This is a genomic window from Pseudomonas sp. 21615526 (assembly GCF_013386245.1).
GTDB lineage: Bacteria > Pseudomonadota > Gammaproteobacteria > Pseudomonadales > Pseudomonadaceae > Aquipseudomonas.
In genome coordinates, this window is record NZ_JACAOM010000147.1 from 1 (window position 1) to 40,474 (window position 40,474).

The 40,474-nt window shown below is 61.5% G+C and carries 40 protein-coding genes; 21 read left to right on the top strand and 19 right to left on the bottom strand.

Annotation, left to right across the window (positions count from 1 at the left end; all coding sequences use genetic code 11):
* Nucleotides 1-42: 42 nt before the first annotated feature.
* The gene (locus HX786_RS28775; RefSeq protein ID WP_178912935.1) at nt 43-657 is read right to left on the bottom strand and encodes a LysE family translocator; all 615 of its coding nucleotides are present in this window, start codon (nt 655-657) and stop codon (nt 43-45) included.
* Between the two features lie 146 nt (nt 658-803).
* Here HX786_RS28775 and HX786_RS28780 point away from each other — a divergent pair, with 146 nt between their 5' ends.
* The gene (locus HX786_RS28780; RefSeq protein WP_178912936.1) at nt 804-1,889 is read left to right on the top strand and encodes a DUF1615 domain-containing protein; all 1,086 of its coding nucleotides are present in this window, start codon (nt 804-806) and stop codon (nt 1,887-1,889) included.
* Nucleotides 1,890-1,982: 93 nt separating this feature from the next.
* Nucleotides 1,983-2,402, top strand: coding sequence for a PaaI family thioesterase (locus HX786_RS28785; RefSeq protein WP_003211628.1), 420 nt, complete (start codon nt 1,983-1,985; stop codon nt 2,400-2,402).
* Between the two features lie 60 nt (nt 2,403-2,462).
* Here HX786_RS28785 and HX786_RS28790 read toward each other — a convergent pair whose 3' ends face one another.
* From HX786_RS28790 to HX786_RS28800, 3 genes are read right to left on the bottom strand one after another with little or no spacing between them, the layout of a single operon-like run.
* Entirely contained in the window at nt 2,463-3,644 is a 1,182-nt protein-coding gene (locus tag HX786_RS28790; protein WP_003211627.1) for an acetyl-CoA C-acetyltransferase, read from the bottom strand.
* An 11-nt stretch (nt 3,645-3,655) separates the two neighbouring features.
* The gene (locus HX786_RS28795; RefSeq protein ID WP_003211625.1) at nt 3,656-4,315 is read right to left on the bottom strand and encodes a CoA transferase subunit B; all 660 of its coding nucleotides are present in this window, start codon (nt 4,313-4,315) and stop codon (nt 3,656-3,658) included.
* A 31-nt stretch (nt 4,316-4,346) separates the two neighbouring features.
* Nucleotides 4,347-5,045: a CoA transferase subunit A gene (locus tag HX786_RS28800; RefSeq protein WP_008435892.1), complete on the bottom strand. Its 699-nt coding sequence runs from the start codon at nt 5,043-5,045 to the stop codon at nt 4,347-4,349.
* A gap of 133 nt (nt 5,046-5,178) precedes the next feature.
* On the opposite strand from HX786_RS28800, the gene HX786_RS28805 reads away from it, so the two are divergent.
* On the top strand, nt 5,179-6,087 hold the full coding sequence (locus tag HX786_RS28805; protein WP_178912937.1) for a LysR family transcriptional regulator: 909 nt from the start codon (nt 5,179-5,181) through the stop codon (nt 6,085-6,087).
* Between the two features lie 64 nt (nt 6,088-6,151).
* On the opposite strand, the gene HX786_RS28810 is transcribed toward HX786_RS28805, so the two are convergent.
* From HX786_RS28810 to HX786_RS28835, 6 genes are all read right to left on the bottom strand, one after another.
* Entirely contained in the window at nt 6,152-6,481 is a 330-nt protein-coding gene (locus HX786_RS28810) for a hypothetical protein (protein ID WP_102369380.1), read from the bottom strand.
* A 626-nt stretch (nt 6,482-7,107) separates the two neighbouring features.
* Nucleotides 7,108-7,956: an NAD-dependent protein deacetylase gene (locus HX786_RS28815; protein ID WP_102604860.1), complete on the bottom strand. Its 849-nt coding sequence runs from the start codon at nt 7,954-7,956 to the stop codon at nt 7,108-7,110.
* A gap of 14 nt (nt 7,957-7,970) precedes the next feature.
* Nucleotides 7,971-8,411, bottom strand: a complete 441-nt coding sequence (locus tag HX786_RS28820) for a CBS domain-containing protein (RefSeq protein ID WP_003211614.1) — start codon at nt 8,409-8,411, stop codon at nt 7,971-7,973.
* 135 nt (nt 8,412-8,546) lie between these two features.
* A complete protein-coding gene (locus tag HX786_RS28825) occupies nt 8,547-10,496 on the bottom strand; it encodes a DNA topoisomerase III (RefSeq protein WP_178912938.1) in 1,950 nt (649 codons plus the stop codon).
* Nucleotides 10,497-10,731: 235 nt separating this feature from the next.
* Nucleotides 10,732-12,354 (bottom strand): MFS transporter, encoded by a 1,623-nt coding sequence (locus HX786_RS28830; RefSeq protein ID WP_177035716.1) that lies wholly within the window; start codon nt 12,352-12,354, stop codon nt 10,732-10,734.
* Nucleotides 12,355-12,512: 158 nt separating this feature from the next.
* Nucleotides 12,513-14,156 carry a GMC family oxidoreductase gene (locus HX786_RS28835; protein ID WP_003211605.1) on the bottom strand — a complete coding sequence of 548 codons (1,644 nt, stop codon included), beginning with the start codon at nt 14,154-14,156 and terminating at the stop codon, nt 12,513-12,515.
* A gap of 129 nt (nt 14,157-14,285) precedes the next feature.
* Here HX786_RS28835 and HX786_RS28840 point away from each other — a divergent pair, with 129 nt between their 5' ends.
* Nucleotides 14,286-15,176: a LysR family transcriptional regulator gene (locus HX786_RS28840; protein WP_003211603.1), complete on the top strand. Its 891-nt coding sequence runs from the start codon at nt 14,286-14,288 to the stop codon at nt 15,174-15,176.
* Here HX786_RS28840 and HX786_RS28845 read toward each other — a convergent pair.
* From HX786_RS28845 to HX786_RS28860, 4 genes are all read right to left on the bottom strand, one after another.
* Nucleotides 15,173-17,032: a DUF3857 domain-containing transglutaminase family protein gene (locus HX786_RS28845; protein ID WP_178912939.1), complete on the bottom strand. Its 1,860-nt coding sequence runs from the start codon at nt 17,030-17,032 to the stop codon at nt 15,173-15,175. The genes HX786_RS28840 and HX786_RS28845 overlap by 4 nt on opposite strands.
* 150 nt (nt 17,033-17,182) lie before the next feature.
* Complete coding sequence (locus HX786_RS28850; RefSeq protein ID WP_178912940.1) at nt 17,183-18,280, bottom strand: DNA alkylation repair protein; 1,098 nt, start codon at nt 18,278-18,280, stop codon at nt 17,183-17,185.
* Between the two features lie 50 nt (nt 18,281-18,330).
* Nucleotides 18,331-19,677: a glutamine synthetase family protein gene (locus tag HX786_RS28855; RefSeq protein WP_008435874.1), complete on the bottom strand. Its 1,347-nt coding sequence runs from the start codon at nt 19,675-19,677 to the stop codon at nt 18,331-18,333.
* An 11-nt stretch (nt 19,678-19,688) separates the two neighbouring features.
* A complete protein-coding gene (locus tag HX786_RS28860) occupies nt 19,689-20,246 on the bottom strand; it encodes a helix-turn-helix domain-containing protein (RefSeq protein WP_003211595.1) in 558 nt (185 codons plus the stop codon).
* A gap of 66 nt (nt 20,247-20,312) precedes the next feature.
* Between HX786_RS28860 and HX786_RS28865 the strand changes: the two genes are divergently transcribed.
* Nucleotides 20,313-20,696, top strand: a complete 384-nt coding sequence (locus HX786_RS28865) for a DUF4440 domain-containing protein (protein ID WP_003211593.1) — start codon at nt 20,313-20,315, stop codon at nt 20,694-20,696.
* An 11-nt stretch (nt 20,697-20,707) separates the two neighbouring features.
* Here the strand turns inward: HX786_RS28865 and HX786_RS28870 are convergent, their stop codons facing one another.
* Entirely contained in the window at nt 20,708-21,058 is a 351-nt protein-coding gene (locus HX786_RS28870) for a LemA family protein (RefSeq protein ID WP_087694086.1), read from the bottom strand.
* 160 nt (nt 21,059-21,218) lie between these two features.
* Between HX786_RS28870 and HX786_RS28875 the strand changes: the two genes are divergently transcribed.
* Both HX786_RS28875 and HX786_RS28880 read left to right on the top strand, forming a co-directional pair.
* Nucleotides 21,219-21,527, top strand: coding sequence for an RcnB family protein (locus tag HX786_RS28875; protein WP_003211589.1), 309 nt, complete (start codon nt 21,219-21,221; stop codon nt 21,525-21,527).
* 153 nt (nt 21,528-21,680) lie between these two features.
* The gene (locus HX786_RS28880; protein WP_178912941.1) at nt 21,681-22,874 is read left to right on the top strand and encodes an MFS transporter; all 1,194 of its coding nucleotides are present in this window, start codon (nt 21,681-21,683) and stop codon (nt 22,872-22,874) included.
* A gap of 90 nt (nt 22,875-22,964) precedes the next feature.
* On the opposite strand, the gene HX786_RS28885 is transcribed toward HX786_RS28880, so the two are convergent.
* The 3 genes from HX786_RS28885 to HX786_RS28895 all read right to left on the bottom strand — a co-directional run bounded on the left by HX786_RS28885 (nt 22,965) and on the right by HX786_RS28895 (nt 25,126).
* Complete coding sequence (locus HX786_RS28885; RefSeq protein WP_003211585.1) at nt 22,965-23,234, bottom strand: DUF1652 domain-containing protein; 270 nt, start codon at nt 23,232-23,234, stop codon at nt 22,965-22,967.
* A gap of 11 nt (nt 23,235-23,245) precedes the next feature.
* Nucleotides 23,246-23,497: a CsbD family protein gene (locus HX786_RS28890; RefSeq protein ID WP_003211583.1), complete on the bottom strand. Its 252-nt coding sequence runs from the start codon at nt 23,495-23,497 to the stop codon at nt 23,246-23,248.
* A gap of 132 nt (nt 23,498-23,629) precedes the next feature.
* A complete protein-coding gene (locus HX786_RS28895; protein WP_003211582.1) occupies nt 23,630-25,126 on the bottom strand; it encodes a PAS domain S-box protein in 1,497 nt (498 codons plus the stop codon).
* A 175-nt stretch (nt 25,127-25,301) separates the two neighbouring features.
* Here HX786_RS28895 and HX786_RS28900 point away from each other — a divergent pair, with 175 nt between their 5' ends.
* The 14 genes from HX786_RS28900 to HX786_RS28965 all read left to right on the top strand — a co-directional run bounded on the left by HX786_RS28900 (nt 25,302) and on the right by HX786_RS28965 (nt 39,632).
* Entirely contained in the window at nt 25,302-26,270 is a 969-nt protein-coding gene (locus tag HX786_RS28900) for a hypothetical protein (protein ID WP_177009748.1), read from the top strand.
* A gap of 193 nt (nt 26,271-26,463) precedes the next feature.
* Nucleotides 26,464-27,267: an AraC family transcriptional regulator gene (locus HX786_RS28905; protein WP_178912942.1), complete on the top strand. Its 804-nt coding sequence runs from the start codon at nt 26,464-26,466 to the stop codon at nt 27,265-27,267.
* Nucleotides 27,268-27,400: 133 nt separating this feature from the next.
* Nucleotides 27,401-28,219, top strand: coding sequence for an ABC transporter ATP-binding protein (locus HX786_RS28910; protein ID WP_178912943.1), 819 nt, complete (start codon nt 27,401-27,403; stop codon nt 28,217-28,219).
* Entirely contained in the window at nt 28,216-28,980 is a 765-nt protein-coding gene (locus HX786_RS28915; protein ID WP_008435867.1) for an ABC transporter permease, read from the top strand. The genes HX786_RS28910 and HX786_RS28915 overlap by 4 nt, the downstream gene beginning before the upstream one ends.
* Nucleotides 28,981-29,005: 25 nt before the next feature.
* A complete protein-coding gene (locus HX786_RS28920; protein WP_102369372.1) occupies nt 29,006-30,046 on the top strand; it encodes an ABC transporter substrate-binding protein in 1,041 nt (346 codons plus the stop codon).
* On the top strand, nt 30,043-30,927 hold the full coding sequence (locus HX786_RS28925) for a PhzF family phenazine biosynthesis protein (RefSeq protein WP_178912944.1): 885 nt from the start codon (nt 30,043-30,045) through the stop codon (nt 30,925-30,927). Before HX786_RS28920 ends, HX786_RS28925 begins: the two co-directional genes overlap by 4 nt.
* A complete protein-coding gene (locus tag HX786_RS28930; protein WP_102604868.1) occupies nt 30,924-31,379 on the top strand; it encodes a RidA family protein in 456 nt (151 codons plus the stop codon). Before HX786_RS28925 ends, HX786_RS28930 begins: the two co-directional genes overlap by 4 nt.
* A 232-nt stretch (nt 31,380-31,611) precedes the next feature.
* Nucleotides 31,612-32,232, top strand: a complete 621-nt coding sequence (locus HX786_RS28935; protein ID WP_023658938.1) for a hypothetical protein — start codon at nt 31,612-31,614, stop codon at nt 32,230-32,232.
* Between the two features lie 22 nt (nt 32,233-32,254).
* Nucleotides 32,255-32,596 carry an FKBP-type peptidyl-prolyl cis-trans isomerase gene (locus HX786_RS28940; protein WP_003211564.1) on the top strand — a complete coding sequence of 114 codons (342 nt, stop codon included), beginning with the start codon at nt 32,255-32,257 and terminating at the stop codon, nt 32,594-32,596.
* 12 nt (nt 32,597-32,608) lie between these two features.
* Nucleotides 32,609-33,211 carry a GNAT family N-acetyltransferase gene (locus tag HX786_RS28945; protein WP_134326880.1) on the top strand — a complete coding sequence of 201 codons (603 nt, stop codon included), beginning with the start codon at nt 32,609-32,611 and terminating at the stop codon, nt 33,209-33,211.
* A 580-nt stretch (nt 33,212-33,791) separates the two neighbouring features.
* Entirely contained in the window at nt 33,792-34,508 is a 717-nt protein-coding gene (locus tag HX786_RS28950) for an MgtC/SapB family protein (protein WP_003211562.1), read from the top strand.
* Nucleotides 34,509-34,801: 293 nt separating this feature from the next.
* Entirely contained in the window at nt 34,802-35,428 is a 627-nt protein-coding gene (locus tag HX786_RS28955) for a response regulator transcription factor (protein ID WP_003211560.1), read from the top strand.
* A 1-nt stretch (nt 35,429) separates the two neighbouring features.
* Entirely contained in the window at nt 35,430-39,065 is a 3,636-nt protein-coding gene (locus tag HX786_RS28960; protein ID WP_178912945.1) for a transporter substrate-binding domain-containing protein, read from the top strand.
* 135 nt (nt 39,066-39,200) lie between these two features.
* Nucleotides 39,201-39,632, top strand: coding sequence for a hypothetical protein (locus tag HX786_RS28965; protein WP_003211555.1), 432 nt, complete (start codon nt 39,201-39,203; stop codon nt 39,630-39,632).
* Here the strand turns inward: HX786_RS28965 and dkgB are convergent.
* Nucleotides 39,629-40,432: a 2,5-didehydrogluconate reductase DkgB gene (dkgB, locus tag HX786_RS28970; RefSeq protein ID WP_003211554.1), complete on the bottom strand. Its 804-nt coding sequence runs from the start codon at nt 40,430-40,432 to the stop codon at nt 39,629-39,631. The two genes, HX786_RS28965 and dkgB, sit on opposite strands and share 4 nt — an antisense overlap.
* Between the last annotated feature and the right edge of the window lie 42 nt (nt 40,433-40,474).

The window sequence follows — 40,474 nt, forward strand, 5'->3', positions numbered from 1 at the left end:
AAGCTCCCTCGCCACAGAAGGCTGTTCGCGGCTGCTTGCAACTTAGCGCTGGGCAAACGCCAGGTTCAGCCCCAACCCCGCAAACGCCGCTGCAAAACTGCGGCGCAGCCAGTTCTGTACACGTGGCGATTCGATCACCGCGCGGCAGAACACATTGGCCAGCAGGCCATAAATCACAAACACCGCAAACGTCATCGCCATGAATACACTGCTCAGCAACAGCATTTGCAGGGCCGGTGCGCCCGCGCCCGGGGTGACGAATTGCGGCAGGAACGCCAGGAAGAAAATCGTCAGCTTGGGGTTCAGAATATTCAGCAACAGGCCTCGCACCATCAGGCTGTGGGCGCTGGAAATCGTCGGTGTGTCGTTCATGGCAAAGGCCGTTCGGTCCCGCCAGGTGGCGTAGGCGAGGTACAGCAAGTAGGCGGCCCCGGCATACTTGAGGGCTTCGAACGCCAGGGCGCTGGTATGCAGCAGGGCGGACAGCCCAAGCACGGAGGCCAACAAGTGCGGGACGATCCCAGCGGTGCAGCCCAGCGCGGCGAACACACTGGCGCGCTTGCCGGCGGTCAGTCCGGTGGACACGGTGAAGATCACGCCGGTGCCGGGAATGAGCACGACGATCAGGCAGGTGATCAGGAAGTTCAGGCTAAGCATGGCATTCAAACTCCTTGTAGGAACGACGGGAGCCTGATCCTTTCACGTTGCGGTTTTTTTGGCGAGTGCGGCAGGTCGGCGAACCCCGGTTAGACTTACCGGTCGATATCTGCCAAGACTGGCCCATTGTCGCCCAAGGAGGCCCCATGCGTTCATCTCGCCTCATCCTGTGCCTTACCACCTTATTGGTATTGGCCGGCTGCTCCAGCCAGCGCACCCAGCAACTGCCGGAACGCAGCGAAGCCGAGGTGAAAGCGCAGATCGTGCGACTGATGCCGGCCAGCGTGCCGGATCGTGGCGGCTGGGCCCAGGACATCTACACCGCCTTCAACACGCAGAAAATCTACCCTGGTACGGAGAACATCTGCGCGGTATTGGCCGTGACCGAGCAGGAGTCCACCTATCAGGTCGACCCGCCGGTCCCGAACATGGGCAAGATCGCCCAGGACGAAATCCTGCGGCGCGCCGCTAAAGTCCATGTGCCGGCGGTATTGGTGCGCACGGCACTGCAACTGCGCTCGCCCACCGGCAAGTCCTACGCCGAGCGCTTGAACGCTGCGCGCACCGAGCGGGATTTGAGTGGAATCTTTGACGACTTCATCAGTGTCGTGCCCTTGGGCAATACGCTGTTTGGCGGCTTCAACCCGGTGCATACCGCAGGCCCGATGCAGGTCAGCATCGACTTTGCACAAAAGCAGGCACGGGATTATCCCTACACCGTGGATGGCAGCATCCGCCGGGAAGTGTTTACCCGCCGAGGCGGCATGTACTTTGGCATCACCCATCTGCTGGGCTACCCGGTGAATTACGACCAGATGCTGTACCGCTTCGCCGATTTCAATGCCGGTTGGTACGCCAGCCGCAACGCCGCATTCCAGGCAGCGCTCAGCCGGGTCTCGGGTACCACGCTGGCGCTGGACGGCGACTTGATCAACTACGGCTCGTTCCTGCCAGGCACCACCGAGCTGGCAGTGCGCTCACTGGGCAAGGCGCTGGACATGCGCAACCCGAGCATCCGCAGCCAGCTGGAGCAGGGCGAGCGCCTGGATTTTGAAGACACCACCCTGTACCAGCGTGTGTTCGCCCTGGCCGACAAGGCCGCCGGCAAACCGGTGCCGCGGGCGATCCTGCCGGGCATCGTGCTGAAAAGCCCGAAGATCACCCGCAACCTCACCACGGCCTGGTTTGCCAAGCGCGTGGATGAGCGTTATCAGCGCTGCATGAAGCGTTAGGTTGATCACCGGGGATTTACCGGGCTGATGTTGATGGTCCGGATGGCTGCGGTGGGATACACCTCCAGTCTTGTCCCCAAGGAAGAACCTGACATGACTGCCCATGCCATCCCCGAAGGCTTTACTCCACTGCGTCGCAGCAGCCCACTCCTGGACCTGCTTGGCCCGGTGTATAGCCGAGGTGAAGGCTTGCAGCTGGAAATCGGCCTGCGCGCCGACAACCGCCACGCCAACGGACGCGGCACCGTGCACGGTGGCGTGCTGGCCACCCTGGCGGATGTGGGCATGGGCTACGCCATGGCGTTTTCCAGCGAGCCGCCGCTGCCGTTGATCACGGCGAGCATGACCCTGGACTATCTCGGCGCGGTGCAGGTAGGGGAGTGGGTCGAGGTGCGTCTGGAGCATCACAAGCGCGGGCGGCAGATGGCGTTTGCCACGGTCAGCGTGCAGGTCGGGGAGAAGGTGGTGGTGCGGGCAAATGCGGTGTTTGCGGTGCCCCAGGCGCGGGACTGACCGATAAAGAAAAGGCCCGGTTTTCGTGGAACCGGGCCTTTTCCATGTTGCTCTTTGAAATCAGCTGCGTTCAAGGGCCAGGGCTACACCTTGCCCGCCACCGATGCACAGGGTGGCCAGGCCCTTCTTGGCGTCACGCTTGATCATTTCATGCAGCAGGGTCACCAGCACACGGCAGCCTGACGCGCCGATCGGGTGGCCGATGGCAATCGCGCCGCCGTTGACGTTGACCTTGGCCGCGTCCCATTCCAGCTCTTTGCCCACCGCCAGTGACTGCGCGGCAAAGGCTTCGTTGGCTTCGATCAGGTCCAGGTCGCCCAGGCTCCAGCCGGCCTTGTCCAGGCAGCGGCGGGTGGCCGATACCGGGCCAATGCCCATGATCGCGGGATCGACGCCGGCGTTGGCGTAGCTGGCGATGCGTGCCAGTACCGGCAGGCCCAGGGCCTTGGCTTTGTCCGCGCTCATCAGTAGCACGGCAGCCGCGCCGTCGTTGAGGCTGGATGCATTGCCGGCGGTGACCGTGCCGTCTTTCTTGAAGGCCGGCTTGAGCTTGGCCAGGGATTCGGCGGTGGTGCCCGCCCGTGGCTGTTCGTCCACGGCGAAGGCCACCGGGTCGCCCTTGCGCTGGGGAATCAGGATCGGCGTGATCTCATCGCTGAAACGCCCGGCTTCAATGGCCGCCGTGGCTTTTTGCTGGGAGGCGGCGGCGAAGGCGTCCTGGGCTTCACGGCTGATGCCGTACTTGTCCACCAGGTTCTCGGCGGTGATGCCCATGTGGTAGTCGTTGAACGCATCCCACAGACCGTCGGTGATCATGCTGTCGATCATCTTCGCATGGCCCATGCGCAGGCCGGTGCGGGCGGCCGGCAATACGTACGGGGCCAGGCTCATGTTCTCCATGCCGCCGGCGATGATTACCTCGGCATCGCCGCAACGGATCGCTTGTGCGCCCAGGTGCAGGGCCTTGAGCCCCGAGCCGCAGACCTTGTTCAGGGTCAGCGCCGGCACGGCGTGGGGCAGGCCGGCGAGGATCGAGGCCTGGCGGGCCGGGTTCTGGCCGCTGCCGGCGGTGAGCACCTGGCCAAGGATCACTTCATCCACGAGTGCCGGGTCGATGCCGGTCTGCTCCAGCAGGCGACGAATCACCGCAGCCCCCAGCTCCGGGGCCGGGATGCTTGCCAGCGAACCTTGGAAGCTGCCCACGGCGGTGCGGGTGGCAGCAACAATCACGACGTCTTGCATGGAATCTGTCCTCACTGGAAGTGCATTTCTGGAACGTGGTCCGGGACGATCAGTTTACCGGCTGTCTTGCTGACGATCTCTTCAACACTGACGCCAGGTGCGCGTTCCTTGAGGACAAAAGCGCCATTTTCGATTTCCAGGTAGGCCAGGTCCGTCAGCACGCGCTTGATGCAGTTGGCGCCGGTCAGCGGCAGGCTGCATTGGCTGAGCAACTTGGATTCACCGTCCTTGGACGCGTGGGTCATGATCACGATGATGTTCTCGGCACCGGCCACCAGGTCCATCGCGCCGCCCATGCCCTTGACCAGCTTGCCGGGGATCATCCACGAGGCGATGTTGCCTTGTACATCGACCTCAAACGCGCCGAGCACGGTCAGGTCGACGTGGCCGCCGCGAATCATCGCGAAGGACTCGGCCGAGGAGAAGATCGACGCGCCAATGCGCGCGGTGACGGTCTGTTTGCCGGCGTTGATCATGTCGGCATCGATGGTTTCTTCAGTAGGAAACGGACCCATGCCCAGCAGGCCGTTTTCCGACTGCAGCATGACCTCCATGCCTTCTGGGATGTAGTTGGCCACCAGGGTCGGAATGCCGATGCCGAGGTTGACGTAGAAACCGTCCTGCATTTCGCGGGCGACGCGTTGAGCCATTTGTTCGCGGGTAAGAGCCATTTTTTGTCTCCTTATTATTTGGGCTGGTGGATTATTTGCGGAGGGTGCGCTGTTCGATGCGCTTCTCGAAGGTGCCGCAAATGATCCGGTCGACGTAGATCCCTGGGGTGTGGATATGCGCCGGGTCCAGCTCGCCCGGTTCGACGATTTCTTCGACTTCGACCACGGTGATCCTGCCGGCGGTGGCGGCCAGCGGGTTGAAGTTCTGGGCGGTGTGGCGATAGATCACATTGCCGAAGTGGTCGGCTTTCCAGCCTTTGACGATGGCGAAGTCGCCGGTGATGGATTCTTCCATCAGGTACGGGCGACCGTTGAACTCGCGGGTTTCCTTGCCTTCAGCGACTGGCGTGCCGACGCCGGTGGCGGTGAAGAAGGCCGGGATGCCGGCACCGCCTGCGCGCAGTTTTTCGGCGAGGGTGCCTTGGGGCGTCAGGACCACTTCGATTTCGCCGCTGAGCAGTTGCTTCTCGAACAGGGCGTTTTCACCGACGTAGGACGCGAAGACCTTGCTGATCTGCTTGCCTTCCAGCAGCAGGCCCAGGCCGAAGCCGTCGACGCCGCAGTTGTTGGAGACCACGGTCAGGTTGCGGGTGCCTTTGCGCTTGATTTCGGCAATGAGGTTTTCCGGGATGCCGCACAGGCCAAAACCACCGGCAAGTACCGTCATGCCATCTTCCAGGCCTGCCAGCGCCTCTTCATAGGACGCTACGCGTTTATCAAAACCTGCCATATGCACCTCTTTTATTGTTTGTGGGCCAGCCATATGAACCGAGTGTTGCGCCGACGGATTGATTTGTTAAGTTGTTTTTTAAGGTTGATTGATTTAAAAAACAGCATAGTCCTCAGCCATCGAGAGAAGCTTCATGACAGTTAAACAGATGCGCGCCTTTCTTGCCGTGGCCCAGACCTTGAGCTTTGCGGCCGCCTGTGAGCGTTTGCATCTTTCCCAGTCGGCCTTGAGCCTGACCATCAAAGGCCTGGAAGAAGGCCTGGGCGGGCGCCTGTTCAGCCGCAATACGCGCAATGTCGCGCTGACCCCTGAAGGCGAATCCCTGCTGCCCCTGGCCCGGCGCTTGATCGCCGACTGGGACAATGCCGAGGATGAGTTGCGCCAGCGTTTCACCTTGCAGCGCGGGCGGGTAACAGTGGCGGCGATGCCGTCGTTTGCCGGAAACCTGCTGCCACCGATCCTGAAGATTTTTCGCGCGCGCTATCCTCAGGTCAACGTAACGGTGAATGACGTGATCAACGAGCAGGTGCTGGAAATGGTCCGCGATCGCCAAGTGGAGTTGGGCGTGGCGTTTGAACCGGCGGAAAGCTCATCGCTGGTGTTCACCCCGCTGTATGTGGACCGCTTTGTGGCGGTGGTGCCCGGTGACTCGCCATTGGCACGCCGCTCCGATATCGCCTGGCACACCCTGCTGGAACAACCCTTCATCACCTTGCAGCGCCCGTCCACGGTACGAGTGATGCTTGAAGAACACCTGAAGGTGCTGGACCTGAAGCTGCCCGTAGCCCTGGAGAGCCATCAACTGGCGACGGTGGGCAAGATGGTTGCCAGTGGCTTGGGCGTGAGTGCAGTGCCGGCGTTGTGTGCACGCCAAATGCAGGAGGCAGGCGCCCATTGCATCACCTTGAGCGATCCGGTGATCGAACGGCCGATTGGTGTACTGACCAAGCCCGGCCACGAACTTTCAGCGGCGGCCCAGGCCATGTTTGATATTTTTTGCGATGAAGCGGGGAAGGGGCGTTTCCCGGCGTTGTTGCAATAACCGTCGGCCATAAAAAAGCCTGCTCGTTTTAAGCGAGCAGGCTTAAGTGATAAGTGCGTAGTTATCAGCAGTATCTGTCGATCACCTTAACGTGCGAATGGCCTTTAAGGTTCTGCCACTCGGTATTAAGTGTATGGAAGACCTGCTCGATAAAGTTGCGATCGGCGGCGGCTTTCTTGCCGACATAACCCTGGCCGCGGCGGTACATCTTCAGGCGCGCTGCCAGTTCACGGTTATTCCTGTCGAACTCTTCTTCCACGGTGTGGGGCGCCAGGCAGTCAATATGGACCTGGCCCGATTTACCAATCCAGAGGATATGGTCGTCGAGCGTGTCTTTCTGCGCTGCGAACATCTCAGCCAATTCATCGATAGTTGGTTGGTTGTTCAGATTCATGTGTAAGCCCCTTGACCAGTTGGCGATCTCTAGTTGATCCGTTAAAACTACTAAGTTGTCTCCGGCTCAGAAAACCGGGCGTCAGCGACTGTCTGCCGAATACGGGCAGGGTCTTGAACCGATGCATGTAGTCTTGCTGATGACCTGCTACGCAATGGTTTCATAACGAAGACAAGCAGCGTTTGAGCTACTTGTACCGATCCTTTCGGGCCGGTCAGCTTCATCAATCTGCCTTGTGGGCAGTGCACATCCGGAAAAAACAGCTCGGCGGTCAGACGAGCTTGTTCAAAACGCGTGTTACCAACGCTCCCGATCCGGGAGACGCTTGAATCATGCAATTACAAAACGGTTACGTCAACGATTATGTAGTGATTATTTTTGAGCACTACATAAATCCTTGCAGGGCGGGGGTGTGAGCGGAAAACGTGACTTGGGCGTCACTTTTCGTGCGGGCAGGTCGCGGGATCCGGGGGCTTTTTGTGGCGAGGGAGCTTGCTCCCGCTGGGGTGCGAAGCGCCCCCACCAGGCTGACTGCGGTTCTGCAGGAATCATTCGGTTGTCGGTTTTGGGGCCGCTGCGCAGCCCAGCGGGAGCAAGCTCCCTCGCCACAGAAAAGCAGGATTGGGCTATCCCAGGCGTTCTGCCAGCAACGGCAACAAACGTTCGCAGGAGGCTTCGATCTTGAGTTGCAGCAACTCATCGCCCCGTGTCTTGCCCAGATTGATGGCAATCACGGGCTTGCCTTGCTCGACCATCGCCTTGCACAACCGAAACGCTGAATACGCCATCAGCGACGAACCCACCACCAGCAATCCTTCTGCGTCATCCACCGCCGCCATCGCCTTGGCTGCCGTGCCCTGGGCGACGTTCTCACCGAAAAACACCACATCCGGCTTCAACCGTTGCCCACCGCAATGGGGGCAGCGGGGCACCTGAAAACGTCCTTCAAAGGCCGGGTCCAGCAGGGTGTCACCGTCGGGGGCTTGAACGGCATCCACACCCGCCAGGTACGGATTCTCCGCTTCCATTTGGCGCTGGATCAGGTTCCGGTCGCTGGTCTGCTGGCAATCCAGACATAGCACCCGGTGAAGGCTGCCGTGGAGTTCGATCACATCATGGCTGCCAGCCTGATCGTGCAGGGTGTCGACGTTCTGGGTGATCAGCCCGGCAATGCGCTGACGTTGCTGCAGAGTGGCCAGGGCGATATGCGCCGCGTTCGGCTGCGCGACACGCACCCTCGGCCAGCCGAGCATCGCCCGCGCCCAGTAGCGGCGGCGCGCCTGCGGGGTTGCCAGGAACTCCTGGTACATCATCGGCGCCTTGCCCCGGCGCACGCCTTCGCTGTCGCGATAATCGGGAATCCCCGAAGAGGTGCTGATACCCGCACCGGTCAGCACCAGGAAGCGCCGTTGGGACATGGCCCGGTGCAGGCTGTCGAGTTGGTTATCGACTTGATGTTGCAGGGTATCGAGCATGGGGTCCCCAATGATTATTCGCCGCGAATGTACTGCTCCAGCTGTTTGATCAGGTCGGCCTGTTCGGCAATCGCTTCCTTGACCAGGTCGCCGATGGACAGCAGGCCAAGGAGCTCGCCGTTCTCCACCACAGGCAGGTGCCGCAGATGTCGGTCAGTCATGATCGTCATGCAAGTCTCGACAGTCTGGTGAGTGTCGACGGTGATCACCGGTGAATTCATGATCTCGTGGGCTTTGGTCGTCACCGAAGACAATCCATGGAGGATGACCTTACGGGCATAGTCTCGTTCACTGATGATGCCCACCACCTTGCCGTCCTGGAGCACTGGCAAGGCCCCGACGTTTTTCGAAGCCATCACGATCAAGGCCTCAAATACCGTATGGTCGTGGGGGATGGTGTGGACTTGATGGTTATGCTGGTCTTTGGACTTCAGCACTTGGGCAACGGTTTTCATGGAGGCCACTCCGGTGTTGTTATTGTTGGGAGGTTAGCAGGCCCTACAGAATCCTGGATGGCCTGCAGCAGGGCAAGGTCCAAAGCGGCATACATCCCGTCGAAAAACGTCATTGTCGCGATTTCTTAGTGCTTCTCAGCCTTTGTTTGCCGGTTTCGCCGCCCGCTTCGGGCTGGTGGCCGTCTTGCGCTTGGCCGGTTTGCGTTTGTTTTTCCACGGTGTGGCGCCACGTCCGGCCGGGCTGGCCGGGCCGCTGATGGTCAGGCGCATGCCAGTGCAGCGGGTCACCTGTTTGCTCATCCATGCGGCCTGTTTGGCGACGAACTCTTCCAGGCTCATCTCGCCGCTTTGCACCATGTCCAGTGCCTGCTCCCAGATGGCCGTGGTGCCGGGGTCGGCAATTGCCCGTGGCACTGCATCAATCAGGCTGAACGCGGCGGGTGTTGCCGACAGCGCCTTGCCGTTTTTCACCAGGTAGCCGCGGTCCAGCAGGCCCTGGATGATCCCGGCACGGGTGGCTTCGGTGCCGATCCCGGTGGTGTCCTTGAGCTTTTGCTTGAGCAGCGGGTCTTCCACCAGCTTGGCGACGTTTTTCATCGCCTTGATCAGGTCGCCTTCGGTGAAGGGTTTGGGTGGCTGGGTCCACAGGTCCTTGAGGTTGACCTTGGCCACGGCGTAGTCCTGCCCCTGAACCAGTTTTGGCAAGGACTGCGGCGCAGGTGCTTCACGGCCCTTGGCCGGTGCCAATGCTTCCGGCAATGCGCGTTTCCAGCCCGGCTCGACGATGACTTTACCGACAGCCCGCAAGGCTTCACCGGCACAATCGAAATCTGCCTGGGTACGGTCGTACTCGTGGTTGGGCAGGAACTGCGCGAGATAGCGGGCGCGAATCAAGGTGTAGACGGCGCGATGCTTGCCCGTCAATTGCCCGACATCCTGGCCGGCGCCGGTGGGAATGATGCCGTGGTGCGCGCTGACCTTGGCGTCGTTCCAGGCCCGTGACCGGCGTTGTGGATCCATGTGCGGCATCAACGCGTTCACTGCCGGATCGGCCCGCCCCAGCGCCGCGAGAATTTTCGGCGCGTCGCCGTGCTGGCTAAGGGGCAGGTAGCCGCAATCGCTGCGCGGGTAAGTGATGACCTTGTGGGTTTCGTAGAGCGACTGCGCAACATCCAGGGTTTCCTGAGCGCCGAGGCCAAGCTTTTTCGAGCAGATTTCCTGCAGGGTGCCGAGGTCGAAGGGCAGGGGCGCGACGTCGCGCATCCGCTCGGTACGCAGTTTGACCAACCGCGCACTGGCGGCGTTGCTCATGGCATTGGCGGCGTCCCGGGCAAGCTGCGGATTGAGGCAGCGGCCCTGATCGTCACAGGCGTCTTCTGTTGCGCGCCACTGCGCCGTGAAGGTGATGCCGTCGTGGAGCAGATCCACATCGATGGCCCAGTACGCGACGGGTACAAAGTCGGCAATGCTGCGGTCCCGGTCCACTACCAGGCGCAAGGTCGGGGTTTGCACACGGCCGACCGGCAACACGCCCTGGTAGCCGGACTGTTGGCCCAGCAGGGTAAACAGGCGGCTCATGTTCATCCCGATCAGCCAGTCGGCACGGGAGCGGCCAAGGGCCGAATGGTAGAGGCTGAAGGTTTCAGCACCGGGCTTCAACGAGGCCAGGGCCTTGCGGATCGACGCATCGTCGAGCGCCGAGAGCCATAGCCGCTGGATGGGGCCGCGATAACGGCAATGCTCCACCAGCTCACGGGCGATCATCTCGCCCTCACGGTCGGCATCGGTGGCGATCACCAGTTCCTGGGCTTCCCCCAGCAGACGCTTGACCGCCTTGAACTGGCTGGCCGTCTTGGGCTTGACCAGCATCTTCCACTTTTCGGGGATGATCGGCAGGTCGGCCAGCACCCAGCGTTTGTACTTGGCGTCGTAGCTGTCGGGCGGGGCGGTTTCCAGCAGGTGGCCGATGCACCAGGTCACCGTCACGCCTGAGCCCAGCCAGCAACCGTCGCCACGCCGGGTCGCGCCGAGCACGGCGGCGATATCCTTGGCCTGGGACGGTTTTTCACAGAGGAACAGCCGCATGGTCACCACATTCGCTACGCAATTGAATGGGGAGCAGGATGAGCAATAAATCAGAATTGGGCAACTTTTATCTGGATGGATATACAGCAATTTGTGTGTCTGGTGCTAAACCCAATGTGGGAGCGGGCTTGCTCGCGAATGCGGTGTATCAGTCAACCTATCCGGCGACTGACCCCCCGCTTTCGCGAGCAAGCCCGCTCCCACACTGAAACTCCAGCGCCGGCCGGATCGACGTTTAGTTATTGTCGATATCGACGTTCTTGGTTTCTTTCAGGCAAATCAGCCCCACGATCAGGCTCACCCCGGTAATGACCACCGGGTACCACAGCCCATAGAAAATATCCCCGGTGTACACCACCAGCGCAAACGACACCGTCGGCAGGAAGCCACCAAACCAGCCATTCCCGATGTGGTATGGCAGCGACAGCGAGGTGTAGCGGATGCGTGTCGGGAACAGCTCCACCATCAGCGCTGCCAGCGGGCCGTAGCACATGGCGGCGATCAGGATCAGCGCGACGATCAGCACCACCACCATGGTTTTGTTGACCTGGGCCACATCAGCCGATTGCGGATAACCCGCCAGGGTCACCGCGCCTTTCAGGGCGGCTTCGTCGTAACCGTCGATACGCACATCACCTACGCTCACCTGCACCGCGCTGCCCGCCGGGGCGGCCGCGCTTTCGTACGGCAGGCCCTGTTTCACCAGGAAGGTCTTGACCTTGTCGCAGGGGCTGTCAAAACGCGCCTTGCCCACCGGGTCGAACTGGAAGGTGCAGGTGGCCGGGTCTGCCAATACGGTGATCGGCGACTGGCGGCTGGCGTGGTCCATCGCCGGGTTGGTGTAGTGCGCCAGGCCCTTGAAGATCGGGAAGTACAGCGCGGTGGCCAGCAGCAGGCCGACCATCAACACCGGCTTGCGTCCCAGCTTGTCCGAAAGCCAGCCGAAGAAGATGAAGAACGGCGCACCAATCACCACGCTGATGATCAGCAGCATGTTGGCCAGCGCCGGATCCATCTTCAAAAACTGTGTGAGGAAGAACAGCACATAAAACTGCGCGGCATAGAACGTCACTGCCTGGCCGGCGTTGATGCTGAACAGCGCAATCAGCACGATCTTGAGGTTTTCCCATTTGCCGAAGGATTCGCGGATCGGCGACTTGCTGGCCTTGCCTTCCTCTTTCATTTTCAGGAACGCCGGCGACTCGTGCAGGCTCAGGCGGATCCAGGTGGAGATGCCCAACAGCACGATCGACAGCAGGAACGGCAGGCGCCAGCCCCACACTTCGAATTGGTCGCCGGTGAAGTAACGGCACGCCAGCACCACCAGCAGCGACAGCAGCAGGCCGAGGGTCGCGGTGGATTGAATCCAGCTGGTGTGGAAGCCGCGTTTGCCCGCCGGGGCGTGCTCGGCCACATAGGTGGCTGCGCCGCCGTACTCGCCGCCCAGCGCCAGGCCCTGGAGCATGCGCAGCGCGACGAGGATGATCGGTGCGGCAATGCCGATGCTCGAATAGGTCGGCAGCAGGCCGACGCAGAAAGTCGCCAGGCCCATCAGGATGATGGTGGCGAGGAAGGTGTACTTGCGCCCGATCATGTCACCCAGCCGACCGAACACCAGCGCGCCGAACGGGCGCACCACAAAGCCGGCGGCGAAGGCCATCAGGGCAAAGATAAACGCCGTGGTGTCGTTGACCCCGGCAAAGAACTGCTTGCTGATTACCGCCGCGAGTGCGCCGTAGAGGAAGAAGTCATACCACTCGAACACCGTCCCGAGGGAAGAGGCGAAGATGACTTTCTGTGTGTCGTTGCTGTCTCGCGCCTTGGTGGCGGAGCCCAGGGGTTGAGCGTGTTCTGACATTTGGGTAGCCCTCACAGTGATTATTTATTGTTGTTCCACTGTCGGCGCCACATCGGCGCCGCTATTCCCCTGTAGGTGCCCGGCTTGCCGGCGATGGCGCTCTCAAGCTGTGCACAACGCTTGAAAACGCCACCGCCGGCAAGCCGGGGTCCTGCAGGTCAAGCCGGTAAGGTCAGTTCTTTCTCCGGGGCGAGGCTCCTTGTGTTCGGCGAAAGGATAAGCTGCGCGGCTTTTTCCGCGATCATCAGCGTCGGTGAGCAGGTGTTGCCTGAAGTGATGCGTGGCATGACCGACGCGTCGGCGATGCGCAGGCCGGGAACCCCGTGCACTCGCAGTTGGGCGTCGACCACCGCGTCCTTGTCGCTGCCCATGCGGCAGGTGCCCACTGGATGGAAAATCGTGGTGCCAATGCGGGCGGCGGCTTCCTGCAGTTGTTCGTCCGTCTGCAGTTCTGCGCCGGGCAGGTACTCCACCGGGTTGAATTGCTTCAGGGCCGGCGCCGAGACGATGCGTCGGGTCAGGCGAATGGCGTCGGCGGCCACCCGCAGGTCTTCCGGATGGCTGAGGTAGTTGGGGCGGATCAGCGGTGCGTCTGCCGGGTTGGCCGAGCGAATGTCGATGCGGCCACGGCTTTGCGGGCGCAAGTCGCACACCGAAGCGGTGAAGGCCGGGAACCCGTGCAGTGGTTCGCCAAAGCGCTCCAGGGACAGCGGTTGCACGTGGTATTCGAGGTTGGCCGACGTCTGCTCCGGTCCGGAGCGGGCAAACGCGCCAAGCTGGCTGGGGGCCATGGACAACGGGCCGCTGCGGTCATACAGATAGCGTAGGCCCATGCCCATCTTGCCCCACACGGTGCCGGCGATCTGGTTCAGGGTGCGGGCGTTTTCCAGCTTGTAGATCAGGCGCAGTTGCAGGTGATCCTGCAGGTTGCCGCCCACGCCGGGTAACTCGTGCAGCACATCGATGCCCAAAGGCTTGAGCACGCTGGAGGGGCCGATACCGGAGCGTTGCAGGATGCCTGGCGAACCGACGGAGCCGGCGCACAGGATGATTTCCTTGCGCGCCCGCCACGTGACTGGCTGGCCTTGCCGGCGAGCAACCACCGCCGCCGCACGGCCGTTCTCCAGGAGTACGCGGTCGACTTCAACCTCGGTCATCACCGTCAGGTTGGGCCGCTGGCGGATCGGCTTGAGAAACGCCTTGGCCGCATTCCAGCGCACGCCGGATTTCTGATTGACCTGGAAATAGCCACAGCCTTCGTTGTCGCCCTGGTTGAAGTCGCTGATGCTGTCGATACCGCTTTGCTGCGCCGCGTCACGAAACGCATCGAGGATCGGCCAGTGCAGGCGCTGTTGCTCAACCCGCCATTCACCGCCGTCACTGTGAAATTGCGAGGCACCGGCAAAATGGTTTTCGCTCTGCTTGAACAGCGGCAGCACATCCTTCCACGCCCAACCGGGATTGTCCTCTGCCCAGCCGTCGTAATCCCGGGCCTGGCCGCGCATGTAGATCATGCCGTTGATGGACGAGCACCCGCCCAGCACCTTGCCGCGCGGGTAGCTCAGCGCACGGCCTTGCAGGCCTTCCTGGGCTTCGGTCTTGAAGCACCAGTCGGTGCGCGGGTTGCCGATGCAGAACAGGTAGCCGACGGGAATATGGATCCAGGGGTAGTTATCGCGACCGCCTGCTTCAAGCAGCAACACGCGATGGGCAGGGTTGGCAGACAGTCGATTGGCCAGAAGGCAGCCCGCCGGGCCGGCGCCTACCACCACGTAATCGTATTCAGCAGCTGCAGAATGCATCTGTGACCTCGCTTGTTTTTCTTATTGGTCCCATCCTAGTTGTTAGTTTTCGTCTTAAAAATGTTAGTTTTTACCCAGCTGCTGTGCGTTTTTAGACAACGCTGCTGTTCAGGGGAAGAAGGGGAAGGCATGTTCGACTGGAATGATCTGCGGTTCTTTCTTGAGTTACAGCGTAGCGGACGCTTGCTCACGGCGGCGCAACGCCTGAAAACCACCCACGCCACCGTGGCCCGGCACATCGAGGCCATCGAGAAAAGCCTGGGCACTGCGCTGTTCGTGCAGCACGCCCAGGGTTACGAACTCACGCCCTCCGGAGAAGCCCTGCTCAAACATGCCGAAGCCATGGAAAACGTGGCGCTGCTGGCCGAAGAAGAACTGACCCATTCCGCCGCGCCCCTGGGCAAGATCCGCCTGGGGGTGGCCGAGGGTTTGGGCGTGATGTTCCTGGCCAGTCGCATGGGCGGCCTGTTCGAACGCTACCCGGGCCTGGAAGTGGAACTGCTGGCAGTGCCACGGTTTGTCAGCATCCTCAACCGCGAAGCGGAAATCAGCATCCACCTCGAACGCCCCAGCGTCGACCAACTGGTGACCCGCAAACTCACCGACTACCGCCTGGCGCTCTACGCCAGCCGCAGCTACCTGGACCGCACACCGCCGATTGAAAAACGCGAGGACCTGGCGGTGCACGCCTGGATCGATTACGTCGATGATTTGCTGTTCAGCCAGGAACTGAAATTCCTCAGCAGTTTCTGCCGCAACCCCAAGGTGGTGTTCCACAGCACCAGCGTGATCGCCCAGCACCAGGCGGCGCGCTCGGGGTTGGGAATTGCCGTATTGCCGTGCTTCATGGCGGCGAGCGACCCGGACCTGGTGCCGCTGCTGCCGGCGGAGAGCATCCAGCGCAGCTACTGGATCAGCTCCCGGCGCGAGTTGCACAAGTCGGTAAGGTTGCGGGTGTTGTGGGATTACCTGGTGGAACTCTGCGCGCGGGAGCAAGGGGTTTTGCTGGGGGAGGGTTAGAGCTTCACCACCTGATGCACCTGCTCACCACAGGCACGGATCTCCTTGATCATCTTTTCAAACGGTGCGCTGACAATTTCATCGTGGGTCAGCCAGCGTATTTTCTGCGTCAGGACGTAGTGATAACGCCAGTCGCCCTTGACGCGCTCACCCGTCAGGTCCAGGTCGTACCACGGCGAGCGTACCTGGCAAGCCTTGATGTCCTTGTCGATCTGCCCACCCGACAGTGTGATGGTGTAATCCAGCGTCTCGGGGTTGCCTATGTACAAGTCGGCCAGTTGCCCATTGCGGCGGTAGTTGAGCAGACCGTCCCATTTCTCTTGCAGCAAGGCATCGTTGTAGATGTGGTCGTTGCCCAGCGGTTCCAGGGGCCGCATGTCCGTCAGCGTGGCGCTGACCTTGTAGCTGGCCGGGATCAGGAAGGCGGTGGCGGGGCGCTCGACCTGGCAGTCGGTGATCTGTTTGCCGAAGTTGTCGCAGATGTTCTGGTCGCTGGCGGTGGCGCCTTGCTGGCGGTCGGCGACGCTCAGTTGCATCAGCGGCATGCCGCGAAAATCAACGGTGGCCGAGACCCGGGCGGTGCCCTGGGCGTCGAAGCGCTCCTGTTTGTCGAGGATCAACGTGGGGGCGGCGGGCTGCAGCGGGATGTGTTCTTCACGTACCTGGCCCTCGGCGTTGGTCACCAGCACCCAGCGGTCCTGGATGTCGGGCAGGGTCTGGCCGGGGGCGAAGATCGGGTTGGTCGGGTCCAGCCACCACACCTGGCCATCGACTTCGGCGCGGACGATGGCGTGGTTCGGTGCGCCGGTGCCGGGAATCAGCAGCGGGTTAACCACATCGCCGCGGCTGACCCAGGCCGGTTCGGCCTTGATTCCGCTGGCCTTGAGCATGGCTGCCAGCAGCGTCGAAAGGTCTTTGCAGTCGCCGTAGCCGTGCTGTTCGATCTCCGCCAGGCTGAAGGGTACATAGCCGCGATCCGAGGCGCGCCAGTCGCCCAGGTAACGGTAGTGGTCGTTGATGTGCTGCATCAGGCCGGCCACCTGTTGTGCCGGTGGCAAGCCGCGAACGGCGGCCACGGCGGCGGCGCCCTGGGGCGGCAGCTTGGCGCCGAGGATCTGGTTGTAGCGTTCGGCAAAGCCGCCGAAGTACTGCTGGCGATCCAGGGAGCTGCCGACTTCGATACGCGGGGCGTGGCGTATGTAGGCGTTGGCGGATTCGTTGATATAGCTGAGGTAGGTCGGGGCCTTTTGCACCACGTCCAGGGTCTTGCGATTGGCTGATGGCGTAATGCTGAAATCCTCCATCAATTCGCTGCGCCACTCGATCGGCCGCTCGGCGGTGAAGCGTGCCTTGAAGTGGTCGCGCCGTGCGGCGTTGGGGCCGAACTGCAAGGCGTAGTAGAACTCGGTCATCAGCGGTTTGGCCGGGTGATGTTCGCGCACCGTGTAGCGGATTTGCGTGCCGACCCGCAGGTTGGGAAACGCCAGCGAGGTCTGTTTTTCCCGGGAAAAACCCTGGTCCGGGTTGGGGGCGGTGCGGGTGTCGATTTGCGTCGGGTCCAGGGGCACAGGTTTACCGCCGGGCTGGGTGGACTCGGCCTTGATCAGTTCGAAGCCGTCTTCTTCCTGGTAGCTGAAGTCGATCCGCGAGAGCATTTCGCGGCCGCTTGGCTTGAGGATGGTGTAGTGAAAGCGGGTAGTGCAGTCGACGCTGGCGTCGCGGTTGAAGTGGCAATGCAGCTCGGTGTCGCTGGCCAGCGGGGCTTCGGCCATTGGTTGCAGGGCGGCAAACGCGCTGTGACTGGCAAGCCCCCAGCTGATGCAGATCAGGGGACGGTAAAACGAAAAACGGAGCATGGGCGCCTCAGGTGGAACATTGACACAAGTACCCTAGGGGTACCGAGAAGGCGCCGGATGATAATGGATCGCAACACGAATGCCTAGCATTGTCCGACAATTAATTTCGCTGTAAGGCCCGATCTAGAGCCTTCGTTAATGTTTTAAGGATTATTTTTCGAGTTCAAACTCGACGCTGCCCAGCCGCTCACCGTTCACCAGCACGTGAACCGCATGCTTGCCGGGATAGTGCTTGCGCGTGGTCAATTCACGGATATGTTGGCCACGGCTGATGGCGTGATGTTCTCCGGCACCCAGGGTAAATGCCTTGAGCTTGAACACCTTGGACGCGCTGTGACCGGCGCTTTTCACATAGTCGATGGCGTAGTCGACCACCAGCTTTTGCGACGAATCGGCAGTGGACTCCAGGCTGAAGGACAGGTTGATCCGCTCCCCCAACTTGATCGCCGCCGGCTCGACCTTGAGTTGATGGATCTTCACTTCGGCCCTGGCCCCGGCGCCCATGATCGTCAGCGCCCGGGTGTTGCCTTGCTTGATCAGGCTGCGCAGCGCGTGGCGGGCGATCCACGCGGTGTGGGGGTTATCCAGGGACCAGCCTTCGATCAGACCCAGCACCCAATCCGGATGGTCCTTGGTGATGTCGTTGAGGTGGTTGGCCACCGACTTGCGCACGTAGAGGCTGCTGTCGGCCTTGAGATTGTCGAGGATCGAAGCGCACAGGTTCGGATCGGCCTGCACCTCGGCCAGGCGAAACGACCATGGCAGCCGTGGCCGTGAACCTTCGCTGGCGAGGCGCCGCACGTGTTCGTTGTCATCCAGCGACCATTGCTGCATTACGGCCAGGGTGCGCTTGAAATCCCTCAGCAGGAAATGCCGTACGGCAAACTCGGCGGAGCCGAAGGTGGTGAAATACTTGAGGGCAGCCATGGAGCGCTTGAAATCATCGCCGCCGTAGCTGGCAACGTAGTGGGGCAGGAACAGGCTGACAAAGGCGCTGTTCAGCCGAGGGGCAAGGGCATACAGCAACTTCAGGGTTTGCGGATAATCCAGCGGGATCACAGCGTTCAGGCTTTCGCTGACCCGCGCCATGCGCTGCATCACCGACAGGTCTGCCAACCCGGCCTTGGCGTGTTTGAGAAAACCCTTGGCGTCGAACGCCGGGTACACCGCGGTCATTTCGTTGGCGATGTGTTGCAGGCGTTCGGCGTTGAAGATTTCCTTCAGGGCCGGGGCGCTTTGGTCGGTCATGGGCAAGTCCGCGGTTAGCCAGAGATGCCCACGAGGCTAACCATCAGTGCCTAGAGATACCAGCGATATTCCCGCGCATGAATTTCCTGCTGGAATGCCAGGTGGTCCTGGCGTTTGTTTTCGCAATACACGTCGACAAACTCCGCGCCCAGGCCTTCGCGCAACGTCGGCTGATGCTGCATGGCGCGCACCGCCTCCAGCATTTCCAGGGGGAAGTCCGCGCCGCTGTTGCGGTCTTCGTTCAGCGGGGCGATGGGCTCCTTCGCTGCTTCAAGACCATGCTCAAGCCCCACCAGAATCGCCGCCAATACCAGATACGGGTTGGCATCGGCACTCGCCAGGCGATGTTCGATGCGCAGGTTGCGCGGGTCGGATTCAGGGATTCGCACGCACGCGTCACGGTCTTCAAAGCCCCAGCACGCGCGGGTTGCCGCGTTGACCGTGCCACCAAGGCGGCGGAAGGCGTTGTGGTTGGGCGAGAAGATCGGCATGCAGTGCGGCAGCAGTTCCAGGCAACCCGCCACCGCGTGGCGCAACGGTTGCTGCTGGTGGGCCGCCAGCAGGTTATTGCCCGCCGCATCGTACAGGCTGACGTGCACATGCATGCCGCTGCCGGGGTGTTGCAGGTAAGGCTTGGCCATGAAGCTGGCGCGATAGCCGTGCTTGAGGGCCACGCCACGGGTGCTGCGGCAGAACAGGGCGGCCCAGTCGGCGGCGCGCAGGCCGTCTTCCAGGTGGCCGAAATTGATTTCGAACTGGCCGGGGCCGAGTTCGGCGGTGATCACCGTGATGTCGATGCCCTGGGCCTTGGCCGTCTCGACCATATCGTCCAACACCGGCGCAAAGCGTGACAGGCGCTCGATGTGCAAGTTGGGCTGGTCGTCCGCGTCATCACTCAGCGGGTCGCGGGCAAATTGCGGCAGGCCGTCGCTGAGCTTTTTGTCGAACAGGTAGAACTCCAGCTCGAACGCGACCACCGGGTGAATGCCTTTGCGCTGCAGGCGTTCCAGCACCTTGGCCAGTACTTCCCGGGGTTCGAATTCGATGGGCGCTTCGGTGCCGTCGGAGGTGATCAACATCTGCCCCAGCGGCTGCGCCTCCCAGCTCACCGGCTTGAGGGTGCCGGGCACCAGGCGGCGGTTGGCGTCCGGGTCGCCGTCGTGGAAGCAGTAGTCGCCGATCTTGAACAGGCCGCCCTGGGCACCCAGCAGCACCGCGTTCTGCGGCAGTTTCAACGGGCTGCCGGCGGCGACCTTTTCCAGCATCTCCACCGGGTAGCGCTTGCCGTAGAAATGCCCGGGAATGTCCAGGGCAATCAGGTCGACGTAGCGCACATCGGGATGGTTCTGGCGAAAGGTCCGGACTTCGGCCAAAAGCGTGGAAGCATGGCTTTTCACGGGTGTTGCTCCTAGTTGTAGACCCACAGCACGCGGGCTGGCAGGTCGGTCAGGTTGCCGTAGCGGCAGTGGGCAAAACTGGCCAGGTGGAAGCTGTCGCCGGGGCCCAGGGTGACCGAGTCCGGCTCGCCCTCGACCCACAGCGTCAACTCGCCCTCCAGCACGTAACCGGCCTGTTCGGCACGGTCGCTCATGGTTTGTTCGCCGCTGTTGGCACCGGGGGCCAGCAGGCTGTCGAGGATCGAGAACGCGCCGTGCATGCTCGGCGACACCAGGATGTCGGTGATGCCATTGGCGTAATACACCGTGCGCCGTTCGTTGGGGCGGGTGACCCAGTCCACCGCCTTGGGTTTGGACAGGCTGTAGAAATAGGTGGTGGGCACACCGAGCGCGTGGCTGATGGCCGTGAGGTCGGCCACGGTCGGGCGCGACAGGCCGCGTTCAACCTGGGACAGGAAACCCACGGAACGCTCGATCTTTTGCGCCAGTTGCGCCAGGGTGAGCTTCTTGTGCTTGCGCAGGTCGTGGATCAGGATCGCCAGGGCGTCGAGTTCTTCTTGCTTGTCCATGGGCGCTTCGTGAAATTCTTATCAGGAAATTTCATGAAAAATTACAGGATTAATTTCACGAGGGCAATGGGTATGGAGTTGGCAGAGCATTTACGCCGCCTGGAACAGGAGCTGCACCAATGCACCACCCGTGCAGATGCGGCGCGGTTGTCGGTGCTGCTGGCGGATGATTTCGTCGAATTTGGTGCCAGTGGCAATGTGTGGGGCAGCAAGGCCGAGGTGATCGAAGGGCTGCAGGATGAGGTGTTTTCAGTCCGTAGCATCAGTGACTTTGCAATGAAGGTGCTGGCCGAAGGCGTGGCGTTGGTGACGTATCGCTGCCAGCGCGCGGCGACGGATGCAAATGCGGCGGGGGAGTCGTTGCGCAGTTCGGTGTGGCGCGAAAGCGGCGGGCAGTGGCAGATGGTGTTTCATCAGGGCACGCCAACACGTCAGCGTGCACCTGTGTAAGCGCCGGCAGGTCAGGCCGTACGCTTGGCCTCGAACCCCGACAGGCTGACATCATCACGATGCCCGAGCAGCTCGGCCACCACCGAGGTCGGCGACTTGTGCTTGTAGGTGTTGTAGTTGTTGACCGAGTCGTGGAAGAGCTGGCGGGTGAACGCGACACGGCTTTCCAGGCTGGCGATTTCTGCGGTGGGTGACGAGGCATTTTGCGCCGCCGCCAATTGTTGTTCGGCCTCCTTGAATTGGCCGAAGGCTTTTTTGCAGCGATCGAGCAGGGCCACCAGTTCCCTGTAGGTGCCGAACACGTAGAGCGCGAGCAAGGTGACAACGGTCACGAAAATGATGATGACGTGGGTACCAGTCATTGGAATTCCTGAGCGGCTGGAAAAAGGAACCAATCTTATCTGATTAATCGCCGGCCCGGTCGCTGGCCGCCCATCCATCTGCCGCTCCCATCACGGCGCTGAATGATTCCACGCCGCTGCGGTCGGAATCTTTACGCGTCATTCATTGAAGGAAGTGCCCATGAAGTCCAAATCCCTTGTTGCCTGCCTGCTGGTTGCCGCGAGCCTGTCCGCCGCGAGTCTCACCGTCCAGGCCGCGGATACCCCGCAAAAAACCGTGCAGCCTTCGAATATCAATACCCGCGACCTCAAGACGGGAGACCGCGCGCCAGACATTCTGATGCGTAAGGAGTCGGCCATTGCCGACTGGAAGAAACGTGGTCTGAAGCAGCCGGAAGAAGACAGCCAGTGGGCCCGAGTGAACGACAAGTACGTATTGCTCAAAACCACCAACGGCACGATTCTCGACATCACGCCCGTTAAAAAATAAAGCGTTCGGCGGGATGGGTGATCACGCTTCATCCCGCTGGATTTGATTTTTGCATAAATGCATAAGCCAGCATTTTTTTCTTCTTGTTTTGCGTTAAGGTACGTCCGCTGCGGGCCGCAATGGTCCCTTTACCTTGATTGGAATGAGAGCAGGATGCTTGCCACAATAAGAAATTACCCGCGTACCGTGAACCTGTTGTTGTCGGCCACGCTGATCCTCACCCTGGCCAAGGCCATCACCTTTCCGTACCTGGTGATCTACCTCACCAACCACTTTGCCCTCGACATCAGCCAGGTCGGCCTGGTGATCGGCAGCTCGTTGATCGTCGGCTCGCTGCTGAGTGTCTACGGCGGTTTCCTGGTAGACCGCATCAACAGCTACAGGCTATTGCTCAGCTTGAGTGTGGTGTTTGCCCTGGGGTTTATCGGCACGGTGTTGGCCCGGGAAATCTGGTCGTTCTACAGTTGTCTGATCCTGATCAACCTGGCGTACGCGGTGATCGACATCGCGATCAAGTCCGGGTTTGCCAGCCTGTTGCCGGAAGATGAGCGCAGCGAAGCGTTTTCCATCAAGTACACCCTGACCAATATCGGCTATGCCGTAGGGCCGTTTTTTGGCGCGATGGTGGCCAAGCTCGATATCAGCTTGCCGTTTATCCTGTCGGCGGTCCTGGGCTTCGGTTTTTTCCTGCTGTACTGGCGTTGGGGCGACCGCACGCTGGCCACGGTAGACACCACGCAAAAGCCGGTGTCGTTCCTCGCGGTGGGGCGTGTATTGCTGCGGGATCACCGACTGGTGTGCTTCACCGTCGGCGGCCTGCTCAGTGCCGTGGTGTTCGGCCAGTTCACCGCGTACCTGTCGCAGTACCTGGTGACCACCACTACCGCCGAATACACCTACACCATCATCAGCGCGGTACTCACCACCAACGCGATGTTGGTGATTGCCCTGCAATACGCGATTGGCCGGCGCATTTCCCACCGCTACCTGAGCCAGTGGCTGATCTTCGGCCTGGGCATGTTCATGCTGGGGGTGATTGGCTTTGCCCTGGCGAGCAACGTGTGGTGGTGGATCCTGGCGATGGCGATTTTCACCGTGGGCGAAATCGTGGTGTTTCCGGCCGAGTACATGTTCATCGACCGCATCGCCCCGGACAACCTGCGGGGCATGTACTACGGGGCGCAAAACCTCTCCAACCTCGGTGCTGCCCTGGGGCCGGTGCTGTGCGGGCTGGTGCTGGCCAACCTGCCGGCCCACTACATGTTCTACATGTTGGCAGCGTTCATTGTCGGGGGAGGGGTGTTCTATTTTATCGGGGCGTCGTTGAAAGCCCGCGACCTACTGTAGGAGCACGCTTGCTCGCGAAGGTCGTTAACGATAACGCGCCACGCCTGAATGAACGCGGTGCCCGGGCGTTTTTCGCGAGCAAGCCCGCTCCTACAAAGGGCGCAGCGGCAGGTCATCCAGCCTGAGTTTACCGACGGTGTTGCTCTGCAATTCGTACCGCAACTCGTCGACCATCTTTTCCACTTCCTGCGGGGTCTGCAGCTTGTTGACGCTGATCCCGGTGACCACCAAATCCACCCGGCCGCTTTCGGCGTCGAAGACCTTGAGCGTCAACGACGCGTCACGGCACAGGGTGAATTCGCAGGTCAGGGGCGACAGGGCCTCTTCGATGCAGTTGCGCAGTTGGGAGAGCGTAAACATCAGGGTTCTCCTCAGCGACGACGCAGCAACAGGCCCAGCAGCAGGCCGACACCGGCGACGATCGCAACCGTTGCCAGGGGTTTTTGCTTGGCGAAATCGCCAACGGTGTCCAGCGCGTCACCGTAGGTTTGCTGCAACTGGCCAGCGGCCTGGCGAGCTACACCCTCGGCCTGGAGACGTTCGTCACCGGTCAGATCACCCAGAAAACCTTGAGCCTTGCCGGCCACTTTTTCCACGGCGCCTTTGACTTGTTCGCTTTTCATGATGGATTCCTTAAAGGGCATGACATCTCAACGGCACAGGACCCTAAGCCCTATGCCCACCCTTCAAGGTTAAGCAGTGCACCCCCGCGCAATAAGGCGAATTTGCACCGGTCGCACTAGTGCATTTGCACTCTATTTCGGCTTTTTAACCCGCAACTCACCGGCAAACAGCCCGCGCTCACGGGCCCACACGATGGCTGCACTACGGCTATGCACCCCCAGTTTGGAGTACACCGTGGCCACATGGTTACGCACGGTGTTGGGTGCCAGTTTCAGGCGCGAAGCGATTTCCTTGTCGGCCAGGCCTTCGCAAATCAACCCCAGTACGTCGCGCTCGCGGGCGGTCAGGTCGGTAAAGGAAATGTTCGGTACATTGGGGCTGTTGACGCTCTTGGCGTTGGCCAGTTTTTCAATCAGCGTCTGGCTGAACCATGAGGCGTCCTGCATCACTTCCTCGATCGCGGCCACCAGTTCCAGCTCGGAGCGCTTGCGTTCGGTGATGTTCATCAGCACCAGCAGGTAGCAGGGCACATCCTGGATACTGACGGTGTCGGCAGACAGCACACAGTCGATCAGCTCATTGCCTTTCTTGCGAATCTTCAGGTCGAGGCCGTCGAGGTTGCCGGCTTTTTCCAGGGTGGTGAACAGTTGCGTGCAGGCCTGGGGGCTGTCGATAAAGTCGATGTCTTCGATGGATTTGCCGATCAGTTCTTCACTGGTATAGCCGGTGATGGTCATGAAGGCTTCGTTGATATCCACCACCTGGCGGTTGGCGGCGTTGCACACCAGGGTCGGCACCGGCGTCAGGCGGAACGACTTGGCGAAGCGTTCCTCGCTCTGACGCAGGGCGGTTTCGGCCTTGCGGCGAGGCTCCAGGTCGGTGAAGGAAAACAGCATGCAGTCTTCCTCATTCATGTCCAGCGGCTGGCCGGCCACGATCACCAGTTTGCTGCCGCCTTCGGGCAGTTTCAGTTCGGCTTGCATCTGTGGAATGGTCGCGCCTTCGCCCAGGCGCTTGACGGCCAGGTCCTTGTTTTCGGCCTGTTCCAGCACGTCCAGTTCATACACCGAGTGGCCGATCACCTGGTCGCGGTTGTAGCCGGTCATCTCCAGGAAGCCCTGGTTGACCTTGATGTAGCGCAGGTCGCTCAGGCGGCAAATCACCGCCGGCGCCGGGTTGGCATTGAAGGTCTTTTCGAAGCGCTGTTCGGCGCTGGCCCATTCGGTGGCGTCGCTTAGGATCAACACCAGCAATTCCGGCTCGCCCGACGCGTCGTCGAGCACCAGGCTGCGCAGGCGATGCACCCAGACTTTTTCCTCGTCGCCGGTGGGGGTGACTTCCACCACCACATCGCTGAACTCTTCACCGTCTGCCACCCGGCTCAGAGGATAATTCTCCAGCACCAACGGGTGGTTGTTGCGATACCGCAAGGCAAAGCGCGCGGCGTATTCCTTGGTGTTGGCACCCAGGTCTTCGACTTTATCCACGCCATGCATCAGCAGCGCGGCTTCATTGGCCCAGAGTATGGTCTGGTCGGCCTCGGCGAGGATCACCCCATCGGACAAGCCGGAGATGATCTGCTGCAGTTGGCGGCGGTTGGTTTCTTTGGCGAGGACGGCCTGGCTCATGGTTTCTCCTGGGGTAAGTCGCATGGGAAGTACGACACCTGAGGCTCAGGATAGTGCAGAGAAAGTGCCCGGCGCGGGGTGCGAATGCACCAGTGCGCCTAGTGCAATTGTGTCGAGACCGCAGGGCAGGCGCCTCGCCAAACTGGCCACCTACCCACTGTTCAAAGGATTTAACATGACCACTGTCTATGAAACCAACCGTTCGCTGTTTCGTGTGTCCTGGGGCTCGGTATTGGCCGGTAGTGCAATTGCCCTGGTGACCTATCTGGTATTGAGCGTACTTGGCACCGCGATTGGCGCCAGCGCGGTAGACCCGATGGCCGCGGGTAACCCGCTGAGCGGCTTCGGCACCGGTGCCGGGATCTGGCTGTTTGTCTCGACGCTGCTGGCAATCGGTGCCGGTGCATTCGTGGCCGGGCGCACCGCGCCGGATCGCGGCGGCCTGCACGGCGTGCTGAGCTGGACCATCACCACCTTGCTCACCACCTGGCTGCTGGCCGCGCTGGCCACCAGCGTTGTGGGAGCGGCGGGCAATGTCGTCGGCAAGGGCCTGTCGGCTGCCGGCAGCGGGATCGCCGCCGTGGCGCCGGGTATCAGCGACAGCGTCAAGCAGCAACTGAATGAGCAGGGCATCAAGCTGGACTGGAACAGCCTGCAAGGTCAGCTCGACACACTGCTCAAGCAGAGCGGCAAACCTGAACTGGACCCGGCCAACGTTGAGCAAAAAGCCGATCAGGCGGCTGCGGACGGCAAGCAGTCGGCCAACGATGCCGCGACCAACCCAGCCCAGGCTGGTGATGAATTGAAGCAGTGGTTCGAGCGGGTCAAGGCTTCCGGTGAGCCGGCGTTGAACGCGGCGGACAAGCAGGCACTGGTCAACATTGTTGCGGCCCGTACCGGCAAGAGCCAGGCTGAGGCCACCCAGATTGTCGACAACTACGCCCAGGCCTACCAGCAGGCCGTGCAGAAGGTCGACGAACTGAAGCAACAGGCTGAACAGAAAGCCCGTGAAGCCGGTGAAGTCGCGGCCAAGCAACTGTCCCGTGCTGCGTGGAGCACCTTGTTGATGTTGCTGCTGGGCGCAGCGTTGAGCTTCGGTGTGGGTCGCCTGGCGATTTCCACCCGTCGTGTACCGTTGGCCTGATCATGACCTGAGGTGATCTATGTGGCGAGGGAGCTTGCTCCCGCTGGGCTGCGAAGCGGCCCCAAAAAGAGGGGCGCGCTACGCACTGGAGCGCCAGCCCGGTCCAGCGGGAGCAAGCTCCCTCGCCACAATGCTTCGCTGGCACCAAACATGCTAGTGTCAGCACTCCAACATCCACTGGCAGTGCCTGGCGATGCGCGACATCTACAGCGTCTTCAACTCCAACGGCGCCTATGAAACCGGGGCCCATGCCCACGACGAATTCATGCTGATGGTGCCCGAGCACGGCCTGTTGCGTTTCAAGGATGAAGAAAGCGGGCGCACCACCTCGGTGATCGACCGCCAGTTCGTACTGGTGCCGCCGCAATCCAGCCATTCCTCCTCGTCACTCACCGCCAGCCAGGGCCACGTGGCGTTCTACGTCGACCCCGACTACATGCACTACGCCTTGCGTGACCTGTCCGGTGACGCCAACCGCTTGCTGCGCGTGCCCACCCTGGGCATCTGGCAAATCTCCGCGCCGTTGCACCATCTGCTCCTGGCAAAAAAAGCCTTCAGCCAACCCGACCTGTACATCGACCGCCGCCGCCAGGTGGCCCAGGCCGATCACCTGCTGCTGCTCGAATGCCTGGCGATTTCCCTCAGCCAGCCGAGTCTGCAACGCTCATCTACCGAGCGCCACGGCGCCATGCTGGTGCGTGACGTCAAGGCGTACGTGGAAGGCAACCTCGAACATGCGCCGGGGCTGGATGAAATCGCCGAGACGTTTCACATGTCGCGCCGCCATCTGACCCGGCTGTTCGCGCTGCACACCGGCGAGACGGTGCTGGCGTACGTCCAGCGCCTGCGCCTGGAGCGCGCGCAGACGTTGTTGCGGCACACCCGCATGTCGGTGCTGGAGATCGCCAATAACGTCGGTTATGAGTCACCGTCACACCTGGCCCATGTGTTTCGCCGGGTGCTGGGCGTGTCGCCGGATGAGTGGCGCCGCGGCTGATACCGCCTCAACTTTTTTGATGTCCCGATCCCGCGCATGATCCGGCCCGATCCCGTGCGCCGCAAATCCGTCATCCGTTCATCCTCACCCCGTCAACAACAAACAAGTTCGGCCTACCGGACGAGGAGGGGCGGTGAGTGCAAAACCCTTTATCAACTTCGCAGGGGTGCAAAAAAGCTTCAAAGTCGAGGGCCGCCAGTTTGTGGCCGTACGCAACGTATCGCTTGAAGTTCAGCGGGGCGAAATCATCACCCTGGTCGGCCCTTCGGGGTGCGGCAAGTCCACCTTGCTCAACATGACCGCCGGGCTCTTCGGCCCCACGGAGGGCCAGGTGCATTACGACGGCGCCGAGGTCAAGGGCGTCAACACCCGTGTCGGCTACATGACCCAGGCCGACCACTTGCTGCCGTGGCGCACCGTGGCCGGCAACATCGCCGTGCCGCTGCAAATCCGCCGCATGCCCAAGTCTCAAATCGACAGCCGCGTCGAGGAGCTGATGGCGCTGGTGGGCCTCACCGGTTTTGGCGAAAGCTACCCCAACCAGCTTTCCGGCGGCATGCGCAAACGCGCGGCCATGGCGCGCTTGATGGCCAGCGACCCGGAAACCCTGCTGATGGACGAACCCTTCGGCGCCCTTGATGCGCAGATGCGCCTGACCCTGCAGACCGAACTCTTGCGCCTGTGCCGCAAGCTCAACAAGACTGTGCTGTTCGTCACCCACGATGTCGATGAAGCCATCGCGCTGGCGGACCGCTGCGTGGTGTTCGCCGGTCGCCCGGGCACCATCGACCATGTGCTCGATATTCCCCTGGGCGGTGAACGCAACCTGGTGCAATTGCGCTCTGACCCACGCTACGTGGAACTCTGCGCCGCCCTCTGGAAACGCTTGGCGCCCGACGTCGCCGGTGCTGCCGATCCCGCCTCATTGGCTCACTCGCTGGAGGTCGTATGATCCAGGTCTATCGCTTGCTGTTCCTGATTTTCCTGCTGGTGTTCTGGGAGTGTGTGTCCCGCTGGTTCGGCGTGGAATTTTTCATTAGCCGGCCTTCGGCGGTGGCGCAAAGCCTGTGGAAAATCCTCATGAACGGGGTGTTCTTCTATCACGCCGGCATCACCACCCTGGAAGCCGTGCTGGGCTTCTTCTTCGGCTCCCTCGCAGGCTTGATCGCCGGTTTGGTGCTGGGCCGCGCCAAGCTGCTGGCGGATATTCTCGACCCGTTCCTGACCGCCTTCTACAGCTTGCCGAAAGTCGCGCTGGCGCCACTGTTCATCCTCTGGTTCGGCATCGGCTTGCCGATGAAAGTCATCCTGACCGCGGCCGTGGTGTTCTTCCTGGTGTTCCTCAACACCTACAGCGGCGTGCGCAACGTGTCCCGCGAGCAACTGACCATCCTGCGCCTGATGGGCGCCAAGGAGCGCGACCTGCTGACCATGGTGGTCATCCCGTCCGCTTTCACCTGGGTATTCACCGGCCTGCGCCTGTCGGTGCCCTATGCGCTGATCGGCGCGCTGGTGGGCGAGATCATCGCCGCCAACCGGGGCCTGGGCTACCTGCTCTCGGATGCAGCCTCGCAGTTCGATACCGCCGGTGTATTTGCCGCACTGGTGGGGATCATCGCCCTCGCGCTGATCCTGAACACGGCGGTGAAGCTGGCCGAACGCAAGTTGATGCCGTGGAAGGCCAACGAAGCGGAACGTGAAGTTGCGGTTTAACCCCTTATTTTTGCGGAGCTTGATCATGTTCAAACCACTGTTCATCGCCAGCGTTTTACTCGCCTCATGCCTGCCCGCCGCGCAGGCCCGGGACCTGACCAAAGTCACCCTGGCGTTCCCCAGCGAAGGCTTCCTCTATGTGCCGATTTACGTCGCGCAGAAGCAAGGCTACTTCGCCGATGAAGGCCTGAATGTGGACGTCATCGTATTCCAGAAAGGCGGCTCGGCAGCACTCACCGCCGTGCTGGGGCGTGATGCGGATGCTTACGTCGGCCTGCCCGCCGTCGCGGTGCGCGCCCGCACCAAAGGCCAGAATGTCCAGGCGTTCGCCGCCGTGCAAACCCAGTTCGGCAGCACCGTGGTGATCGACGGTGCCTCGGCGCAAAAGGCCGGCGTGTCGGCCACCTCATCCCTGGCCGCCCGTGCCCAGGCCCTCAAGGGCTTGAAGATCGGCGTCACCGGCCCTGGCAGCACCACCGACATGCTGGTGCGCTACCTGGCCAAGGATGCGGGGCTCAACCCGGACAAAGACTTCACCATCATGCCCATCGGCGGCGCGCCAAACATGCTCGCGGCGTTTTCCCAGGGCAGCATCAACGGCTTCTCGCTGTCGCCACCCACCATCACTACCGCCGAGAAGCAAGGCGGCTTTGTGTTGATGGACCTGGCCAAGGGCGAATACAAACCCCTGGACGGCTTCCTCTTCACTGCGATGATTGCCCGTGAAGACTGGCTGGCCAGCAACAAGGTCACGGCCGAAAAAATGGTCCGCGCCCTGTGGCGTGCCGAACACCTGATTGCCAGCGACCCGGACAAGGCCCGCGAGTCGGTGCGCCCGTATTTCGCCCACACCGACGCCGCCATCTTCAATGCTGCCTGGACCGCTTCGCTGCCGTCCTACCCGGCCACGCCGCGCATCGAGAAAGACGGCGTTGAGAAAAACATCCGCTTCATGAACGCTGTGGAGAGCGACCCGGTCGAACTCGACCCGCAGCAGGTCTACACCAACTCCATCGTCGACGCCGTGGCGCCGACTGTTTCCACCCTTCAGGGAGAGGCGAAATGACGCCCGAGGTTCACCTGGTCAATGTTTTTCCCGCCACCGTCCGTGGCGGCAACCCCGCGCCAACCGTGGCCGTCGCCGATGGCATGAGCGATGCCGACATGCAGCAGGTCGCCCGCGACTATGGCCATGAGTGCGGCTTCGTGTTCGCCGCACCGGTTGGCAGCGAGTTCGATTTTGCCTTGCGCTTCTGGGTGCCCAACCACGAGATGGAAATGTGCGGCCACGCCACCGTGGGAGCGGTGTGGCTGCTGGATCGGTTGGGCATGCTGCACAAGGACCGCCTGACGTTATCGACCCTGAGCGGTCCGGTGGATGCGCGGATCACCGCTGCGGGCACCCCGGATATCCAGGTGGAAATCAGCCAGCCCAAGGGCCAGGTCGAGGCGTTGAACGATGCCGAAGTCGAGGCCGAGATTCTGTCGGTACTCGGCATCACTTCCAACGAACTGGCACCGCTGCCGATCCAGAACGCTTGCACCAGCCGGGTGAAAACCCTGATCGCGCTGAAAAGCGTGGCGGTACTGGATAGCCTGAAACCGGATTACCGGCGGATGCAGCAACTGTGCGAGCGCATCGGCTCCACCGGTTTGTACCCCTATGCGCCATCGGATCTGGACGGGCGACAGTTTGATGCGCGGCAGTTTCCCAAGTCCTCGGGTTACCCGGAAGACGCCGCCACCGGCATCGCGGCTGCCGCGTTGGCGTTTGGCTTGTTGGAGAATGGCCTGGTGACGGCAGATGATCGCCCAGTGCACATCCGCCAGGGCCGGGCCATGGGCCGACCTTCGCAAATCTCCCTGCGGTTTCGCCGGGATGAAGCGGGGCAGGTGCAAGGTTGCTGGCTGGGTGGGCATGTGGAATTTGTCGAGGAACCGGCATGAGCGTGCGCGAAAAACTGCAAGCCCTCGGGCTGGAATTACCCGAGGCGCCGAGCCCCAAGGGAGACTACGTGCCAGTGACGATTCATGGAGGCGTGGCGTATGTCAGCGGGCAGGTTTGTCGGCAGGGTGACAGCGTGATTACCGGGCCGGTGACGGACCAGACCTCTACGGAGTTGGTCAACGAAGCAGGGCAGACCTGTGTGCTGCGGGCCTTGAGCGTGCTGGACCAGGCGGTAGGGCTGGAGAACGTCGAGCGCATCCTGTTCGTTCGCGGATTTGTGTTTGGCGGGGAAGGTTTCCAGGGCTTCTCCAAGGTGGTCGACGGCGCCTCGCAACTGTTGATTGAGCTGTTTGGCGAGCACGGCCGGCATGCGCGTTCGGCGGTGGGCGTGGCGGGATTACCCAGTAACGGCCTGCTGGAACTGGAACTGACGGCGGTCGTCACTGCCTGAACCACCCACCAAAATGTGGCGAGGGAGCTTGCTCCCGCTGGGCTGCGCAGCAGCCCCAAAACCGATGATCGCAGTGCCTCGGGCATACCGCGTCAACCGGTCCGGGAGCGCTTCGCACTCCAGCGGGAGCAAGCTCCCTCGCCACAAGATTCGTGTTGCTTTCACCTCTGCAGGAACCCCGGCGAACGAGTAAACTGCCCGCCTTTTATTCTCACGACGAGACGGTGAGCTTTTGAACGCAGGAAAAACCGCAGGGCTGTTGCTGCTCACCGCCTTATTGGCGGGATGCGGCACCTCGCCACCCCGCACCCCCAACGACATCTGCGGCATCTTCCGCGAAAAAGACGATTGGTACGACGCCGCCAAGGTGACCCAGGCGCGCTGGGGCGTGCCGATCCAGGTGCCGTTCGCGATCATGTATCAGGAATCGGGCTTCCGGCAGGACGCCAAGACCCCACGCAAGTACCTGCTGTGGATCATCCCCTGGGGCCGTGTGTCTACGGCCTCCGGCTACGCCCAGGCCAAGGATGAAGTGTGGAGCGACTACCAGAAAAGCACCGGACGCTACGGCGCCAGCCGGCAGGACTTTGACGACGCCATCGACTTTGTCGGCTGGTACATGGACAAGACCTACACCATCAACGGCGTATACAAATACGATGCCTACGGCCAGTACCTGAATTACCACGAAGGTTGGGGCGGTTACCGGCAGCGTACCTACGCGAGCAAAGCCTGGCTGATGCCGGTGGCGGGGAAGGTGCAGGCGCGTTCGCAGATGTATGCGGCGCAATATGCGGGCTGCAAGAATGATCTGGGGCGTGGGTTCTGGAGCCGGTTCTGGCATTGGCTGTGACTTTGGATAGCGGGAGAGCACGATGAGCACCGAACTGGAAATCACCGACATCCGCCTCGGCGACGGCAAAACCGTGGTCAAAGGCGCCCTGATCACCACGCAATACACCGGCACTCTGGAAGACGGCACGGTGTTCGACTCCTCATGGGAACGCGGCAAGCCGTTTCAATGCGTGATCGGCACCGGTCGCGTGATCAAGGGCTGGGACCAGGGTCTGATGGGCATGAAAGTTGGCGGCATTCGCACGTTGTTCGTGCCGGCGCACCTGGCCTACGGCGAGCGCTCGATGGGGGCGCATATCACGCCCAACAGTAATTTGCGGTTTGAGATTGAGTTGCTGGAAGTACTGACGCGGGATGATTGAGGGGCGGTGAACATGGATGTTGTTGAAGCAGGGGAGTTGCCGCGCAGTTCGATAGCGGGCATTCGGGTGGTTGAGCTGACCCTTGAGGATGAAGCCGAGCTGCAGCGCTTTTTCGAAGCAGCCCCGGAATATTTTCTCGCGGTCAACGGTGAGCCAGCCACACCCACGGAGGCTCGGGATGAGTTGACTCTTGAACTGCCCGACACCTGGAGCTACACGCGGATGTATTGGATTGGCTACCGCAATGCCGAAGGGCAGTTGGTTGCGGTGGTGAATGTGGCGTCGGATCTGTTGGCGGTCGGGGTTTGGCATATCGGGTTGCTGTTGGTGGCCACGCCGTTGCATGGCAGCGGTTTTGCGCGGCAGTTGCATGCCGATTTCCAGGATTGGGTAGTGAGCCTGGGCGCACGCTGGTTGCGGTTGACGGTGGTGGTGGGGAACGTCAAGGCTGAGCGGTTCTGGCCCCGGCTTGGGTATGTTCAGGTGCGGACTCGGGATGGCATCGAGATGGGGCGGCAGGTGAATCGGGTTTCCATTCAGGTGAAGGCGTTGGCGGGTGGGGCGATCAATGAGTATTTGGCGCTGGTGGAGCGTGATCGACCGTCTTCTGCGTAGCAGCTGTCGAGCCTGGGAGAGGCTGCGTTCGGCGACTCGGTGGAGTGTCTGGCTTGATGATCGCAGTGTGGCCGACGCAGCCTCGCTTGGGCTCGACAGCTGCTACGGGGGGGAGAGCTGCGCAGTGGTGCGTACCTGAACCCTCCCTGAAGAACCTGCCCAAACCCATCGGGTAAATTTTCCTACGGTTTACTCTCATTAATTCGGAGCGTAAGCTTCGCGCGTTTTCATCAATAGCGGAGACCCTCAGTGGGTACTTGTTCGAGTGACAGTCGTCGGCCGGTCTCGATAACCGGCACATACTTGGCAAGATAACGCGCATTTTTCCGATGCCGTTGTCTCGCCCAGAAGCGAGAAGCGGCATTTCGATGGCGGCCAGTCCTGGCCCGATTCCGAATTCCCTCTCATCGACGCTAACAGTACGTGATGCCTTGCATCGCGGTACTGCGGACGCGCCTGTCGTTTGCGACGGGCGGGCCTGTCCTGTCGTGCCCGTGACTCAATCACGGCCCAGGATGGTCGTACCTGGCCGAAGGTTTCCTCGCGTAAGTTTGGCTGGTAATGAATAGGGAAGACGCCTATGCAAGCAATCAACAACATCAACCTCAACTCGCTGATCGACACGCTGGTCAGCCTCACCGCGGCCTTCATTCTCGGTGGCCTGATCGGGTTTGAGCGTCAGTACCGCCAGCGCACGGCGGGGCTGCGCACCAACGTGCTGGTGGCGGTGGGAGCGGCGATTTTCGTCGACATGGCCAACCGCCTGGGCGGCGCCGAAGGGGCGGTGCGGGTCGTGGCCTATGTGGTCTCGGGCATCGGTTTTCTCGGTGCCGGTGTGATCATGCGTGAAGAAGGCAACGTGCGCGGCCTGAATACTGCGGCCACGCTCTGGGCGTCGGCGGCGGTGGGTGCCTGTGCCGGTGCCGACCTGATCCTCGAAGCGCTGCTCGGTACACTGTTTGTGCTGGCGGCCAACACGCTGCTGCGCCCGATCGTCAATAACATCAACCGCCAGCCACTGGACGTGGTGTCGGCCGAGGTGACCAACATTCTGTATGTGGTGGCCCGGCGTACCCAGCAGAAGGCGGTATTGGCCTTGCTCGAAGCCGAACTTGCTCGCTGCAACTACCCGGCCAGTGATGTGGACGTACGTCCCTTTGGTCCTGAAGAGGTGGAAATCGAGGCGACGCTGGCCGTGACCTCGGTAGACGGTGACGAACTGGATGCGCTGGTGGCCCGTATTTCCACTTCAGCCCTCGTGGTGCAAGCGTTCTGGAGTCCGAGTACCACCGACTAGGCCGCCTTGGCGCCCCCGGGACCGGCTCTTTACTATGCTTATGGTGAGGAAAAGTCCTACATACAGCTGGGACTATCCCTTCAGTTGTTACGCCGTTCCATTGGTAAGGTTGCGCGCTTGCGACTAGCCAGGCACGCAGGTGCCGCCTACCTAGGGTTATGCGCTGTTCAAATGGAGGGACCCGACTGCTGCTTGTAGGACTGTTCAGTTCCGTTCGTCGGAACTGTCATTTCTCACAGGTAGATAGGTCCCGTGTGATGTGTAACGGTACTGAATCCTCCCAGGGGAGCCTTATGAGCAAAGCTTTAATCGTGGATGACCATCCATTTATCCGCGCAACCGTCCGCTATCTGCTGAAGCAGGAAGGCTTCGACACGATCTTCGAGGCCGGCAACGGCGCCGATGCCATGCAGATTGCCCGGGAGGAACGCCCCGAACTGATCATCCTCGACCTGGCGATGCCGAAGCTGGGTGGCCTGGAGGTGATCAGCCGGATCAAGGCGCTGGGCCTGCCGTGCAAGATCCTGGTGCTGACGTCCTACCTGGCGGTGTTTTTTTCCACCCGCTGCATGCGTGCAGGCGCGATGGGGTTTGTCGCCAAGACCGGCGAGCTGGATGAGCTGCAAAAAGCGATCAAGGCCGTAATGTCCAACTACAGCTGCTTTCCGAGCCTGCCCACCAGCTCGGTGCGCCGCGACGATTTGCAATCCACCGAGCAGGACCTGGTGGCAGAGCTTTCCGACCGCGAGCTGACCGTACTGCAGAAGCTGGCGCTGGGGTTGGGTAACAAGGAAATTGCCGAGGACATGTTGCTCAGCCACAAGACCATCAGCACTTATAAAACCCGACTGAAGGAGAAGCTGCGGATGTCGTCGGTGGTGCATTTGTCCAAGTTCGCCCAGCGCAATCATCTGATCTGAAATGATCAACTTTCGGGTCCTGTGGCTCAGCGCAAGTGTGCTGCTGGGCGCGCTCTGCACACAAGGCCTGGCGCTTGGCGAGCCACGCACCCTGTATCTGTTGGGGCATTCCGTCATTGAAACGCCCGCCGTACAGCTGCATGAAACGCAGTGGAGCTGGTTGCGCGAACGGCGCCGGTTGGTGATGGGGGTCTCTGGGCCCGACTACGCACCATTCGAGTTGAGCACCAGCGATGAACTTGAGGGGATTACGGCGGATTACGCGTCGCTGATCGCCGATGCGCTGAACATCACGATAGAAGTGCGCCGCTACGACAATCGCGATGAAGTCATCACCGCGCTCAAGCGTGGCGAGGTGGATTTTGTGGGATCTGCCAACGGCTACGAAGCGGCAGACCCGCAGCTGGTGCTCTCGCGCTCCTATGCCATGGATCAACCGACCCTGGTCACCCGCACGGGTGACAGCCAGGGCCTGAGCAGCGACCTGGCCGATAAACGTGTGGCGATGTTTTATCACTACATGCAGCCTGACGCGGTGCAGGCGTTTTACCCCAATGCCCGGATCCAGCTGTTCCCTTCAACCTTCGAGGCCATCGGCGCGGTTGCGTTCGGCCATGCAGATGTTTACCTCGGCGATGCAATCAGCACCAACTACCTGATCAACAGGAACCACCTGAACAACGTCCGCATGGCCGACTTCTCGTCACTTGAGGTCAATCCCTTCGCGTTTGCATTTTCCCGGGACAACGCGCGCTTGCTGTCGATCATCAATGCGGCACTGGCGGTGATCCCGGTCAGCGAGCAGATGGAAATCCTGCGGCGCTGGAGTGCCGGCAACCTGGGGTTCCTGGGGGCGGACCGGCTGCGCTTGAGTGCCAGTGAACAGCGTTGGCTGGACAAGAACCCGAGGATCAAGGTCGCGGTACTCGACAAGTTTCTGCCGGTTTCATTTATCGACAAGCAGGGCGCGTTCGAAGGGTTGAGCGCCGAGGTGCTGGCCCGCATCAGCTTGCGCACGGGATTGAAGTTTGACTTCATTCCCGGCACCTCGATGCTCCGGCAAATCGACAGGGTCAACACCGGTGGTGCAGACATGATCGCGGTGGTCACCCCCAGCGTCGAGCGCACGGACAAGGTACGCATTACCCGGCCTTACCTGACCAATCCGTTTGTGTTGGTCAGTCGCATTGATGACGGCAGCCCCCTTACCCTGGAAGACATGGCCGGCAAGCGCCTGGCGCTGATTGGCAGCAATAGCCTGCAGGAGGGCATCGCCCAGGACTATCCGAGCATCAAGTTCGTGGACGTCGAGAACCCCGAGCACGGCATGGAGCTGGTGGCCGATGGCGGTGCCGATGCCGCCGTCAATACCTTGATCAGCGCCCGCTACATGATTGCCCGCGAGTACCGTGACCGGTTGCGGATCACCAGCACGGTCGGGTCCGAGCCGGCCCGTATAGCCTTTGGCGTCAACCGCAGCCAACTGGAGTTGTATTCGATCCTCGACAAGGCGCTGCTGAGTATTACGCCCCAGGAAATGGACGAATTGGCTGGCCACTGGCGTAGCGAGGTATTGGTTGAAGACAGCTACTGGGCGCGGCACCGCAATTCGATTATTCAAGGTTTCAGCCTGGCGGCGCTGCTGTTGCTGATCACCCTCGGCTGGGCGATTTATCTGCGTCAGCTGATACGCAAGCGCGTCGAGGCCGAACGGGCGCTGAGTGATCAGATGCGCTTTATGGGCGTGCTGATCGACGGCACGCCCCATCCGATTTATGTGCGTGATCGCCTGGGCCGGCTGATGGCGTGCAATAGCGCTTACCTTGATGTGTTCGGTTTCAAGCTGGAGGACGTGACCGGTAAAACCGTGGTCGAGACCGACACCGGCAATCGCCCCCAGGCCGAGTCTTTTCATCAGGATTACCTGCGCTTGATGGAGCGGGGCGAGCCACAGATCCAGGACCGCGTGCTCAAGGTGCCGGGCGGTGCGGTCCTGACCATCTACCACTGGATGCTGCCGTACCGCGACGGTAATGAGCAGGTGGTGGGCATGATCGCCGGCTGGGTGGATGTCAGCGAAAGGCAGCAACTGCTCGGCCAGTTGCAGGAGGCCAAGGAGGATGCCGACGCGGCCAACCGCGCCAAGACCACGTTTCTCGCGACCATGAGCCATGAAATCCGCACGCCCATGAACGCCGTGATCGGCATGATCGAACTGGCCCTGAAAGCCGCCGAGCAGAACCGGGCCGACCGCGATGCGCTGGAGGTGGCCGCCGATGCGTCGCGGGGCATGCTGGAATTGATCGGCGATATCCTCGATATCGCGCGTATAGAATCGGGCCACCTGTCCCTGACCCTCGAGCCTTCGAACCTGCACGAGTTGCTGGCGTCGGTGGCGCGGGTTTTCGAGGGGCTGGCGCGGGCCAGGGGCCTGGTACTGCAGGTGGAGCTCGACCCGCTGATTGATCGGTACGTGCTGGTGGACCCGATGCGCTTCAAGCAAGTGGTGTCGAACCTTTTGAGCAACGCGATCAAGTTCACCCCTCACGGCCGGGTGCGGCTTGGCGCGTCCGGCTCGTCGGCGATTGCCAGCGGCTACTTGAACCTCAGGCTGTGGGTGGAAGACACCGGCATTGGCATCAGTGTCGAAGACCAGAAGCGCCTGTTCAACCCGTTTATCCAGGGCAGCAACACTGCGCAATCGGCGCGCAGCGGTTCGGGCCTGGGCCTGGTCATCAGCCGCAACCTGTGCGAGATGATGGGGGGACAATTGCAATTGAGCAGCCTGCTGGGGCAGGGCACTCGGGTGGATGTCACCCTGGAGCTGGCAGTCGCCGACAGCACGCTGATGCCGCCCGTACCGGTTGCCGTGGAAACTCCGCCGGCCCACGCGCTGAACATTCTGGTGGTGGATGACTACCCGGCCAACCGGCTGCTGCTGGCCCGGCAATTGAGCTTCCTGGGGCACCGGATCACCACCGCCGAAGATGGCGTCGAGGGGCTTGAGTTGTGGCTGTCCGGGCATTTTGACGGGGTGATTACCGACTGCAATATGCCGTTCAAGGACGGTTATGAGTTGGCGCGGGATATCCGCACCCTTGAGGGCGAGCGTGGCCTGGCGCCGTGCCTGTTGCTGGGGTTTACCGCCAACGCCCAGCCCGAGGAAGCCGAGCGCTGCCGGCAGGCGGGCATGGATGGCTGCCTGTTCAAACCCACCGGGCTTGAGGATTTGCATGCGGCCCTGGCGCGGCGCACGGCCACACCTTCGGTGGCGCCCGGCACCACGGATGAGCTGGCGGCAGGCTTTGACTTGAGCCACCTTGAGAAACTGACCGGCGGGGATATCGACGCGGTGAAGGAGCTGCTGGCGCCCTTGCTCGACAGCCTTGAGGCAGACCATGGGCAGCTGGTGAACCTGCAACGCAAGGCAGACTTTGCCGGCCTGCATGACCTGGCCCATCGCACCAAGGGCGGGGCAAAGATGGTCAAGGCCCATGCACTGATGGTTTGCTGCGAGGTATTGGAAAGCGTTTGTGAACGTCAGGCCCGCGACGAATTGGCCAGTGCCGTCGATGGCATGGATGAAGCGCTCGCGCACCTGCACCACGCGCTGTCGGGGTATTGCAATCAGACTTGACCGGTGCGGAGGGGTATTGAGCTGTTTGGGACAACTCCTACGTGAAGGTGGAACAAGCCTTATTTAGTCTTCGGAATATGTCTGGAAAATAGTGCGTCCAGTCCTTCACGAGCGCTTCTTGCTCAGGTGTTCGCCATGCCAAACAAAGCACTGACCCTCCTGATCGCCGATGAACAGCATCTGCAACGACTGTACATCGAAAAAATGCTCAACCAACTGGGCTACTACCGCATCGTTCCGGTGCAGACGTTCGAAGAAGTGCGGATCCTCACGGCGATTCCGGCCAGGCCGTTCGATGTGCTGATCATCAACGCCGGGCTGGCAGACAGCGACGGCGGGGTGCTGGCCTTCCAGGAACAGCACCCGCAGATTCGCCATGTGCTGGTCTACGATATCCGCGAACTGGGCACGCCGGCCGCCGCACCAACCCTGCTGGTGCGCCTGCCGGGTACGCCGGACAGCATCAACCTTGAACACTTCATGGACATCATCGACCCGCCGTCAGCCACCGACGGGTTGCGGGTGTTGCCGTGGCTGCGGGAGTTGTCCGGCAGCCCTGCGGCTTAGTCCCAGTTCGGCGCGATGCCTTTGGGGCTGGTCAGCCGATGGCCACGCTCCAGGGCGGCGATCTGCGCCATGTCAGCGTCACTCAGGGTCAGGTCCAGAGCCTTGAGATTGCTGGCCAGGTTGGCGCGCTTGGTCGAGGACGGGATCACCGCGTAGCCCAGTTGCATGGCCCACGCCAGGGTCACTTGCGCCGGGGTTGCCTGATGACGTTCGGCGATCTGCTGGATCACTGGGTCCTTCAGCACTTCGCCGTAGGCCAGGGTCATGTAGGAAGTGATCTGGATGCCATGGGCCTTGGCAAACTCCGCCACGGTGCGGTTTTGCAGGTACGGGTGCAGTTCCACCTGGTTGGTCGCGATGTGCTCGGCACCGACGGCGGCAATTGCCTGCTTCATCAGGTCGACGGTGAAGTTGGAAATACCGATCTGGCGGGTCAGGCCCTGGCGCTTGGCTTCCAGCAACTGGCCCATGAACTCGGCGACCGGTACCTGGTCTTCCGGCGATGGCCAGTGGATCAGGGTCAGGTCCAGGTAGTCGGTCTGGAGTTTGCGCAGGCTTTCCTTGAGGCTGGGAATCAGCTGGCCTTCGGCGAAGTTGGCGATCCAGATCTTGCTGGTGATGAACAGCTCGTCCCGTGGGATGCCGCTGTCGGCGATGGCCTGGCCGACGTCGGCTTCGTTTTCGTAGATTTGTGCGGTGTCGATGACGCGATAGCCCAGCTCCAGGCCGGTGCTGACGGAGTCGATGACGACCTGGCCTTGCAGGCGGAACGTGCCGAGGCCGAATGCGGGAATGGACATGAGTGACTCCTGAAGTGGTGTGGACAATGGAGTCGAGTATCG

Bases quoted from the DNA above. Each gene is read 5' to 3' on its own strand.
- HX786_RS28775 (WP_178912935.1), bottom strand. From the start codon at position 657: ATGCTTAGCCTGAACTTCCTGATCACCTGCCTGATCGTCGTGCTCATT.
- HX786_RS28780 (WP_178912936.1), top strand. From the start codon at position 804: ATGCGTTCATCTCGCCTCATCCTGTGCCTTACCACCTTATTGGTATTG.
- HX786_RS28785 (WP_003211628.1), top strand. From the start codon at position 1,983: ATGACTGCCCATGCCATCCCCGAAGGCTTTACTCCACTGCGTCGCAGC.
- HX786_RS28790 (WP_003211627.1), bottom strand. From the start codon at position 3,644: ATGCAAGACGTCGTGATTGTTGCTGCCACCCGCACCGCCGTGGGCAGC.
- HX786_RS28795 (WP_003211625.1), bottom strand. From the start codon at position 4,315: ATGGCTCTTACCCGCGAACAAATGGCTCAACGCGTCGCCCGCGAAATG.
- HX786_RS28800 (WP_008435892.1), bottom strand. From the start codon at position 5,045: ATGGCAGGTTTTGATAAACGCGTAGCGTCCTATGAAGAGGCGCTGGCA.
- HX786_RS28805 (WP_178912937.1), top strand. From the start codon at position 5,179: ATGACAGTTAAACAGATGCGCGCCTTTCTTGCCGTGGCCCAGACCTTG.
- HX786_RS28810 (WP_102369380.1), bottom strand. From the start codon at position 6,481: ATGAATCTGAACAACCAACCAACTATCGATGAATTGGCTGAGATGTTC.
- HX786_RS28815 (WP_102604860.1), bottom strand. From the start codon at position 7,956: ATGCTCGATACCCTGCAACATCAAGTCGATAACCAACTCGACAGCCTG.
- HX786_RS28820 (WP_003211614.1), bottom strand. From the start codon at position 8,411: ATGAAAACCGTTGCCCAAGTGCTGAAGTCCAAAGACCAGCATAACCAT.
- HX786_RS28825 (WP_178912938.1), bottom strand. From the start codon at position 10,496: ATGCGGCTGTTCCTCTGTGAAAAACCGTCCCAGGCCAAGGATATCGCC.
- HX786_RS28830 (WP_177035716.1), bottom strand. From the start codon at position 12,354: ATGTCAGAACACGCTCAACCCCTGGGCTCCGCCACCAAGGCGCGAGAC.
- HX786_RS28835 (WP_003211605.1), bottom strand. From the start codon at position 14,156: ATGCATTCTGCAGCTGCTGAATACGATTACGTGGTGGTAGGCGCCGGC.
- HX786_RS28840 (WP_003211603.1), top strand. From the start codon at position 14,286: ATGTTCGACTGGAATGATCTGCGGTTCTTTCTTGAGTTACAGCGTAGC.
- HX786_RS28845 (WP_178912939.1), bottom strand. From the start codon at position 17,032: ATGCTCCGTTTTTCGTTTTACCGTCCCCTGATCTGCATCAGCTGGGGG.
- HX786_RS28850 (WP_178912940.1), bottom strand. From the start codon at position 18,280: ATGACCGACCAAAGCGCCCCGGCCCTGAAGGAAATCTTCAACGCCGAA.
- HX786_RS28860 (WP_003211595.1), bottom strand. From the start codon at position 20,246: ATGGACAAGCAAGAAGAACTCGACGCCCTGGCGATCCTGATCCACGAC.
- HX786_RS28865 (WP_003211593.1), top strand. From the start codon at position 20,313: ATGGGTATGGAGTTGGCAGAGCATTTACGCCGCCTGGAACAGGAGCTG.
- HX786_RS28870 (WP_087694086.1), bottom strand. From the start codon at position 21,058: ATGACTGGTACCCACGTCATCATCATTTTCGTGACCGTTGTCACCTTG.
- HX786_RS28875 (WP_003211589.1), top strand. From the start codon at position 21,219: ATGAAGTCCAAATCCCTTGTTGCCTGCCTGCTGGTTGCCGCGAGCCTG.
- HX786_RS28880 (WP_178912941.1), top strand. From the start codon at position 21,681: ATGCTTGCCACAATAAGAAATTACCCGCGTACCGTGAACCTGTTGTTG.
- HX786_RS28885 (WP_003211585.1), bottom strand. From the start codon at position 23,234: ATGTTTACGCTCTCCCAACTGCGCAACTGCATCGAAGAGGCCCTGTCG.
- HX786_RS28890 (WP_003211583.1), bottom strand. From the start codon at position 23,497: ATGAAAAGCGAACAAGTCAAAGGCGCCGTGGAAAAAGTGGCCGGCAAG.
- HX786_RS28895 (WP_003211582.1), bottom strand. From the start codon at position 25,126: ATGAGCCAGGCCGTCCTCGCCAAAGAAACCAACCGCCGCCAACTGCAG.
- HX786_RS28900 (WP_177009748.1), top strand. From the start codon at position 25,302: ATGACCACTGTCTATGAAACCAACCGTTCGCTGTTTCGTGTGTCCTGG.
- HX786_RS28905 (WP_178912942.1), top strand. From the start codon at position 26,464: ATGCGCGACATCTACAGCGTCTTCAACTCCAACGGCGCCTATGAAACC.
- HX786_RS28915 (WP_008435867.1), top strand. From the start codon at position 28,216: ATGATCCAGGTCTATCGCTTGCTGTTCCTGATTTTCCTGCTGGTGTTC.
- HX786_RS28920 (WP_102369372.1), top strand. From the start codon at position 29,006: ATGTTCAAACCACTGTTCATCGCCAGCGTTTTACTCGCCTCATGCCTG.
- HX786_RS28925 (WP_178912944.1), top strand. From the start codon at position 30,043: ATGACGCCCGAGGTTCACCTGGTCAATGTTTTTCCCGCCACCGTCCGT.
- HX786_RS28930 (WP_102604868.1), top strand. From the start codon at position 30,924: ATGAGCGTGCGCGAAAAACTGCAAGCCCTCGGGCTGGAATTACCCGAG.
- HX786_RS28940 (WP_003211564.1), top strand. From the start codon at position 32,255: ATGAGCACCGAACTGGAAATCACCGACATCCGCCTCGGCGACGGCAAA.
- HX786_RS28945 (WP_134326880.1), top strand. From the start codon at position 32,609: ATGGATGTTGTTGAAGCAGGGGAGTTGCCGCGCAGTTCGATAGCGGGC.
- HX786_RS28950 (WP_003211562.1), top strand. From the start codon at position 33,792: ATGCAAGCAATCAACAACATCAACCTCAACTCGCTGATCGACACGCTG.
- HX786_RS28955 (WP_003211560.1), top strand. From the start codon at position 34,802: ATGAGCAAAGCTTTAATCGTGGATGACCATCCATTTATCCGCGCAACC.
- HX786_RS28960 (WP_178912945.1), top strand. From the start codon at position 35,430: ATGATCAACTTTCGGGTCCTGTGGCTCAGCGCAAGTGTGCTGCTGGGC.
- HX786_RS28965 (WP_003211555.1), top strand. From the start codon at position 39,201: ATGCCAAACAAAGCACTGACCCTCCTGATCGCCGATGAACAGCATCTG.
- dkgB (WP_003211554.1), bottom strand. From the start codon at position 40,432: ATGTCCATTCCCGCATTCGGCCTCGGCACGTTCCGCCTGCAAGGCCAG.